This is a genomic window from Streptomyces sodiiphilus (assembly GCF_039529215.1).
GTDB classification, from domain to species: Bacteria; Actinomycetota; Actinomycetes; order Streptomycetales; family Streptomycetaceae; genus Streptomyces; species Streptomyces sodiiphilus.
Genome location: NZ_BAAAMJ010000015.1, coordinates 57,672 through 115,342, shown reverse-complemented (window position 1 = coordinate 115,342; position 57,671 = coordinate 57,672). Strand labels below are relative to the sequence as shown.

The window sequence follows — 57,671 nt, the reverse complement described above, 5'->3', positions numbered from 1 at the left end:
TGTCGAGCCCGAAGACGGCGAGCGTGCCGTAGAGGAAGCTGACGGTCAGTGCGGGTACCCACATGGGGTAGTCGCGCATCTGCCAGAAGGTGGGGCTGGGCCGGAAGACGATGCCGGTCAGCAGCTGCTTCCAGGGCAGCCGGGGCGGCGGCGGGCCGTCGTCGTGGTGGCCGCCGGCGTGGTCGTCGTGGTGGTCGTCGTAGCCGGGGCCGGGCCCGTGGTGGCCCTCGTACGGCTGGACGGGGGGTTGCGGGTTCGCCTGGGCGTACGGCTGCCCGTACGCCTGGTTGTACGGCTCCTGCGGGTACTGCTGCCCGTGCGCGCCCTGGTGGGGGTAGTGGTGCGGTGCGTCCGCACCCTGGTCGCGCTTCTTCCTGTGTCCAGCCACGTATACGAACGTACCGCCTCCGCGGAGGGGTTCGTGCCAGGATCCGCCGCGGCGGGGCGTGACCTTGGCCGGATCCGGGGAGCGCGGCGGCGCGAACGTATCCGGCGCTCCGGTGCGGGCGGGGCGTGCGCGCGGGTGCGCCGGGCACCCGGCGGGCCCGCGGGAGCCGACGGGACGGGCCCCCGTGGCCGGTCCGGCGGGACCGGCCACGGGGGCCCGGGGGTGCCGCTTCGGGCGCCGGCTACGGGGCCGGCTGCGGCTCCGGGGCGTCGGTGGTGTCCGGGCCGCCGGACGGGTCGGCCGGGGTCCGCACGGAGTCCAGCAGCAGCTGGGCCACGTCCACGACCTTCAGCTCCTCGCGGGCCTGGCCGTCGTTCTTCTTGCCGTTGACCGAGTCGGTCAGCATCACGAGGCAGAACGGGCAGGCGGTGGAGACGATGTCGGGGTTGAGTGCCAGCGCCTCCTCGACCCGCTCGTTGTTGACGCGCTTGCCGATGCGCTCCTCCATCCACATCCGGGCGCCGCCGGCGCCGCAGCAGAAGCCGCGCTCGGAGTGGCGGTGCATCTCCTCGTTCCGCAGGCCGGGGACCTTGCCGATGATCTCGCGCGGCGGGGTGTAGACCTTGTTGTGGCGGCCGAGGTAGCAGGGGTCGTGGTAGGTGATGAGGCCCTCGACGGGGGTGACGGGCACGAGCCTGCCCTCGTCGATGAGGTGCTGCAGCAGCTGGGTGTGGTGGATGACCTCGAAGTGGCCGCCCAGCTGCGGGTATTCGTTGGCGATGGTGTTGAAGCAGTGCGGGCAGGTGGCGACGATCTTCTTCTTGGGGGCGTCGCCGAAGGCCTCGTTCAGCGCGGCGACGTTCTGCTCGCCGAGCTGCTGGAAGAGGAACTCGTTGCCCAGGCGGCGCGCGGAGTCACCGGTGCACGCCTCGTCGCCGCCCATGATCGCGTACTTGACGCCGGCGGTGTGCAGCAGCTCGGCGAAGGCCTTGGTGGTCTTCTTGGCGCGGTCCTCCAGGGCGCCGGCGCAGCCGACCCAGAAGAGGTAGTCGACCTCGGTGAGGTCCTCCACGTCCTTGCCGACGACGGGCACCGCGATGCCGGTCTCCTCCTGGAGCTCCTTGGTCCACTCCAGGCGCTTCTTCTTGGCCATCCCCCACGGGTTGCCCTTGCGCTCCAGGTTCTTCAGCATCGTGCCGGCCTCGCTGGGGAACGCCGACTCGATCATGACCTGGTAGCGCCGCATGTCCAGGATGTGGTCGATGTGCTCGATGTCGACGGGGCACTGCTCGACGCAGGCGCCGCAGGTGGTGCAGGACCACAGCACGTCGGGGTCGATGACGCCGTTCTCCTCGGCGGTGCCGACCAGCGGCCGCTCGGCCTCGGCCAGGGCGGAGGCGGGGACGTCCGCGAGCTGCTCGGTGGTGGCCTTCTCCTCGCCCTCGGCGTTCTTGCCGCCGCCGGCCAGCAGGTAGGGGGCCTTGGCGACGGCGTGGTCGCGCAGCGACATGATCAGCAGCTTGGGGGAGAGCGGCTTGCCGGTGTTCCAGGCGGGGCACTGCGACTGGCAGCGGCCGCACTCGGTGCAGGTGGAGAAGTCCAGCAGGCCCTTCCAGGAGAAGTGCTCGACCTGGGAGACGCCGAACTGGGTCTCCTCGCCGCTCTCGTCGTCGAAGACGGTCTCGAAGTCGATGGGCTTGCCGCCGGAGGTCATCGGCTGGAGCTCGCCGAGTGCGGTGGAGCCGTCGGCCTCGCGCTTGAACCAGATGTTGGGGAAGGCGAGGAAGCGGTGCCAGGCGATGCCCATGCCCGTGTTGAGGCCGATGGTGATGGCCCAGATCATCGAGACGCTGATCTTGATCATGGCGGTCAGGTAGACCAGGTTCTGCAGGGTCTCGGTGGACAGTCCGTCGAAGGCGAGCACCAGCGGGTAGGTCACGAAGTGCGAGGCGCCGTAGGAGTCGGTGCCGGCCAGCGCGCCCTCCAGGCCGCGCAGCACCAGGATGGCCGCGCCGATGGTGAGGATGACGTACTCGACGAAGTACGCCTGCCAGGCGGTGGAGCCGGTGAAGCGGGACTTGCGTCCTGCCCGGGTGGGCAGGTTCAGCAGCCGGATGGCGATCAGGGTGAGGATGCCCAGGGTCGTCATCAGGGCGATGAACTCGATGAAGATCTCGAACGGCAGCCAGTGGCCGAGCACCGGCAGCGCGAAGTCGGCCTGGAAGAGCTGGCCGTAGGCGGCGACCAGGGTCGCGGCGAGGGTGAAGAAGCCGATCGCGACGAACCAGTGGGCGACGCCGACGACGGCCCACCGGTTCATCCGGGTGTGGCCGAAGAACTCACGGGCCACGGTCAGTGTCCGCTGCCCCGGGTTGTCGGTGCGGCTGCCGGCGGGCACCGGCTGGCCGAGCTTCACGAAGCGGTAGATCTGCACGGCGGCGCGGGCGAGTAGCGCTACGCCGACCGCGGTGAGCACCAGCGAGACGACGATCGCGGCGAGCTGCATGACGGCTCCTGAACCAGCGGACGGACGGATGAGGAAAAGGTAAATACTGACAGATTACTAAGCAGTAACTTAACTTGTGTTGTCTGAGCGTACTAAGTGCCCCGCCGGGCGCGCAGCCGAAGTGCCGGTGATCTGTGTCGCTCAGGTCCGCCTCACCGCGCCCGTCACCCGTCCGGCCCCCGTGCGCGTCGGCCGCCGCGCGCCGCCTGGGTGCTCCGGATGCATGACTCGGCGTGCGGACCGGCGCGGACCGGCGCACGTTGGTCACCATGTGGTCCAGACGCCTCCTGCTGTGCGCGGCAGTCCTCCCGCTGCCGCTGCTCGTGACGTGGGACGCCCCCGTCCCGGAGGGCGACACGCCGCCGGACACCCCTGCCGCCGAGCCGCCCTCGGTGCTCACGCCCGCCCCGCGCCCGCACATCGTCACCCGTGAGGCGTGGGGAGCCGACGAGTCGCTGCTGACCGAGCCGGTGGAGTACACCGGACCGACCCGGGCCGTCTTCGTGCACCACACCGATCACCCCGACGGCTACGACTGCGCGGACGTCCCCGACCTGCTGCGGGCCATGCTGGTGGACCAGATCACCCTGCGCGGCTGGGACGACATCGGCTACAACTTCGTCGTCGACCGCTGCGGCACCATCTACGAGGGCCGGGCCGGCAGCGTGGACCACAACGTGCTCGGCGCCCACACCCAGGGCTTCAACCACGACACCATCGGCGTCGCCGCGCTGGGCTCCTTCGAGCCCGGCACCCCGGTGCCCGACGAGCTGCTGGAGGGCATCGCCAGGGTCGCCGCGTGGAAGCTGTGGCCCGGAGTCGACCCCCGCGACCGGTCGGTCCTCACCTCCAGCAACGACGCCAGCCGCTACGCCGAGGGCACGACGGCCGAGTTCCACGTGGTGGCCGGGCACCGCGACGCCTTCCAGACGCTGTGCCCGGGCGATGTGCTCCTGGAGCGGCTGCCGGCGCTGCGCCGCGCCGTGGCGCGCCTGCGGGAGGAGTGAGGCAGGGTGGAGGGTGCGGGCCGGTTCTTTCGTTCACTGCCGTCCCCGCGCCTGAGCGTATGGGTGAGATAAGAGTTGAGTCGCCTCCACTCAGCTCAGTTGACGCGGTCTGTCGTCATGGGGCACCCTTGAGCCAGATTCACTCACCTTGCAGTACCAAGGCCTGGAGGAACCGAAATGGCACGTGCGGTCGGCATCGACCTGGGTACGACGAACTCCGTCGTCAGTGTTCTCGAAGGCGGTGAGCCCACCGTCATCACCAACGCCGAGGGCGCCAGGACCACGCCGTCCGTTGTGGCCTTCGCGAAGAACGGCGAGGTGCTGGTCGGCGAGGTAGCCAAGCGCCAGGCGGTCACCAACGTCGACAGGACCATCCGGTCGGTCAAGCGCCACATGGGCACCGACTGGAAGATCAACCTGGACGGCAAGGACTTCAACCCGCAGCAGATGAGCGCCTTCATCCTGCAGAAGCTGAAGCGGGACGCCGAGGCCTACCTGGGCGAGAAGGTCACCGACGCGGTGATCACCGTCCCGGCCTACTTCAACGACCACGAGCGCCAGGCCACCAAGGAGGCCGGCGAGATCGCCGGCCTGAACGTCCTGCGCATCGTCAACGAGCCGACGGCCGCCGCCCTGGCCTACGGCCTGGAGAAGGACGACCAGACCATCCTGGTCTTCGACCTCGGTGGCGGCACCTTCGACGTCTCGCTGCTGGAGATCGGCGACGGCGTCGTCGAGGTGAAGGCCACCAACGGCGACAACCACCTCGGTGGTGACGACTGGGACCAGCGCGTCGTCGACCACCTGGTCAAGCAGTTCCAGTCCGGCCACGGCGTGGACCTGGGCAAGGACAAGATGGCGCTCCAGCGCCTGCGCGAGGCCGCCGAGAAGGCGAAGATCGAGCTGTCCTCGTCCACCGAGACCACGATCAACCTGCCCTACATCACGGCGTCCGCCGAGGGCCCGCTGCACATGGACGAGAAGCTCACCCGGGCCCAGTTCCAGCAGCTCACCTCCGACCTGCTGGAGCGGTGCAAGACCCCGTTCCACAACGTCATCAAGGACGCCGGCATCCAGCTGTCCGAGATCGACCACGTCGTCCTGGTCGGCGGTTCCACCCGGATGCCCGCCGTCGCCGAGCTGGTCAAGCAGCTCACCGGCGGCAAGGAGGCCAACAAGGGCGTCAACCCGGACGAGGTCGTCGCCATCGGCGCCAGCCTGCAGGCCGGTGTCCTCAAGGGTGAGGTCAAGGACGTCCTGCTGCTGGACGTCACCCCGCTGTCCCTGGGCATCGAGACCAAGGGCGGCATCATGACCAAGCTCATCGAGCGCAACACCACGATCCCCACCAAGCGCTCGGAGATCTTCACCACCGCCGAGGACAACCAGCCCTCCGTGCAGATCCAGGTCTACCAGGGCGAGCGGGAGATCGCGGCCTACAACAAGAAGCTCGGCATGTTCGAGCTGACCGGCCTGCCCCCGGCGCCGCGCGGCGTGCCGCAGATCGAGGTTACCTTCGACATCGACGCCAACGGCATCATGCATGTCTCCGCCAAGGACCTGGGCACCGGCAAGGAGCAGCGGATGACCGTCACCGGCGGCTCGGCGCTGCCGAAGGACGACATCGAGCGCATGATGCGCGATGCCGAGCAGTACGCCGACGAGGACGCCCGCCGCCGGGAGTCCGCCGAGACCCGCAACCAGGCCGAGCAGCTCGTCTACACCACCGAGAACTTCCTCAAGGACAACGAGGAGAAGGTCCCCGGCGAGGTGAAGACCGAGGTCGAGGCGGCCATCGCCGACCTGAAGGAAAAGCTCAAGGGCGAGGACACCGCCGCGATCCGCGAGGCGTCCGAGAAGGTCGCGGCCACCAGCCAGAAGCTCGGCCAGGCGATGTACGCCGACGCGCAGGCCGCCGGCGCCGGCACCGAGGGCGCTGCCCCGGGCGGCGGTGAGCGGCAGGGCGGCGACGAGGATGTCGTCGACGCCGAGATCGTGGACGACGACAAGCCGAAGGGCGGTGCGGCGTGACCCAGGACCCCAAGGGCTTCGAGCCCGAGGAGCCCGAGGTCCCCGACGCCGAGGCAGCCGCACCGGAAGCCGCCTCCGAGGGGGCCGGGGCCACTGACGGCCCGGCCCCCGAGGGGGGCGCCCCGGCGGACGAGGGCTCCCAGGAGCTCCAGGACGTGGCGCTGACCGCCCAGCTCGACCAGGCGCGGACCGCCCTGAACGAGCGCACCCAGGACCTGCAGCGGCTCCAGGCGGAGTTCCAGAACTACCGCCGCCGGGTCGAGCGGGACCGGATCGCCGTCAAGGAGGTCGCGGTCGCCAACCTGCTCACCGAGCTGCTCCCGGTGCTGGACGACATCGGCCGGGCCCGTGACCACGGCGAGCTGGTCGGCGGTTTCAAGCAGGTCGCCGAGTCGCTGGAGACCGTGGTGGCGAAGATGGGCCTGATGCAGTTCGGCAAGGAGGGCGAGTCCTTCGACCCGACGGTGCACGAGGCGCTGATGCACAGCTACTCGCCGGACGTCACGGAAACCACGTGCGTGCAGATCCTTCAGCCGGGGTATCGGATCGGCGACCGGATCATCCGGCCGGCCCGGGTCGGCGTCGCCGAGCCGCAGCCGGGCAGCCAGCCCGCGGGCAAGGGGCAGGCCGAGGACCGCAAGGAGGAGGCGGCGTCCGAGGAGGAGGCCGCCGGTTCCGACGAGAGCTGACGGGCGGACATGAGGGCATGCGGCTTTTCATACCGGGAGAACCGCGTTCCCCCGGCGGCAGCACCGGGGGATGACCTTCCCGCACCCGGCCGGGCACCCGCCCGGCCGGGGCACGGCCGGTACCAGGAGCGGAAGGAGGGACGCTGGAAGTGAGCACGAAAGACTTCGTGGAGAAGGACTACTACAAGGTCCTCGGCGTCCCGAAGGACGCGACCGAGGCCGAGATCAAGAAGGCCTACCGGAAGCTGGCCAGGGAGAACCACCCGGACGCCAACAAGGGTGACCCGAAGGCCGAGGAGCGCTTCAAGGAGGTCTCCGAGGCGCACGACATCCTGGGCGACCCCAAGCGCCGCAAGGAGTACGACGAGGCGCGGGCGCTGTTCGGCGGCGGCTTCCGGCCGGGCCCCGGCGGCGCCGGCGGGCAGTTCAACTTCGACCTCGGTGACCTGTTCGGCGGCGGGCCCCAAGGACCGGGCGGCGGTCCCGGCGGCGGTCCGGGGGCAGGCGGCTTCGGCGGCGGTCTCGGCGACGTGTTCGGCGGGCTGTTCAACCGCGGCGGCACCGGCACCCGTACCCAGCCCCGGCGCGGGCAGGACATCGAGTCCGAGGTGACGCTCAGCTTCACCGAGGCGGTGGACGGCGCGACCGTCCCGCTGCGGATGTCCTCCAGCGCGGCCTGCAAGGCGTGCGCGGGCACCGGCGACAAGAACGGCACGCCCAGGGTGTGCCCGACCTGCGTCGGCACCGGGCAGGTCAGCCGCGGCGGGGGCGGCGGCTTCTCGCTCACCGACCCCTGCGTGGACTGCCGTGGCCGCGGCCTGATCGCCGAGGACCCGTGCACGGTGTGCCGGGGCAGCGGCCGTGCCACCAGCTCGCGCACCATGCAGGTCCGCATCCCGGCGGGCGTCTCCGACGGGCAGCGCATCCGGCTGCGCGGCAAGGGCGCCCCCGGCGAGCGCGGCGGGCCCAACGGCGACCTCTACGTGGTCGTCCATGTCGGGAAGCACCCCGTCTTCGGACGGCGTGGTGACAATCTGACCATCACCGTGCCGGTGACCTTCCCGGAGGCGGCGCTCGGTGGTGAGATCAGGGTGCCGACTCTGGGCGGCCCGCCGGTGACCCTGAAGCTGCCGCCCGGGACGCCCGGCGGGCGCACCATGCGCGCCCGCGGCAAGGGCGCGGTGCGCAACGACGGCACCCGCGGCGACCTGCTGGTCACCGTCGAGGTCGTCGTCCCGCGCGACCTGGGTGACAAGGCGAGGAAGGCTCTGGAGGAGTACCGAACGGCGGCCGAGGGGGAGGATCCTCGGGCGGCACTCTTCCGGGCGGCGAAGGGAGAATGAGGTGGACCGCCGGGACGGGCTCGACGGACGGCAGAGACGAGTAACGGACAACTCCAGCCCCTACTACGAACTGACCGATGACTCACCGGTGTACGTGATCTCCGTCGCGGCGCAGCTCTCCGGGCTGCACCCGCAGACGCTGCGCCAGTACGACCGGCTGGGCCTGGTGTCCCCCGACCGCACGGCCGGGCGCGGCCGGCGGTACTCCGCCCGGGACATCCAGCTGCTGCGCCAGGTGCAGCGGCTGAGCCAGGACGAGGGCATCAACCTGGCCGGCATCAAGCGGATCATCGAGCTGGAGAACCAGGTCGCCGCGCTCCAGTCGCGGGTGGCCGAACTCCAGCAGGCCGTGGAGGGCGCCGCGGTGGCCATGCGCCAGCGCGAGGCCCAGGTGCACGCCTCCTACCGGCGGGACCTCGTCCCGTACCAGGACGTACGCCACTCCAGCGCCCTGGTGGTCTGGCGTCCCGAGCGCCGCCGCCGGTAGGCGCGCCCGCCCGGCACCCCCGGCACCCCCGGCGCCACGGTGCCCCGGCCTCCCCGGCCGGGGCACCCGCCATGTCCGCCCGCCCCGCCCCCGACGGCAACCCGCCTCCTGGGCAGCGGAGCTGGCCGGACGGCCCAGGGTGCGAGAAAATCTCACACATGGGTGCTCGTGCGCAGGGCTGGGCCGAGGTGGGCGAGAGAATCGCCGAGGCGCGGCATGCCGCCGGTATGAGTCAGGGGGATCTCGCCGAGCAGGTCGGTCTGGACCGGACCATGGTCGTGCGAATGGAGTCGGGCCGGCGGCGTATCACGGCTCTTGAGCTGTTCCGGCTCGCCGAAGCGCTGGACGTGCCCGTCGCGCATCTCGTGTCGCGTCCGCCGGAGGCACTCGTCTCGCGCCGCAGACCACTGGAAGAACATGCCGACGACGCCTCCCGGGCCCGCTTCCGGCTGGATGCCCGGCTGGAGGAGCACGCGCGCAACGCCCGGTGGCTCGTCTCCGGAGGTTTTACTGCGCCCCCCGACGTGCGACAGGCTGGGAGCCCTGGCTTCGGAGACCCGCGATCCCGTCCTGCGATGCTCGCTCAGTGGTCTGCGGGAAGAATGCGAAAGGCGCTGAACCCTGGCGTCAGAGGGGTGATCGCCCGGTAGTCGCGCTGGTCCAGGGTGAGGATACGGTCCGTCTTGTAGCGGTCGGCGAGGACGACCCCGACAGCGTCTGCCAGATCCAGCCGCAGGCCTTCGTACTTCAGACGGACTTGGTGGGCCGTGATCAAGTCCGCGGGCTTCAGCTCTGTGAGCCGGTACTGACCGTCGGCGATACGGGTGTTCAGCTCTTCCATGACCTGTATGGCGGCTGGGAAGCCCAGGCCACGGTGGGTGAGGTGGTCGAGTTCTGTGATGACAAGGGGGGAGATGGCCAGGATCTCCCGCTCCGCGATCGCCGCCGCATCTTGATGCTCGTGCTGGTCGGCATCAAAAGCGGCGTAGAGAGCGGAGGTGTCGGCAACGATGATCAACGGCGGGCGGCCTGTTCCTTGATGTGCTCGTAGAGCGTGTCATCCATGGCGTCCGGAGTGAGAGGGCGCCCGCTGTTGAAGACGGGCAGTTTCCGGACTCGCTTGGGGCGCGAGGAACTCTCGAGAAGCATGGCGATTCCTCGCCGGATGAGTTCCGCTTTGCTCACGCCGGTGGCTGAGGCCTCGGCGTCCAGCCGCACCTCAAGGTCCTCGGGGAGATAGACCGTCGTCTTTATCATGCCTCCAGAATACGTCCGCCACCTGCCACCTGCCACACGTCTCCCCTGAGTGGTGGCGTAAGGCGGGGGCCTAGGGCGGGCAGGCGGTCTTGGCGGGGTGGCTACCGGGGCGTAACTTGTCGGAGGTCAGTCAAAACTGCGGGTTGCCGCCACAAGCGGTCACCGCTGACGGAGGAGATCCCCTTGACGGCTGAAAGACGGACAGGCATGCGATGGGCGGCGGCGGCCACCGGGCTGCTGATGCTCACCGGGACCCTGATGCTGGCCGCACCGGCGGCGGCCACGGCGGACGGGACGGCGGCGGACCCGGTCGAGGCGGTCACCGACCGCCTGGTGCAGCACGGCCGCAGCGAAACCGGCGCGGCGAGCGCGGCGGACGAGCCGCGGGTGTCCGTCACCCGCAGCTCGGAGGGATGGGCGTTCGGCACAGCCGTCCTGGCCACCGAGCCGGGCTCCGCACGTATGCCGCAGGGATGGCTGTTCGTCGCCGAGCACAAGGACGATGGCTGGCAGGTCGCCTTCGAGGGCCAGGAGGAGTTCGCCGCCCTCTCCGAACGGGCACCGGTCGTCGAGGAGGCCGAGAAGCCGCTCTTCGCCCAGCAGGACGGCAGGCAGCCGGACGCCCGCGAGAGCGTCACCGGGCAGCCCGGAACCATGGCCGGCGGGGACTTCCGCACCGGCATGGCACTGCCCACCACCGTGGGCGCCGGAACGGTGATGACCAGCGGGCCGCACGGCTGGGGAGGCTACGAACACCCCTGGAGCTCACTGGACTTCGCCGGAGGCGACCAGGTCGTGCGCGCCGCCCGCGAGGGCACGGCGTACACCATGTGCACCGGCTGGATCAGGGTGATCCATGACCGCGGATACGCCACGGACTACTACCACCTGTGGGACAACATCAGCACCAACGGCGGCTGGGTGGGCTCCGGCGCCTACCTCGGGTACACCGGCACCGACGTCACCTGCGGAGGCGCCGCGTACGGGCGGCACGTCCACTTCGGGCTGCGCCAGAACAGCCAGTACGTCGCCGTCGCCGGACACAACCTCGGCAAGTGGGTCATCTACAACGGCGCGTCCGCCTACCAGGGCTCCGCGCTGCACGGCAGCCACCGCGTGTACGCGGGAGGCGTCCTCCACAACTACGGGGCGCTCGGCCTGACCCAGGCCGTGGTGGACGCCAACGGCGGCGGCTCGCTCAACAAGCGCACCGGCCCCGGCACCGGCTACGCGGTCGCCGGCTCGGTCGCCGACGGCGCCACCGTCTCCATCGCCTGCTCCAGCAACGGCACCTCGCACACCGGCCGGTACGGCACGACCAGCCTGTGGAACCGGCTGACCGACGGCACCTGGGTCAGCGACGCCTTCCTGTGGACCGGCGTCAACGGCCCCATCAACGGCTGGTGCTGAGCGGCGGAGCCGGGCCCGGCTCCACCGGTCGGCCGGAAGACGATGCCTGTGAGTGACCGCGGCGGCTCGGTAGTCGTGGCGGAGGTCATCCGCCGCGCGGGGGCCTGCCCTGCGCGGCGGTCCTGTCGGTGAGGGCGCGGCGGCCGGTGCGCCCGGCCCGGAGGACGGCGCGGATGCGGGCGATGTGCGCCCCGGCGTCCACAGGTCCGGCCGTGGCCGCCGCACCGTGCCCGGCACCGTCGGCCGGTCCGGCCCCGGCCGGGCCGCCTGCAGGGGTGAGTATCGCGGGGGCCGTTGCCGCGTCCGGGGAGGGCGCGGTCCCGGTGGTCGGCGGCCCGGCGTCTCCCCGGCAGGCGCGGCACAGGCCGCCCGGGAGCGCCTCGGCGCGGCCCGGTGCCCGGCACACCGTGCATTCGAGCATCCGCCGCGGTGGCGGCGAGGGGTCACGGGGTGGCGGCTGCGGCGGCAGCTTGTCGGTCAGCCGACGGTGGGCCAGCGCCCTGGGGGAGTGGACCTCGGGCGGGAGTCCGGCGGTCAGTGCGTGGCGCAGCCGGAGTTCGTCCGTGCCGCGTCGGAACCACTCCTCGGCCAGTTCTTCGAGCGCCGCGCAGTCCGCCGCGGACAGGGCCATCCGCGGGTCGGCCTCCCCGAGCCGCGCGAGGGCGGTGTACGCGCGTGACCGCTCGCGCTGCGGGACGTCTCGGCTCGCCCGCACGTCCCGGCGGGCCGGGGGTGCCTGCCGCGCGGCGGGTTCACGTCCCGCCCCGGCGGCCCCGGCCGGAGCCGCCCGCGCGGCCGACGGCGGCCGGACGGCGGCGGGTTGCCGTTCACCGGACGGTGCGTCACCGGCCGCCGCCCGAGGGGCCGGTGGCCTGGCACCGCGCGCCCGGCCGGGGGCTGCGGGCCGCGGGCGGGGGACGGGCGCCGGGGCCGCCGGGACGTCGCCGCGGAGGAAGGCGCTCCACCAGGCGTCGTCGCGGGCCGTGCGGGTGAAGTAGGTGCGGGTGACCCACCGGGGCGCGTCCGGCAGCCGCTCGGTGACGCGCCGCAGGTGCCCCGCCTCGGACAGCCTGCGCAGTGACGTGCCCAGCGCGCACTGGCCGTAGGGCAGGCAGGCCGCGAGGGTCTTGATGGAGATGTCCGCGCCGTCGGGCAGCCGGTCGAGGTAGCCGGCGAGGGCGGCGTCACGCGGGTGCAGGGCCGCGAAGTCGTCGGGCCGCCGGGGCTCCTGACCGGGCGCCGAGCGCTTTCCGTAACCGTTCGGTGCCAGGGGGTGTGCGGAGGAGGGGTGGGCGCCGCTAGGATGGGAAGTAGCCACGAGGTCGTTTTTCCTAATGTTGCAGGATCTTGGTGGTCAGACCCCTGTCCGGTGTTGCGAGCACCGACGGGGGTCGCCTTTTGTCCGCACCTTATGACGGTTTCTCGCAGGGTGTCCACCTGATCACATGAAGCGATAATCGCAGGTGGGTGTGCCTGCAAGGGTGGGTGGGTGGGAAGAAGAATGACCACCCGTTCCACAGAAAGAGCGCTCGGATCTCGCCCCTCGAAACCCGAGACCCGAGCCACGGACCCGAGTGCAGCCGACCCATGCCAGGCGCTCAGAACCCCTCGCCCACCGACGGCGAGGCCATGAGCTCAGGGCCGGCCGGCACCGGCAGCCGCCTCGGCGACGCGCGCCCGCAACGCGCCCGCCCGGGCGTCCTCGTACCCGGCCAGCAGACGTTCCGCCTCCGCCCAGTACCGCACCGCCCGTTCCACCGCACCCGGCTTCGCGTCCTCACCCGGCTCCGCCCCACCGCCGGCCCCGTCGCACAGCGCGGTGGCCAGACCGTGCAGCGCCAGCGCCCGCTGCCAGTCGTCGCCCAACTCCGCGTGCACGGCGGCGGCTCTGCGGTGGAAGTCCGCCGCCTCGCCGAACCGGCCGAGCAGCCGGCAGGTCTCTCCCGTCCCCTGCCAGGCCAGCGCCTCCCGGCTGCGGTTGCCCAGCCGGCGGTGCAGCACCGCCGAGCGGTGAAAGGCCTCCAGAGCCTCCGCGTGGCGCCCGCAGGCGTTCAGCGCGGCACCCAACTCCAGTAGCCAGTAACCTTCCAGGGGGCCGCTGCGGCGGCTGTGTGCGATCTCCACCGCCTGCTCGGCCGACCGCACGGCGTCCTCCACGGCACCGCGCTCGCGCTGAACGGCCGCCAGCACCCGCAACGCGTTGCCCTCCCCACGGTCGTTGCCCAGCGCCCGGTGCGCGGCCAGCGCCCGCTCGACAAGACCCGCGGCCTCCTGAAGCAGGCCCGCCTCGTACTGGACCACCGCGAGATTGGACAGCGCCGTGGCCTCCCAGTGCGCCTCCCCCAACTCCCGGAAGGCGCCCAGAGCCTCCTCGAACCGCTCCGCCGCCCCGCGCAGCCGCCGGGTCCGCAGATCGATCAGCCCGAGGGCGTTCAGCGAAAGACCGACCCCCAGCCGGTCCGCCAGCTCCCGCCGGATGGCCAGCGCGCCCTCGTGGCATTCCCGGCTCTCGGCCAGCCGGCGCGCGTGCGTGTGCGCCATGCCGAAGCTCTCCAGCAGCCCGGCCTGCGCCGCCCGGTCCCCCAGATGCCGCGCGGCACGCAGCCCGATCTCCCCCACCGGCAGCCACTCGCCGACCGGAGCCGACGGCCGCTGGGCGTTCCACAGCACCGCCGCCAACTGCCAGGCCTGCCGGTGCAGCCCCGCCCTCTCGGCGGCGCGAACGACCGGCAGGAAGTTCACCTGCTCCCGCTCCGACCAGTCCACGGCCTCGTCGTAGGAGGCGAAGGACAACGGCGCCACCCCCTCCTCCGGCTCACCGAGTGGCACCCGGGCCTCGGCGGGCTGAATCCAGCCCTGCGCCGCGTCCGCCGTCCGCAGATACCAGTCCAGCACCCGCCGCAACGCCGCCCGCCGCTCCTCGCCGGGCTCCTGCTCCTGAGCCTGATCCGCGGCGTAGGCCCGCAGCAGATCGTGGAATTCGAACCGGTCGGGTGCTGTCTGCTCCAGCAGATGTGCACCGACGAGTGTGTCCAGCAGCCGACGGGTCCGGCCGATGCCGGTGGCGGCCAGCGCTGCGGCGGCATGGAGACCGATCTCCGGTCCGGGGTGGAGTCCCAACAGCCGGAACAGGCGCGCACCTGCCTCCGGCAGTGCCCGGTAGGACCAGGCGAACACGGTGCGGACCGCGTCCGCCTCCTCTTCATCCCCCACGCTCAGGGCATCCCAGAGGGACGACTCGTCCCTGAGATCCGCTATCAGGTCGTCCAGCCGCATGTGCGGATGGCTGGCTGCTCGTTCCGCCGCGATACGCAGCGCCAAGGGGAGCCGGGCGCAGAGCCGGGCGAGTTCACGGAGCTTGTCCTCGTCGTCGGACGGGCGGTAGTCGGCGGTCACGGCCCGGAGCAGTGCCACGGCCTCCGGTTCGGGGAGGGTGCCGAGCGGCAACCGACGAGCGCCCTCCCGCACTGCCAGCCCTGACAGATGACTGCGGCTTGTGACGACGACGAGGGAACCTGTCCGGCCGGGAAGGAGGGGCCGGACCTGGCTTGCGCTGTTGGCGTTGTCGAGGACGACCAGCATGCGGCGATCGGCCAGCAGGGAGCGGTAATGCGCGGCAGCGGTCTCCAGGTCGTCGGGTACTTCCTTTGTGGGAACGCCGAGAGCGGAGAGGAATCGGTGGAGCGCTTCGACAGGAGTGACAGGAGCCTCGGGGGCATAGCCACGGAGGTTCACGTAGAGCTGTCCGTCGGGAAACCGTTCCGCGATCTGGTGGGCCCACCGCAGTGCCAGAGAGGTTTTGCCCGCCCCAGCAGTCCCCGCGATGACGCAGACCGACACGACCAGGGGATCGCCTTCCCGGTCGGCGAGGATGGCGTTGAGACGCCGTAATTCGTCTGTGCGGTTGACAAATCCCCGTGCGTCCCCGGGTAGTTGTCGTGGTTTTGGGGCGCCGCTCCGATCCTCGGCAGGCACGCCCTGGTGGTAGTGGACGCCTCCGCTGATGTCCCGAGCCTGTACGACATCACGCGATGACCCCGACAGGTCCGAGCGGGTGCCGTGCGGTCCGGTCCCCGGCCGGTTGGTCTCTTCTCTGTCGCCCGCGCTGATTGGTCCGCTCTCCGGTCTCGTCTGGATTCGGGTTGCTGCTACTGGGCCTGCGGAGGCGGCAGATGGGCCACCTCGCGCTCAACGTAGGAGGCGACGTCCTCGCCCGCCTCGTAGAGGCTTCGCATCACTGCCTCGCAGCTTTCGACGAGGTCGGGGTCGATGAAGCGCACGGCGCCGTCCGGCACGCCCGAGGCGGTGTAGCGGATGTCGTAGAGCGTGCGCCCGCCGAGTGTCACCAACTCCGGAAGCTTCCCGGAGCTTTCCAGGGGTGCGATCTGCTGTGGGAAGACAAGGCGGATTCTCTCACCGCACTCCGCCCGGACCCGAAGGGAATTGAGCTCCCATTGAACGTACGGGGAAAGCGGTTCTTCGACCACTCGCACGCGGTAGAGGGCCACACCGTGATCCTCGGCCTTCCTGGAAAACTGCATGAGTGCTTCCCTGCGGCTTTCGATCAGTCGCAGGGCCTCACTCCAGTCACCTTGGATAAACGCCTTCCAGCTGGCATTCCCTGCCTCGTGGAAATGCTGACGGCGCTCCAGTTTCCAGGAGTCACGTCCTTCGATTTCCCACTCGCGGTCCCGGAAGTCCTGCTTGTAGGCCGCCTGCGTAAGCAAGGTGCCCTGGGCGCCATCGAGGTCGAGTGTCGTGGTGTCAAGCATCGGGGATGTCCTGTTTCGCCGTGCTGAGCATGATCCCGGGGATCACGACGAGCCGTTCGTCCGAGGCGAGGGTGACCTCGCTCGGGAGTCGGGACGAGTAGGCGTCCGTGAGGTCGCGGCCGATGACCGCGATGTCGCCGTTGTCCAGCTGCCAGATGTCGGGGCAGTCGTCCCTGCCCTCCGAGTGATCGAGTTCCTTGGCCGACTTGCCCAGCCGACGCACGAATAACGCCGACGGATCGGCTTCCCAGATGCGCGTGCGAGCCATGGTGCCTCCGATCGGATCCCTGCTCGACAGATCACGACATGGTAGTCCGCTGGATACTGAGTGTATTAAGGAGGGCAGGGGGCGGCAATGGTTCTGCGGTGTCGTGGCACCGCCACGTATGATCATTTCGCGGAATGTCTGAAAATGATACCGATGAAGCGTTGTCCGCCTATTCCTGCTCGTCCTGCGCGGGCGGTGCCGACGCACTCGGAGAGGCGGATGTCTGGCATATGCCAGAAACCTTGGTCTTCTGTGCAGAAGCCCTGCAGGGGCTACCCGCGCGGCCTGCGCCCGGACCGGGCTTCAGTGTTGGGCTGCGCAGGCGATCGTTCTCTCGTACCGTTTGTCCCCGGATAAATCTTCCATCAGCAGGGGGTGGCACAGGGTGGATCCCATATCGGAAGGTCTGCTGGCGGCACTGGCAGGAGGAGCAGGCGGGGAACTGGGCGAACAGGTGTGGGCCTCCCTGGGAGCCTTGATCAAGCGACCTTTCCGCCGCACCGGGGCCGAAGCGGGTGAGGGAGAGCCCTCGTCGGGCGAGGCTGAGCTCGTCGCCCTCGAAGAGGCCCCGTCGGATCCAGCCCGGGAACTGATGCTGCGCAGGGTGCTCGCGGAGCGTGCGACGGCGGACCCGGGCTTCCGGAACGACCTGGAGGAGTGGCTGAGCGCGGCCCGGCAGGTCCGGATCGCGGAAGGTGCGGTCAGCAACAGCATCACCGGTGGCACCTTCAGCGGCGCTGTGGTCCAGGGCCGGGACTTCTCTTCGATCACTTTCTCCGCCCCGCCTGCCCCCGCACCGCCCCAGGACGAGGCCCGCGGAACCCCAACTTCCGGCACAAACCCCGGTCCCTCCTGAGCGCGATCGCGACCGGGCCCTGTTCCGCCAAGCTGCTTGGCCGAAGAGGGCCCGGTGCGGTTCTCGGCACCACGGGCCGGGGGTTGGCCGGGGGGTGAAGAAGGGGGGCGGCAGGCGTGAGACAACCGGGCTGCTGGGGTTGGCTCTTCACATGACGACGATTCCCCGAAAGGCTTGGACGGTCGCAGCCGCAGCCGCGCTGTCCCTGGCAGTCGCCGCCCCGGCCGCCGCCGGGCCCACCGGCATCACAGCCGACCGCACCACGGCCGCGACCGCCGGCCACACCGACGCCTCCGACGGGGCACTGAAGCGGTTCCACGAACAGCCGCTGCACTGGCAGTCCTGCGCCCTCGGGCCGGACGACGAACTCGGCAAGGCCCTGGACGAGTCCGGTGCCCGGTGCGCCGACGTCACCGTGCCGCTCGACTACTCCGACCCCGAAGGGCGGACCATCACCGTCGCCGTCGCCCGGCGGGAGGCCACGGCCGACGCCGGCCGGCGGCTCGGCCCGCTGCTGCTGAACGGCGGCGGCCCCGGCGGCACCGGCATCGACATGATCCTTCCCGGCGGAGGCGCCTCCGAGGTGGCGGACCGGTTCGACCTGATCGGCATGGACCCCCGGTTCGTCGGCCGCAGCACCCCGCTCGACTGCGAATGGCCGGTGGGCTCCTGGATCGAGGCCCCGGGGAAGAGCCGGGCCGACTTCCGGCGCAGCGCCGCCCGGATGCGCGACCTCGCCGAACGCTGCGCCCGCACCGAAGGCGACGTCATGCCCCACGCCACCACACGCAACACCGCACGCGACATGGACGTCATCCGCGCGGCACTCGGCGCGGAGCGGATCTCCTACCTCGGCTACTCCTACGGCACCTACCTCGGCCAGGTGTACACCCAGCTCTTCCCCGGCCGCACCGACCGCGTGGTCCTGGACGGAGTGATCGACCCCGCCGACTACAGCCCCCGCCTGCTGCAGGGCACGGCAGAGGCCAACGAGAAGGCGCTCCGGGACTGGGCCCAGTGGGCAGCGGAGCGGGACAGCGAGTGGGGCCTGGGCGCGAGCCGTAAAGAAGTACTCGCCACGGTGCACCGCATCGTGCGGGCCTCGGCGAAGAAGCCCCTGCGCATCGGGGAGACCTACCGGGTGGACCACCACACCGTGCCGGTGCTCCTGTTCATCCTGCTTTCCAGCGACCGCGACGAGGCCCGAGCAGCCCTGGCCGGGTCGGTCCAGGTGATGGCAGAGGCGGCCGAGCGGAAGCCGGTGGAGCCCACGCCCGTCCTGGACGAGGTCCTCAACTTCACCGTGACGGGAGCCGCTTCCCACTACGGCAGCGTCCAGGCGGCCATCGTGTGCGGGGACGTCGCGGCGCCCCGCGACCTGAACGTCTACTGGCGCGACATCCAGCGGTCCCGGGCCAAGGCCCCGCTCTTCGGTCCGCTGACGAACAACGTCAGCCCGTGCGCCTTCGGCCCCTCCCCGGTCGAGAAGCCGACCGTCATCGACAACGACATCCCCGCCCTGCTGGTCTCCGCCACCGGTGACACCCGGACCGTGCACCCGGGTGCCCTGGCCGTGCGCGACATGTGGCCCAGCTCCCGCCTGATCACCCTGGAGGGCGCCAACCACCACGGCGTCTACGGGGAGTACGGAAGCGAGTGCGTGGACGGACAGGTGGAGGACTACCTGATCTCCGGCGAGCTGCCGGACCGGGACACCGTCTGCCCGGCGTAACCGCCTCCGGCGCACAGGCCCGCCCGCACATCACCGTGCGGGCGGGCCATGCACGCCTGCCGGCGGGCATGGCCCTTGCTGTGGGGCCGCGGGCCGCGTGTGCCGCCTGCCGTCGTCCGAGTGCTGACAGTGTCAGGCGGCCTCACCAGGACCGCCGGGCAGCGGCTTGCGCGCCATGACACAGCCGTGCGGACTCTTCTCCGTCGGCTCCGGGTGCCGCACGATCTCGGCCGTGACCTCGAAGCCCGCCTCGCGCAGCAGCCCGACGACGTCGGACGGCTGCTGCCGGTAGAAGTCGAGAGAGACGGACTTCCCCCACGCCTCGTCGAAATGCAGACTCTCGTCGCCGACCTGGAAGGTGAGCATCAACTGCCCGCCCGGCGCCAGTACCCGGTGGAACTCGGCGAAGACCTCGGGGAGCCGATCCCGGGGGATGTGGATGATCGAGTAGCTGGCCAGCAGCCCGCCGAGCGTGGCGTCCTCCAGGTCCAGCGACAGCATCGAGCCCACCTCGAACCGCAGACCCGGGTACGTGCGGCGAGCCTCGGCAACCATCCCGGGCGACAGATCGATGCCGAAGACATCGAGCCCGAGCCCGTGCAGGATGTCGGTCACCCACCCGGGCCCACACCCGACATCAGCCACCGGGCCACCTCCCTGGGCCTTCACCAGCTCGGCGAAGGTCCGGTGGAGCGCCTGGCTCAGCGGCGGTAGGTCCAGGTCCGGGTCGAGCCTGTCGAGGTAGCTGGATGCCAGCACGTCGTAGGAGCCGCGAGTCGCGTCGAGAAACGAGGAGTCCGGCATGGGGTGAAGGTATGGAGGGCCACTGACATGCTCCGGCTGAGGAGAGCACCGCTCAATCCATACCCGACCCGAACACCGCCTGACTGGGCGGCTGTACATGCCTACGATGTGTGGACGTCGATCCACCGAGCCAACAGCCTGCGGCAGGGAGTAACGAATGTGTGTTTTGCCGGACTCTCGACAAGTAAGGAAAAACAGCCTCCCCCGCCGATAAACCCGCAGGTCAGCAAGTCTGCTCCCCGCGCACGCGGGGATGGTCCCGCCCACGAGTTCTACGCGGAGGGCCTGCTGGTCTGCTCCCCGCGCACGCGGGGATGGTCCCACGGGCAGGATGGACGCCATGCGGGCCGCCAGCTGCTCCCCGCGCACGCGGGGATGGTCCCTGCGATCAGATGACCGACGAACACATGGAGCACTGCTCCCCGCGCACGCGGGGATGGTCCCTTATCGACAGGTGTGGCGCACTGATTCCATGCCTGCTCCCCGCGCACGCGGGGATGGTCCCCGGCCGAGTCACCGTGATCTATACCGCCGGGGCTGCTCCCCGCGCACGCGGGGATGGTCCCTCAATCTGCGTGATGGTCTGGGATCGCTTCCGCTGCTCCCCGCGCACGCGGGGATGGTCCCGATGAGCGTCCTGCCTTCATTCTCATGGACGCCTGCTCCCCGCGCACGCGGGGATGGTCCTAATCTGTCAGCGCTTGCAGGGACACGCTTGACCTGCTCCCCGCGCACGCGGGGATGGTCCCGCGCCGGGATCGTGGCGTGGGCAGTGCGAGGGCTGCTCCCCGCGCACGCGGGGATGGTCCTTTTGAGAAGATCGCTCTCGCAGCGCAGATTTCCTGCTCCCCGCGCACGCGGGGATGGTCCCGCGCACGCACTTGTCGCTTGGACGAACGGCCGCTGCTCCCCGCGCACGCGGGGATGGTCCCGAGCGCAACGGCATTGGCACGGATACGTCGCGTCTGCTCCCCGCGCACGCGGGGATGGTCCCCGTATCGCGGGTGTGCTGAACCGCTGGGTGAGCTGCTCCCCGCGCACGCGGGGATGGTCCCAACTTCGTGGCGATCCCGAGCACGTTCGCGGCCTGCTCCCCGCGCACGCGGGGATGGTCCCACCACTCGCTCCGCCGGTGAAACCATTTGGAGCTGCTCCCCGCGCACGCGGGGATGGTCCCGACGACATCAGCTTGGACAAGCCCGCCGACAACTGCTCCCCGCGCACGCGGGGATGGTCCCCTGAGCAGGAGCAGACCCTGGCGGCCATCCTTCTGCTCCCCGCGCACGCGGGGATGGTCCTGCGGTAGTGGAGCCGAGCTCTTTCGCCTGGTCCTGCTCCCCGCGCACGCGGGGATGGTCCCGCGGGAAGCTACCGCACTCGACCCAAGTGAATCTGCTCCCCGCGCACGCGGGGATGGTCCCACATCCCCACCATGGAGGCACTGCTGCGCAACCTGCTCCCCGCGCACGCGGGGATGGTCCCTCGGACTACTACCGGGCCAGCGAGACGGTGACCTGCTCCCCGCGCACGCGGGGATGGTCCCGGCCGGGAGTGCGGCCGAAGCGGCGGGGGGGTCGCTGCTCCCCGCGCACGCGGGGATGGTCCCGCCAACGTGGACCACCTGCTGGTGTCGCCGGGCCTGCTCCCCGCGCACGCGGGGATGGTCCCGTCCACGGCCACCTCGGCGACCGGCCGCTGTCCTGCTCCCCGCGCACGCGGGGATGGTCCCGCGCTGCGCCCCATCACCGGTCACCCCCGAACCTGCTCCCCGCGCACGCGGGGATGGTCCCCCTACTCACGTGAGTGCACTAAACAGGGGGTGCTGCTCCTCGCGCACGCGGGGATGAGCCGGATGGCGATCGTCAACCTACTCTCGTAAGTGGGTTGGCGGCGCGTCCCCTGCGGTGCAGGAAGCATCGTCGGCCGGGGCCGAGTGATAGTCGCTGCTTGGTCTCGGAACGCTGGGAGCGTTCACGCCTTGGCCTGGACGATGAGGGTGCCGACGTTGGCAGGGTCGGGAGCGTCCAGGATGCCTGCCTCGATGTGGGTGAAGCCGTGCCGGTCCAGGATGTCGGCCCAGGTCTCGGGCGGGTAGGCCCAGCGGTGAACCCACAGCTGGCGCCCGGTGAAGCCCTCGCCGTACATGCCCTGCACGCCGTACGAGCCGGGGACGGCGGGTGCGTGGGAGAAGGCGACGGTCCCGCCAGGGTTCAGGTGTGTGCGAACGAGCGGGAGCAGGGTCTCGGGGTCGCTGAACCAGAGGCAGCCCCACACTGAGTAGATCGCGTCGTAGCTCTGTTCGTGGGAGGAGAGGAACGTTAGGGCTTCGGCCTGGACGAACGTGGCGCCCGGGACGTCTCCCCACCGTTGGCGGGCGTTCTCGCATTGGACGGGTGAGAGGTCGATGCCCGTTGCCTTCACCCCCTTGCGGGCCAGGTAGGCAACTGCTCGGCCACGGCCGGAGCCGAGCTCCAACGATGTCGCCGGCTGTCCCAGCAACTCGTCGCCGGGGCCGTGGCCGGGGTACTGGGTCCACTCGAAACGGTGATCACCGTCGGGGTTTTCGGCTGCTTGACGTGCTCCGAGACCCGTAGCGTAGCGATCCCAGTACTGTGCGAGAAGGGTGTTCACGAAGGAGTCCTGTTCGCGTGGGTGGCAATATCGGGCCCACGCTACTGAGGCGATCCCTTGATCGTGGAACGGGTGCGGAAGCCTCACCCGCAATGCGAATATCCATACGGTTGTTGTCGGATGCATATCCGATTGCTGCCAGGATGCTTCGATGCCTGTTGATATGTGATGAGCAGACCCGGTTCGGCGGTCCGGTGTGGTGGCAGTGCTGAGCCGGAAACGCGATCCCCTGATGAGGTGATCGCCGTTTCCGGCTCGTCCGAGTGGTGGAGTGTGGATCAGTGGCAGTTGGAACCCGGCGCGCACGAGCTGCACGCCATGGCGTCCTTCTCCCACAGGGGCCAGTCGATCTTGAAACCGTTCTCCTCGATGATCCGGGCGGTGCGCATCACCGTCCCGTCGGCCTTCCGGACGATCTCCGGAACGTGGTGCAGGAAACGGCCGGAGAAGTGCCGGCGGCAGAAGTTCTCGTAGTGCTGAGTGTCCAGGATGAAGGCGTGAACTCCCATGTCCACGAGCTGGCCGCAGCCGATCTCCAGGCTCTCGCCCCACTTCTCCATGGCGGTGATCAGGTAGGCGATGGCCTGGCCGAAGATGCGCTCTGCCATGACCCGGTCGAAGGGGTGGTCCCGGGTGAGCAGTTCGATCTCCCGGTCCCAGAGGTCTGTGGAGAGGAACGACTTCGGGTCCCGGGTCTGCAGTCGGGATGGGGTCGCGGTTGCCATGAGGTGGCCTCCTCGGTGTGGTGTGATCCGGTGCTGCCAGGACACCTCGGCGCGTGCTGGTGGCGGTAGTGCATTCCCTCACGCTGAAATTCGTTTGCGAATACTGAATGCGCCCTCGACGAAGTCTGCGGAACTGCGTACCGTAGTGCGGTTACGGTCCGGCCGGCATGGGGAGGGGCTGCCGTGGAGATCGCACTTGATCCATTATGGGACTCGGGGAGAATCCGTGCGCTGATCAACAGCGGCGACGCAGGTGGGCTTATCCGATTCGTACGCCAGGAGCGGGGATGGCGGCAAACGGATCTTGGCCGTAGGGCAGGTTACTCGGCCTCGGCGATTTCTCGGCTGGAGAACGCTGGGTCAGTCGCTGACGTGCATGTTCTCAAGTCGATAGCGGCAGCCCTTGAGATACCGGTTGGAGTGATCGGTGCGGTACTCGGTGTAACGGAGCGCTCTGCGGCTAGAGTGGCGCCTGCTCCGAGAAAGGAGCCAGCGGAGGAGGACCCGATGCATCGTCGCACCTTACTCGCGGCCTTCGGGCTGGCCGTACCATCTCATCTTCTTCTGAAGGTGGATGACGCTCTGGCCTCGATGCCCGCACCGGCCGGAGACGTCACTCTATCCACGGGCGCCTCGCAGCTCGCACGCGCAAGAACCTTGTTCGACGGCGGACATCACGCGAACCTGTTGACGTTGCTGCCGCAGCTGCTGGCAGGTGCGCACACGGTTGCAGAGTCGCGCATGCCCGAGGCGTACACTCACCTCGCCGGCTGCTACGGACTGGCCACCGAAGCCCTGACGAAGATCGGCCGATACGCTTCGGCGCGACTGACAGCTGACAGGGCGTCGGTCTACGCGGCCCTGTCGGAGTCGCCGCTGGCAGTGGCGAGTGCCACCAGGTCGCTCGGCATTGTCCTGCGGCACCAGGACCGCGCCGACGCGGCCGAGCGCCTTACCTTGGAGGCCGCCGCGAAGCTGGAATCCTCGACTGGCCTCAGAACGCTCGCCGAACGGGCGGCCTTCGCACAGATGCTGTGCACGGGTTCCTACACGGCGGCACAGAACGGGGACCGGGCCCGAGCGCTTGAGCTCATCGGGGACGCCGAGCGTGCGGCCCGTGCACTGCCACACCGCCCAGTTCCTGGCCAGTCGCCGACTCTGACCCCTGCCGCAGTGCGCCTGTACGAAGTCGGCGTGCACTGGGCACTTGGCGATGCGGGGACAGCCATCCATGCCGGACAGGCCCTGCATCCCCGCCAGTTCCACACGCCGGAACGCCGAGGGCGGCTGCACACCGACCTGGCTCGCGCTTGGTGGCAATGGGGGAAGCCCGAGCAGACGGCGCAGGAGTTGCTGCTCGCTCACCGAGCCGCGCCGGCAGAGGTGAGGGACAGGCCGACGATCAGAGCGATCGTGACGGACCTGGTGCGAGCCCATCCGAGAGCTTCTGGCGTACGGGAGCTGGCTGGGGCCTTGGCGACATCCCGCAGACAGTTGTGAGCGCGGCACGACTACAGGGCCGAACATGGAGAGATGCGAAGAATGGTCGATTTGCCGGAATCTCAACAAGTAAGGAAAAACGGCATACCCAGCCGGTAAACTCCCAGCTCAGCGAGTCTGCTCCCCGCGCACGCGGGGATGGTCCCACCACCACCGTCTTCCGCGCCCGCACCCTCCTCTGCTCCCCGCGCACGCGGGGATGGTCCCCCCGCCGACACTTACACCACGGAATCCACGTCCTGCTCCCCGCGCACGCGGGGATGGTCCCTTGTCAATGATCACACGGCCAATATCACGCGCCTGCTCCCCGCGCACGCGGGGATGGTCCCTGCGAACCGGCCACACCACGGCGAAGAACAGCCTGCTCCCCGCGCACGCGGGGATGGTCCCTCACCACCCGAACCGACCGTCCCCACAATCAGCTGCTCCCCGCGCACGCGGGGATGGTCCCTGCCTGATCAGGCACTTGCCGAGCCAGCTTGACTGCTCCCCGCGCACGCGGGGATGGTCCCCTGACCCGGCCCCGGCCGACCCCCTCCGATGGCTGCTCCCCGCGCACGCGGGGATGGTCCCTGCACCTGCACCGGGCCCGTGCCCCGCAGCGACTGCTCCCCGCGCACGCGGGGATGGTCCCGTGAGGCGCCGCGCGCTGCTCCGCCGGTGCGTCTGCTCCCCGCGCACGCGGGGATGGTCCCACGACATTTCAAAGTCGGATCGGGCAGCGGTACTGCTCCCCGCGCACGCGGGGATGGTCCCGAGGTCATCCAGGCCGGCGCCCCGGCCACCTGCTGCTCCCCGCGCACGCGGGGATGGGCGCCGGGGCGAGGAGGCAGAGGGCTACCGTTCGGCGGCCCGTCCGCTGAGGGCCCGCGCGGGGCCCCGCCTGGATAGCCGGACGAGTCGGCACTCGCCGCCGGACCGGAACCGCCCCGGGTGCCGCAGGCGTCAGTGGGGATGGGGTCAGGTATGAGAGGCGAGCGGGGGTGATCCCGGGGGAGGGGCCATGCAGGAGGGGAGAGGGGTGCCGGGGTTGGGAGCCCGTTTCGTGCGGCGTTTCCCCCGTCTCGGCTTTGCCGTTGGGCTCTTTCTGCTGATCCTGGCCTTCCCCCTGGTGCTGGCTCTCCTGCTGATCTTCCCGGCAGGGCTGTTCTTCCGGGGACAGCCGCCGCTGCCGGACCTCGAGTTCCTTCCCGTGGTTGGCCTGGTAGTGGGGGGAGCGCTGCTCGCCGCCGCGGCGATGTGGCTGTACGACCGCCTCTACCTGAGTGATGACGATCGGGAGGAGACCCGGTACGACCGGGCGCTGAACCGGGTCCTGGTCTGGCTGGGCATTCCTCTGATCGCTTGTTTCATCGTGTTCGACGTTCTGTACCCGTTCTCCGTCCTCGGGCTCGCCCTGCTGTGACCCCACTTCCCGGGGCGGCCACCTGGGGAGCTCCCAGGCCGGCGAAGCAGTCCACGGCGTAGTGGGCTGGATGGGCAGGGCAACCGTCCTGAAGGCGGCAGGTATCGCGGTGAAGGCCACCAGCAGTGCGGTCAGTGCGGAGTCCGTCTGAGCCACCGCCTGTCCCTTATGGGCTTGTCAAGCCGTAGCGGACAGTGGTGGTTGCCCTCGGAGCGTGGCGCAGAGAACGTCGATACGCCGCCTGCCGAGAGCGGTGAAGGGCCATGCCTGGCAGCGGCATGTAGCGGTCTGCGGCGCCTCTCCCTTGTGGTGGAGGTCCGCTTTGAAGATTGAGCAGCACCGAGCCCTGAGCCTCGCCGAACAAGTGTGGTGGACGCGGGCAGTGCCTACGATGGGTCGAGAGCGATGTGCCGCACAGGGAAGCTACGAGCTAGAGGTGAAGAATGGCCGTTTTGTCGGACTCTCCACAAGTGAAGAAAAACGGCCTTCCTCGCTGACAAACCTGCAGGTCAGCAAGTCTGCTCCCCGCGCACGCGGGGATGGTCCCGGAGCCCCATGCGCACACCGCCCACTACGACGCTGCTCCCCGCGCACGCGGGGATGGTCCCAGTCCGAGCTGCCCGGGCGTCATGACTCCAGACTGCTCCCCGCGCACGCGGGGATGGTCCCCGGCGCCCCCGGCTGGCCCCCTGGCCGGGGGCCTGCTCCCCGCGCACGCGGGGATGGTCCCTGGACACCAGCCCCCGGCACGTCACCTGGCGGCTGCTCCCCGCGCACGCGGGGATGGTCCCCACACGCCGAACCCGCACCATGCGAAGCCGAACTGCTCCCCGCGCACGCGGGGATGGTCCCGGCGGACGTCGGAAAGGTCGTGCCAAGTGTTACTGCTCCCCGCGCACGCGGGGATGGTCCAAGAAGTGCCTATAGTTTCCTCAGGCGGAACGTCTGCTCCCCGCGCACGCGGGGATGGTCCCATCGCGTTCAGCATGTTCTCGCTTCGCCCGTGCTGCTCCCCGCGCACGCGGGGATGGTCCCGGCTTTGTCGGCAGCGAGGGGGGTTGGCTGACCTGCTCCCCGCGCACGCGGGGATGGTCCCGTGATGTCGATGCCGTACAAGCTCGGACCTAACTGCTCCCCGCGCACGCGGGGATGGTCCCGGTTTCCACTACATCACATTCAGTGATGCGGGCTGCTCCCCGCGCACGCGGGGATGGTCCCCACGCCGGAAGTGGGGATTCCGGCGTTCTTCACTGCTCCCCGCGCACGCGGGGATGGTCCCGTGCTCCTGGCCGACACCTTCGACCGGACCGACTGCTCCCCGCGCACGCGGGGATGGTCCCGGTCCGTTCTTCGCGCCGCGAGGTGATTGACGCTGCTCCCCGCGCACGCGGGGATGGTCCCGCCATTCGAGCGGCCCGAGTTGGGCGCGTGGCCTGCTCCCCGCGCACGCGGGGATGGTCCCGGGTGGGCGGCACGCTGGTCCGTGTCGCGCTGCTGCTCCCCGCGCACGCGGGGATGGTCCCCACATGGAGTTCCACGCGCTGCGGGTCCCGCTCTGCTCCCCGCGCACGCGGGGATGGTCCCGCGGCCATCCTGTACGCGCGCAACGGGAGCTCCTGCTCCCCGCGCACGCGGGGATGGTCCCATGGCCGTCAGCGCCGGGGACGTCGTCGTGAACTGCTCCCCGCGCACGCGGGGATGGTCCCAGCGTGATCGGGCACAGCGAAGCTACTCGCCGCTGCTCCCCGCGCACGCGGGGATGGTCCCCCGAAAATCCTTTTCGATCGGTTCGGCACGTCCTGCTCCCCGCGCACGCGGGGATGGTCCCTTTCATGATCGCACGGGTGTACGACAGTTGGGCTGCTCCCCGCGCACGCGGGGATGGTCCCGGAGTCATCAAGGACAGCGTTAAGGACTTCACCTGCTCCCCGCGCACGCGGGGATGGTCCTGTCACTGAGGATGGTCAGCCGATTTCGGTTACCTGCTCCCCGCGCACGCGGGGATGGTCCCGGAGTGGCGCTGCGATGGATCCGGGACTACGACTGCTCCCCGCGCACGCGGGGATGGTCCCGTCATCGGCCGCCGCACCAGCGTGGCGGTCGGCTGCTCCCCGCGCACGCGGGGATGGTCCCTCTTCGAAGGGATTCGCGCGGATGTGCGCGGACTGCTCCCCGCGCACGCGGGGATGGTCCCTCGTGTGGATGAAGGAGGCGGAATACCCGTGACTGCTCCCCGCGCACGCGGGGATGGTCCCGACCCCCGCCAGGCACAGGAGTTCGTGTCGTCCTGCTCCCCGCGCACGCGGGGGATGGTTCCTTGAGTCAAGACTGGGCGCTCCTCGGATTTCCCCGAGGGTTACGGGACGAGGGAGTTACGCAAGAGGGCTTGGCCGGCTTCCTGGTTGCCTTCCCACGTGCAGGCTGCCTCTGTGCTCGGGGTGCGGCGGCCCCATAGGGTCAGGAAGAGGGTTTCTGCTGTGGCGGTGAGAGTGGCGACGGGGTCGCCGGGGCCGTAGACCCAGGAGGCGTCTGTGTCGGACGCCACGAGGCGGACCGAGTGCTCCGGTGCTTGCGTGCGTTCGAGGGCTACTTGGCGAGGGGCCATGACTTCCAGCACCTCGGCTACTCCATCTGACGCCAGCTCCGGCTCAATCGTTTGAGGAGCGCCGAGGGCGTGTTCAGCGTCCCATCGGTGGGTGACGGTCTCCATGCATCGGCGGCGCTGCCAGAAGCCGACCGTGTGGGGAGGGTAAATCGTCCATGCGGCGCTGTCGGGATTGCCGTTGAGGGCGGTGAGCAACTGGGAGCAGGTGGCGTCGAACCAACTGACGAAGCCATCGCGGTCGTTGCGGGGAGCCGGTTCGGCTTGGTGGTCACCGTGCTTCTCTGTGATGGCTACCGCTGCCCAGAGGTTGCCTGCGCCCAGGTGTTCGGCCAGGTCCAGCAGTGTCCAGTCGCCGCAGTGTTCGACCGGAGCGGCCAAGTCGCCGCTGAGGCAGTTGCGGAAGGACCCGAGCTCGCGGCAGAGGTAGGAGAGGTAGGCAGGTGAATCCATGCCCCGCAACGTAGTGCGTGGCACGGACAGTTGCGGTTTGGGGGCGGCGTGGGCCCGTTGGTGGAGATGGGGCCGGGGCGGTGGCGGTGGCGGTGGCGGTGGAAGAAGCCTGCTCCTCGTGCCGAGTGTTGGAGGTGGCGACGACACGAGGAGCAGGAGTCAGGACGGGGAGTTGCCGCTCTTGAGTGTCGCTATGAAGCTGGACCAGGCGGGTGTGGGGAAGGCGAGGACGGGGCCGCTGGGGATCTTGCTGTCGCGGACCGGGAGCACCTTGGCGACGGTGTCGGCGACTTCGACGCATTCTCCGCCGTTGTTGCCGCTGTAGCTGGACTTGCGCCAACTGGAGGTCGGGATCTGGCCTGTTGTGATCACGAGTACACGCCCTTTGCAATGGCGGTCATCAGGTCGACGGATGCTTCTGGTGAGAGAGCAGTTGCCCTGAGCAGATCATAGGCACGCGCGACCGTTTCGACATGGCGAGGTTCGGCCGTCACGTGCCCCTCGGGAAAGCCGTCGATGTAGACGATGTCGGAGCCCTCGTCGAAGGCAAGGGCCGCGAAGGATCCGCCCATCGCTGCATGGGTGGTGATAGAAGCAGGGATGATCTGGATCACCGTGCGAGGGTGCTCGCAGGCTGTGAGGAGGTGCTGGAGCTGCCCGCCCATTACCTTCCGACCTCCCACGGTGCGGTGGAGAACCGACTCCTCCAGAATGGCCCAGACCTGGGGAGGATCGTCGCGTGTAAGGATCCGCTGGCGCTCCATCCGAGCTGTCAGGACGTCTTCGGGGTTGTCGAGGCGCCCGGAGGCAAGCACGGCCCGTGCGTAATCCTCGGTCTGCAGCAGGCCAGGGACGACCTGGATCTGGAAGAAGCCGATGGCTTTGGCCACGGCCTCCAGTTCGACGTAAGCGCGGAACCACTTCGGGTAGGCGTGGCGGATGACGAGGGGCCATAGGCGGGCGAGTCTGCCTCCGGTGTTGAAGACGCGGTCGCAGGCCTCGGCGAAGTCGAGTGTCGGGACACGCTGGGCTGTCTCGATCTTGCCCACCAGGGTGGGGTGGCAGTGCACCTCGCGGCCGAGGTCGGCCTTCGACATGCCGTGCTGTTCGCGCTCCAGGCGGACCTCGCGGCCGAAGTGGGCCAGTGTGGAGACGGCCGGGTCCTGGGTTTCTTCGATTTCCTGCTCGACGGTCATGTCGCACCCTCCTTGACCTGGCGAGACGGTGTGACCGTCTCGCTCTGACCGCTGTTCACGCTAGCTCTGCGCGCTCCACTCTGTAAGCGTTTCCTCACGGAGCGCACGAAAGGGTGACAGCAGGGATGAGAAGTGCGGAGGTCGCGATGCGGGATGCCGGTGCGGCCGGTGCCGGTCAGGGCTCGGGGGTGACCGGAAATGGCGGTCCGGCGCTGGTCGGGCAACTCGTCTGGGACGTGGACCGGGCCTGTGCGGCGCGGGTGATGGATGTGCGGGCCGGGAGGGTCTGGCTCCGGGCTCCGGCTGGCGGGCGGGAGTGGGAGAGCGGGCTCGGGCGGCTGCTGCCGTGCGCCGTACAGCCGCAGCCAGAGCCAGAGCCAGAGCCAGAGCCAGAGCCAGGGCCGGGTCCGCAGGCGCAGCCGGACCCGCAGCAGGGCCGGGGCGACGGGGGTGCGCGGTGACGCGGGGGTGGATCGGGCGGCGGCGGTGGGCCATCGGGCCGGACACCGAGCCGGACCGGGAGCCCGAGGTGTACGCGGTGGAGTGCGCTGTGTGCCGGGCCCGGTCGTCGGACGAGGAGAGCGAACGGGCGGCGCAGGACTGGATCTTCGAGCACGCGCGCTACCGCCCGGCGCATCACACCTACCGGTTGTCCACCGTCCGGCCGTGGCGGGCGGTGATGGTGCCGTGAGCGGGGTTTCCGCTGTGGCGGTGCCGTGCGAGCACCGGACGCTTGAGCGGCGGGGGAACCAGAAGGTCTGCACGTCCTGCCGGGGCGCCATCTATCAGCTCGGCCCGGTGGGTTCGGGCGGGGCGGCAGGGCGGCAGGGGGTTCTCATACCGGGGCCGTGGACCGGTGGAGTCCGGGAGGGCGCGGCCGGTGGGGGCGGTGTGCTGCCCACGATGCCGCCGGGGGCGGGGACCGGGGCGCGGAGGCTGGTGGTGGATGCCCGGTTCGTGGCGCCGGTGCCGCTGGTGACGGGCGCGTTCCACTGCGTGTGCCTGGCCTACCGGACGGAGACCGGGGAGGCGTTCCGGCTCGGTTCGCGGATGCCGGCGTCGGCGTGGGGGGCGGTGCTGTGGCTGAGCTGGCGGGCCGCGCACATCGCCGATCAGCTCGATCCGCACGTGGCGCGGCCGGTGCGGGCGTGGCTGGAGGACCGGTCGGAGCAGGGGAGGGCGTTGGACCGGCTGGTGCGCGGGAGGCCGTATGTGCTGCTGATCTGGGACGGTTCGCTCCACTATGTGCTGTCGGTCGCTCCTCGTTCGGACGGTGGTGGCGTGGAGTGCTCGGCGGCCGGTGGTTGAGGGCTGTCGGCGGCTGAAAGGCGACAGCTGAAGAGCTGTGGAAAAGCGGGGAGTTATCCACAGGTTGTGGATACGGCATGTGTATTTCTCGCTACCGGGCCTGTGGCGGCCGGGAGTTCACGAACGAAGAGCCGCTTTGCGGCGGTATGGGGTGTGGTCGCGAGCGAAGGGCCAAGTGGCCGGGGGGTGTTGGTGTGTGCCGCCCGGGGCGGATGCCGGTGGCGCGGCGGTCGTGCGTGGTGGCGGTGCGTGGTGGCTGTGCGTGGTGACGGTGGGAACGTGTGGCCGGCGGGCGGCGCCGGGATCGTTCGGGCGCGGCGGTGGCGCGGCGGCCATTGTTCCATCGGAAGGCGGGCCCGGCGGGAAGCCGGGGGGTGCGCGTCGTGAGGTGGGAAACGGACCGGTCCGTGTCCCGGCGGAGGGCTATGCGTCCGTCCCGGACTCGTCGGTCAGGCGCAGGACGATGAGGGCGGTGTCGTCCGTGGTGCCCTGGGGGTCCTCCAGGTCGGCCAGGAGGGAATCGGCCAGTGCTTCCGGATCCTGCCGGGCGTGCCGGACCAGGCTGCCCGCGAGCCGGGCCAGCCCGATGTCGATGTCCTCCCCGCGGCGTTCGATGAGCCCGTCGGAGTACAGCACCAGGAGGGAGTCCGGCAGGTAGTGGGTGCGGGCCTCGGGGCGGGGGGAGGGCAGGAGCCGGGTGCCCAGGGGCGGATCGGTGGCGCGGTCGAGAAATTCCACGGCGCCGTTGGGGTGCAGCAGGATCGGGGGCGGGTGGCCCGCGCTGCTGTAGGTGATACTGCGCTCCCGGTTGTCGATGACGGCCTGGATGACGGTGGTGGCCTCGGCGCCCTGCACCGATTCCGCGTACACCTCCAGGGCGTCCAGCGCCTGGGCCGGGCCGCCCGCGACCCGCACCGACGCGCTGATCGCGCTGCGCAGCTGGCCCATCACGCCGGCGGCGGCCAGGCCGTGGCCGACGACGTCGCCGACGGCCACGGCGATCCTGCCGTCGGGCATGGTGACCAGGTCGTACCAGTCGCCGCACACGTTGAGCGTGTCGGCGGCGGGCCGGTATCGCACCGCGCCGCGGACCTTCCCGAAGGGCTTGGGGGTGGGGAGCATGGCCGACTGCAGGGTGAGGGCCACCTGCCGTTCCCGGGCGTGTGCCTGGCGCAGGTGTTCGTTGGCCTTGGCCAGTTCCCGGGCGCGTGCGTAGAGCTCCGCCTCCAGGACCTGCTGCCGTTTGCCTCCCTCGGGCATGCCGATGTGCTGGACGAGATCGGTGACCTCCTCCACCCGGTGCATGATCAGCTTGACCTGGCCGTTGGGTCCCAGCACCGGGGCGTTGACCGGGCTCCAGTACTTCTCCTCGAAGACCCCCGGCCGGTCCGTGCGCTCGACGTCGTAGCGCTGGAGGGGCATGGTGTCGGGCGCGGCGCCCTCCAGAACACGCTTGAGGGACGCGCCCAGGTTGCTGGTGCCGGTGGCCCCCGGGTCGGAGGGGTTGTCGGGGAAGGCGTCGAACAGGTGCCGGCCCAGCAGGTCGGGGAGTTCGCGTCCGGTCAGCCGCAGGTAGGCGTCGTTGGCGTCGACGATCGACAGTTCCGGGTCCATCAACAGGACCGCGCTGGGCAGGGCCCGGAACACGGCCGCGTAGTTGATCTCCGGTTCGCTCACTGTCACCGCCTCACCCGACGCGACGCCTCGGCTGTCCTTCCATGCTAGATCCGCGGACCTGCCCCGTCCTGCGCAGAGCCCGGGGCCGGCGGCCGCGGGGCGGGTGGGGTGGTGTGACCGGATCTGGCATCTTGCGGAAGCGGCGAACTTGCAGCATGTGGACACAGGGCCGTCTTCTGCGCTTCGCGGGCGGCCACTACTGTCCTCCTCACAGGAAAAATCCCCCCACTTCTCGACAGCCGGTTTCCGGCTTGTTCAGGCGGTCTCGTCATGAGAACACGCAAGGTTTTATTGATGTTCGTCCCCCCGCCCTTTCCCCGCCCTTCTCCGTGCGTCCGTCCGCTGTGACCGGCATGCGCTTTCAGCTGCTCGGCCCGCTCAGCATCACCGATGGCCAGGACACCGTTGTTCTGCAGGCGTCCAAGCCGGTGAACCTGCTGGCAGCCCTGCTGCTGCATTCCAACACCGTGGTTTCCGCGCATTATCTCCAGCAGATGATCTGGGGGTACGAGCAGCCCGCCACGGCGAAGGCCGCGTTGCAGACGTGTGTGCTGCGGCTGCGCCGGCTCTTCGCCCGGCACGAGATTGTGGACACCTCGATCGAGGCGGTTCCCGGTGGTTATCGCATTACCGCGGACACCCGTACGCTCGATCTTCTGGAATTCCGGGCGCACGTGCGGGAGGCTGCCCTGGCCGGGGACGATCCGGTGGCCGAGCTGCGTTCGCTGCGGCGGGCGCTGTCGCTGTGGCAGGGCTCGCTGCTGGCGAACGTCCGCTCGGAGCTGATGCAGCGCGACGAGGTGCCGCGGCTGACGGAGGAGTGGCTGCGGACGGTGGAGCGGGTCTGCGATCTCCAGCTCGCCATGGGGCACTGCGGGGAGGCGCTGGTCGAGCTGTGGAGCGCGACCCGGGCCCATCCGGACCACGGGCGGTTCCGGGAGCAGCTCATCGAGGCGCTGTACCGCACGGGCCGGCAGACCGAGGCGCTGGCGGAGTACCGGGCGTTCCGTGACTACCTGCGGCAGGAGCTGGGGGTGGACCCGTCCCCGGCGCTGAAGCGGCTGGAGATGGCCGTGCTGCGCGGGGAGGACCTGGGTCCTGCGGTGGGGTCCGCCGTGCTGCCGGGCGGATCCGCGCCTGCCGGGCTGCCGCCGGCCGGGGGTGCCGGCGGCCCGGCTTCGGTTCCGTCTTCCGCCGTGGGCACCGCACGGCGGGAGGCGGATTTTTCGGCGGTGCCTTCTTTCACAGGTCGCACCGGTGATGTGCGGGCGCTGGTGGATCGGCTCACGGCGGCGCCGGACGCGCGGACGGCGCCGGTCACGGAGCTGATCTGCGGGGCGGCCGGGATCGGCAAGACGGCGCTGGCCCAGCAGGTGGCGCATCTGGTGCGCGACAGCTTTCCCGGCGGCCGGCTGCTGGTGCGGATGACCGGGCCCGACGGCTCCGCGCGGCCCGCCGAGGAGGTGGCCGCCGAGCTGGCCGAGGCGTGGCCAGGGTGGGCGGAGGGGGCCGGGCCGGGCCCGCGGGGGGCGGACGAGCGCGCGCTGCTGGTCCTGGACGACGTGACGGATGCCGGGCAGGTGCGGCCGCTGCTGCCCGTGCCGCCGTCGCACGCGGTGCTGGTGACCAGCCGGATGGCGCTGGGCGGGCTGGTCGCCCGGTACGGGGGCCGGGTGCGGCGGCTGGACGTGTTCGGCCCCGGCGAGTCGCATCGGCTGCTGGAGTCCCTGCTGGGCGCGGACCGGGTGGCCGCCGAGCCGGAGGCCGCCCGGCTGCTGGCCGAGGGGTGCGGCCACCATCCGCTGGCGCTGCGGGTGCTGGCCACCCGGCTGCTGACGCGCCCCGGGCTGCTGCTCGCGGATGCCGAGCGGTGGCTGGCCGAGGACCCGATGGCGGCGCTGGCGCTGCCGGACGACCCGCTGATGTCCGTGGAGCGGGTGCTGGGAGAGGCGCTGGGGCGGCTCGACCCGTCGCTGGCGGAGGCGGCCCCGGCCCTGGGGCGGCTGCCCCGCGCGGTGTTCGACGCGCGGGAGGCCGCCGGGGAGCTGCGGCTGCCGGTGGGGGAGACCCAGCGGGTCCTGGAGCGTCTGGCCGATGCCGGGCTGCTGGAGGACGGCCCGCCGGGCCCCTACCGCGTCCACGAACTGTTCCGCCGCTATGCCCGCCACTGTGCTTCCGACCTCTGCCTTCCACCACAGAAAGTGTGACCGGTATGCCCGCTGCTTTTGACCGTCTCGCCGGAACCCGGCCCCGCATCAGCCGTGACGTGCTGTTCACGCAGAGCCCGGGCGGGGTGCTCTTCCACAACGCCGACGGCGGCTTCCTGCTCAGGGGCCGCACGGCCTACCGCTTCGCCTCGCTGATCGTTCCGCACCTGGACGGCTCGCACCGGCTGTCGGACATCTGCACCGGGTTCGGCGAGCAGCAGCGGGCCATGGTGGCCCACCTGGTGGGGTCGCTGTACGAGAAGGGGTTCGCCCGCGACGCCGGGCCGGACGACGGTGAGGAGACCGGCGGCCCCGGGCTGCCGGAGGCGGTGGCCGGGCGGTTCGCGGCGCAGATCGCCTACATCGACCACTACGGGGACGACGCCGGGCGGCGGTTCGCCGCCTACCGGAACACCTCGGTGGCGGTGCTCGGCGAGGGGGAGACGGCCCGCTGGGCCGTGCTGTCCCTGGTGCGCAACGGCTGCGCCCGGATCACCGCCGAGGGGGCGGCGCCGCAGGCGGTCGCGGAGGCGGCGGAGCTTGCGGAGGCGGGCTGCCCGGTGGAGCTGGACGTTCCGGAGGCCGGCCGGCGGGAGCTGCCGGGGACGGCGGGTTTCGACGTGCTGCTGGTGGCCGGGGACGACGCGGGCCCGCGCACGCACCGGCTGCTGGGCGCCGGTCTCGCCGAGGGGCAGGTGGTCATCCCGGTGTGGACGTTCGGGTCGCGGGTGGTGGCCGGGCCGCTGAGCCGGGCGGGCGGCACGGGCTGCTGGTCGTGCGCGGTGCTGCGGTTCGGTGACACCACGGACGCGGGGGCGGCGGCCGAGCTGTGGAGCCGGATCGCCGGCAGTGCCCGGCCGGGCCCGGCGACCGGGGCGGAGCGGGTGCGCGGTCCGCTGGCGGCGATGATGGGCAATCTGCTGGGGTTCGAGGCGTTCCGGGTGGCGGCCGGGGTGCAGCGGGCGGAGACCGACGGGCACGTGATCGTGCAGGACATCGAGTCGCTGGACGTGGTGGCCGAGCCGCTGCATCCGCATCCGCGCTGCCGGAGCTGCGTGAGTGGGGCGGCGGGGGACGTGCTGCCGGACGAGCCGGTGGTGGCGCGGTCCACCGAGGTGGCCACGGCCCGGGACGCGGAGGATCTGGTGGCCCGGCTGAACGGCCTGAGCCAGTCGCTGGTGCGGGAGCGCACCGGGGTGATCAGCCGCTGGGACGACGAGGTGCTGACCCAGACGCCGCTGAAGATCGCGCGGTTGGAGATGCCGCTGGGCCGGGCCGGGCGGCGCACGCTGTCGGCGTTCGACGTGCACCATCTGGCCGGTGCCCGGCTGCGGGCGCTGCGGGCCGCGGCGTGCGTGTACGCGACGCACATGGTGCCGCCGGGCACGGTGCCGGGCGGTGCCGGGCAGGAGGAGCAGGCGCTGGTGCCCGCGGCGCTGACCTGTGACGGCGGGACGGGCGCGGCCAGGGAGGACATCGCCGCGTGGGTGCGGGCGGTGTCGCTGCTGACGAAGGAGCCGGTGCTGGTGCCGGCGGCGGCCGTGCACCCGGCGGGGGAGCACAACCGGGAGCGGCTGGTGCAGGCCGGCGGCGCCGGGGCGGGCGCGGGGGAGTCCCCGCAGGAGGCGGCCGGTGACGGGCTGCTGTCCGCGCTGGCGCACGACGCGCTGATGCGGGCGGTGCGCGGCGGCGGCAGGGTGCGGCTTCTGGAGGCGGGTGACGACGCGGAGCTGGTGTTCCTGCGGAAGTCGGCGCGGAACCTGGAGCTGGACGCGGAGCTGCTGGATCTGGGCGAGGGGGAGCACTCGGGGGCGCACGTGGTGCTGGCGCGCGAGACGGCGCCGGCCGACGGGGGTGCCGGCGCCGGCCGGTGGGCGGTGGGCTGTGCCCTGACCAGGCGTGCGGCGGCGGCGTCGGCGCTGCGGGACCTGCTGGGGCAGGTGCAGCTGGCGGCGGAGACCGGGGAGGTGGCGGACACCGGGGATCCGCTGGTGGTGGCGTTCGAGCCGGGCACCGTGCGGGCCGGGGACGGAACGCTGCCCGAGGCCGGTGACCCGGCCGGTGAGACTTCCGGGGCCGGTGAGTCGTTCGGGCCGGTGCTGGAGCGGCTGCGGGCCGCCGGCCGGGACGTGCTGCACGTGGCGACGACCCCGGCCGACCTGCTGGCCGGCGGCGTGCACACCGCCCGGGTGCTGCTCACCCGCGGGGAGCGCTGATGCTGACCCTTGACGCCCCCGCGCACGCGCCGGAGCGGGCGAGTGCCGAGGTGCCCGGGCCGGTGGCCGGGGCCTGCCGGGAAATGGCGGAGCTGACCGGCCGGTCGCTGGCCGCGCTCGGCCGGCCCGAACGGGTGACGGTCGCCGCCCTGGGGGTGCGCGACGCGATCGCCGACCCGGGTGACCGGCCCGCCGACCCGGCCGTCCCGGTGTGGCTGTACGGCAGACACGCCGTGCTCGGCCCGCTGCCCGGCCGTGACGAGCCGCCCTGCCCGCTGTGCCTGGAGCGCCGCTGGCAGCTGTCGCGGTACGAGTCGCTGCGGGACGCCGTGGAACGAGGGGCGGGCACCGGCGCGGCCGGGCGCCCCCCGTGGGTCACGCCGTTCGCCGCCGACGCGGTGGCCGCCGCGCTGGCCGGCTGGCTGGCCGAGGACCGGCCCCGGCCCGGGGTTCTGCTGGTGGACCTGGCGGAACTGACCGTCCGGCGGTATCCGCTGGTGCCCGACCCGGAGTGCCCGCGCTGCGGCGGGCTCGGCCCGGACTCCGCGGATGCGGCCGCGATCGAGCTGCGGCCCGCCCCGGTGCACCGGCCCGGCGCCTCCCGGGTGCGCCCGCTGGACGACTACGACCTGCCGGTGGCCGCCTACGCCAACCCGGTGTGCGGGGTGCTGGGCCGCTCGCTGGTCTACGACGTGTCCTCCACGTCCACCTCGGCGACCATCGGCTGCTTCACCGAGCGGTCGGGCGCCGGACTGGTCGAGACGTTCTGGGGCGGGCACGCCGACAGCTACCGGGACAGCGCCCGCATCGGCGTCCTGGAAGGGCTGGAGCGCTACGCCGGGGCCCGGCCCCGGGCCCGGACCACCGCCGTCACCGGCAGCCTGGAGCAGCTGCGCGAGCGGGGCCACACCGTGCTGGACCCGGCGGTGTGCGGGCTGTACTCGGAGGAGTTCCACCGCACCTACCCCAAGGCCCAGCCGTTCCGGGCGGACCTGGAGATCCCCTGGGTGTGGGGCCACTCGCTGCGCGACGACGGGCCGGTTCTGGTGCCGGAGATCCTGACGTACTACCAGTCGGGCAGCCTGTACCGGCGGTTCGTGCAGGAGAGCTCCAACGGCTGCGCCTCCGGCGGCAGCGTGGAGGAGGCGGTCTACTTCGGGCTGCTGGAGGTCATCGAGCGCGACGCGTTCCTGCTGGCCTGGTACGGCAGGGCCCGGCTGCCGGAGATCGACCCGCGCACCAGCACCAGCCCCGCCACCGTGCAGATGGTCGACCGGCTGGAGATGTACGGCTACGAGGCGCGGTTCTTCGACACCCGGATCAGCTTCCCCGTACCGGTGATCACCGGAGTCGCCGAGCGGTTCGACGGCGGGCCGGGCCGGATGTGCTTCGGCGCCGGTGCCGGGCTGGACGCGGAGTCGGCGCTGGCGTCCGCGATGTGCGAGATCGCCACCGACTCGGTCAACCTGCCCGGCCGGTTCGCCTACGACGAGACCCGGCTGCGGGCCATGGCCGCCGACTACCGCAAGGTCGTCCAGCTCCACGACCACCCGATGCTGTACGGCGTCCCGGAGATGGGCGCGCACGCCGAGTTCCTGCTCGGTGCCCCGGGCGCGCCCCGCCCGCCGGCGCACAGCATGGCCGACCGGTTCGGCGACGGCTCGGTGCCCCAGCCGACCGGGGACGTGCGCGAGGACCTGACGGCATGTCTGGAAGCGGTCACAGCGGCCGGGTTCGACGTGATCGCGGTGGACCAGACCGTCGCCGAGCAGCGCCGGATGGGACTGCACACCCTCTCGGTGCTGGTGCCCGGGCTGATCCCGATCGACTTCGGCTGGTCCCGGCAGCGCGCCCGGCACATGCCGCGGATGTTCACCGCGCTCCGCGAGGCCGGGCTGAAGGACACCGACCTGACCCCCGGCACCCTCAACCCCGCGCCTCACCCCTTCCCCTGACCGCGGCCGACGACAAGGAGCAGACCATGGGATACGCCCATGACTACGCGACGGAGATCCTGCGGCGCGGCCGGGTCCACATGGAGCCGGTGGGGTTCGTCCCCGACTACGACGACCCGCCGCGGCGGGCCAAGTTCTACCCCGGCGCCGACGTGCTGCCGCTGCCGCCGGACGGCGGCTACCCGGCCGGGGCGACCGTCGGCCGCTCGCTGCCGCCGGACGCCGACCCGCCGCGCGACAGCGCGTTCGACCTGGCGGTGCTGTCCGGGATGCTGCGCGACTCCTACGGGCTGACCGGGCGGCGCCTGGGCGTGCAGGCCAACACCGACCTGGGCGCGCTGCCGCACTACCCCATCGCCAACTGGTCGCGCGGCACCTCCTCCGGCGGAGGCCTGTACCCCGTCGCGATCCACTGGATCTCCGGCGCGGCCGGGCCGGTGCCGCCCGGCATCCACCACTACTACCCGCCCCGGCACGCCCTGCAGCGGCTGCTGACCGGGGACGTCACGGGGGAGGTGCGCGCCGCCCTCGGCCCGGACGCCCCCGGCCCGGACACCGACCAGTATCTGGTGCTGAGCGTCAAGTACTGGCAGAACGCCTTCAAGTACAACAGCTTCTCGTTCCACGCGGTGAGCATGGACATCGGGGCGCTGGTGCAGACCTGGCGGATGTGGGGCCGGGCGCGCGGCCTGGAGGTCGAGCCCGCCCTGTGGTTCGACGAGGACCGGCTGGCCCGGCTGCTGGGCGTTGAGCAGAGCGAGGAGGGGATCTTCGCCGTCGTCGGCCTGCGCTGGGCAGGCACCGGGGCCGGGACGCCGCCCGGGGACGGCGCCGGGCCGGACGCCGGCCCGGTGTCCGCCACCGTGCGGCTGCGGGACAGCGAACAGTCCCGCCGCACACGGGAGTTCGAGCACAACACGACGATGCAGCAGGTCACCTCGGGGCGCGCCGCCGACCGGCCCGCGGCGCGGGACCTGGAGCCGGCCGCCGCGCCGCCGGTCACCGGGCGCGGCCCGCTCACCGAGCTGCCCGCCCCGGCGCCACTGGACACCGACGTGCTCACCGCGCTGCGCCGGCGACGCAGCAGCTTCGGCCGGTTCGAGGCGCAGCGGCCGCTCGGCGCCGAGCACCTGGCCGCGGCGCTGAGCGCCGCCCGCGGCGGCTACGCGCTGGGCGGCGACGCGCTGCCGCCCGGCGCGCCCCGGCTGGTGCAGCTGTACGCGTTCGTCAATCACGTGGAGGGCCTGGAGCCCGGCGCGTACGTGCACGACCCGGACGCCGGCGGGCTGCGGCAGGTCACCCGGGGGCCGCTGGGCGGCTTCCTGCAGGAGAACTACTTCCTGTCCAACTACAACCTGGAGCAGGCCGGCGCCGTGCTGGTGCCCACCGTCCGCACCCACGCCGTCCTGGACGCCGTCGGGCCCCGCGGATACCGGCTGGTCAACGCCATGATCGGGGGCATCGCCAACGCCACCTACAGCGCCGCCGCGGTGCTCGGCATCGGCTGCGGGGTCGCCCTCGGTTTCGACAACGTCTCCTACGTCGAGCACCTGGGCCTGGAGGAGACCGGGGAGTACCCGCTGCTGATCATGATGCTCGGGCACGAGCGCGCGAACCCCGCCGACTTCCGCTACGAGATCGCCTGAACCCCCCACCCCGTAACGGAAGGAGAACTCCGTGGACGACCCCTCCCGGTCGATCGGCCCGCGCTTCATGCTGCGGATCGCCGGCCTGCCCGCGGACACCGTGGCCGCCCTGCGCTGTCCGGAGAGCCGCCGCTGGGCGGACCGCACACTCGCCGAGACCTCCCGGCTCCGCGAGGACGGCGCCCGGCTCGGCGACCGCCTGCACGCCGTGGTCTCCGGCATCGAGGACCCGGCCGCCCGGCGGCGGCTGCTGAAGCTGCGGCGCGACGTGTTCAACGCCCGGCTGCCCCGCGACCCCGCCACCGAACTCGCCCTGGTCGCGGAGGCCGACGCCCGGCTCGGCCGGGATCTGGCCGCGTGGCTGGAGGACCGCGCCCGGCTGGCCGAGGACCTGGCGGCCGGAGCGGACCTGCTCGGCGCCGAACTCACCGCCTCCCGCGCCGCGCTGCGCCGCATCGCCGCCGAGGAGCGGCTGCGCGACGGCCTGCTGCTGGCCTCCCCCTCGCTGGACGCCCAGCTCGACGCCTACCTGCGCACCCCGCCGGAGCGGGCGGACAAGCGCAACCGCAAGGTGGAGCGCTCACTGCTGGCCTACCTGTACCGGACGGCCTGCAAGACCAGCCCGTTCAGCACCTTCACCGGTGTCGCGCTCGGCGAGTTCACCGACGACGCGGGGATGGCCGGGACCGAGGGCCGCGGGCGGGCGGCGCGGGAGCTGCGGGTCGCCGACGAGTGGACCAGCCACCCCCGGCTGAACGTGCTGGCGCTGGAGCGGATCGCCGAGGCCGTGCTCGCCGACCCGGCCCGCCGCGCCGACCTGCCGGTGGCGCCCGCCTCCGGCTGGATCCGGGACGAGAACCGGGTGCGCTACGTGCGGCGCTGGATCACCGCGGGCGACGACGACGCGGCCGTCACCTTCGACTCCGTGAAGGACCGGCTGTTCTTCCTGCGCCGCAGCGGAGCACTGGAACGCATGCTCACGCTCTTCGAGGAGCGCGGCGAGCCGCGCTACGGCGAACTGGCCGGCTGGCTGGCCGCCGACCAGGGCGCCACCGAGGAGGAGGCCGGGCAGTACCTGGCCACCCTGCTCGACCTGGGCATGCTGCAGGTGCCCTCGCTGCACGCCCAGGTCCACGACGTGGACCCGCTGGGGAAGTTCCAGCGGTCGCTGCGGGCCCTGGGCCGCCCCTGGGCGGACCGCACCGCCGACGCCCTGGAGACCCCGGCGGCCTGCCTGCGCGGCTTCCCGGAGGCGGGCCCGGCACGGCGCCGGGAACTGCTGGAGGAACTGCGCGCGTCGCTGCACGCGGTGCAGCGGGAACTGGGCGCCGAACGCACCCGGGTGCCGCAGACCGTGCTGTACGAGGACGTCACCGCCCCGCCGGTGCGCACCGGGCGGGACGGCTGGGAGGGGCCGGTCTTCGAGCCGCTGCGCGCGGTGGAGGAGACGCTGCCCGCCTTCGACCTGACGCTCACTCAGCGCATCATGCTCAAGGGCTTCTTCCTCGCCCGCTACGGCAAGGGCGGCCGGTGCACCGACCTGCAGAAACTGGTGCACGACTTCCACGAGGACTTCTTCGACCAGTACATGTCGTTCACCGCGGGCAAGCAGCGGTTCGACGAGCGGGGCCGGTACGTGCCCGAGGAGAACTGGCTGAACCTGCCCCAGATCAGCGCCCTGGACTCCGCGCGGCGGACCTTCGCGGCCGGCATGCGCGCGATCTGGGAGGTCGGCGGCGCCGGTGCCGGGGCCACCGCCGGGGACCCGGGCGAGGTCGTGCTGCCCGCGGAGCTGCTGGAGGCGGTCGCCGGTGAACTGGCACCGGTGCGGCCCGCCCTGGCGCTGTACTCGCACCACATCCAGGTCGCCGAACAGGGCGACGGCGATGACCCGCTGGTGGTGCTCAACCGGTCCTTCGGCGGCCTGTCGTTCCCGTTCAGCCGCTTCACCCACTGCCTGGACAGCGACGGCGACGGCAGCGGCGAGCCGTTCTCCGAGCGGCTGCGCGACCGGGCCCGGCAGCTCGAACCGGAGGGCGCGGTCTTCGCCGAGGTGACCGGCGGACAGGTGACCAGCAACCTCAACCTGCACGCGAGGCTCACCGACCACGAGATCGTCTGCCCCGGCGAGACCAGCCCCGTCCCGGCCCACCAGCAACTGCACCTGGACGACCTGTTCATCGAGCACGACCCGGTCGCCGACCGGCTGGTGCTGCGGTCGGCCCGGCTGGGCCGCGAGGTCGTCCCCGTCTACCTGGGGTATCTGGTGCCACTGGCGCTGCCGGAGATCCCGCGCACCCTGCTGCTGCTCTCGCCCAGCGCCATGGCCTCGCTGGACGTGTGGGGCGGCGTGCCGGAGAGCGAGGCGGACGCGGGCGTCACCCGCCGTCCCCGGGTGCGCGCGGGCCGGGTGGTGCTGGCCCGCCGCAGCTGGAGCGCCCCCGCCTCGGCGCTGCCGCTGCGCGGCCCCGAGGACAGCGACGCCGACTGGTTCCGGGGCTGGCACCGCTGGCGGATCGCCCAGGAGCTGCCGGACCGGGTCTTCGCCACCGTCTCCCAGGGCGGCGCGCGGGGCGCGACCGCCGCCAAGCCGCAGTACGTCGACTTCGACAGCGCGCTGTCGCTGGCCGCCTTCGAGGCACTGCTGCGCACCGACAAGGCCCGTGTGGTGCTCCAGGAGATGCTCCCGGCCGACGACCAGCTGCACGCCGGTTCCGGGCGCGGCGCGCACGTCGCCGAGCTGTCGGTGGAGACGGTCACGGCGCCCGCGCCGCCGGCGCCCTCCGCACGCTCCGGGCAGGCCCCCGAGCCCGCCCTCGCCGGAGCCGGCCTCCCGGCCGCGGCCGGCCACGCCCCCGAGACCGCCGAAGCCGCCGAAGCCGCCGAAAGTAAGGACAGAACATGACCCGACCGGGCAACTGGCAGGCGACGCACATCTACTACGCCGCCAACCCCCAGCCCCTGCTGCTGAACTGCGTCCGGCCGCTGATCGCCGGACTGGAGGCCGACGGGCTGCTGGCGAACTGGTTCTTCATCAACTACTGGCTGGAGGGCCCGCACGTCCGGCTGCGCCTGCGGCCGGCCTCCGCCGAGGCGGACGAGGAGGTGCGGCGCCGCGCCGATGAGGCGATCGACGCGTTCCTCGCCGAACGGCCCGCGCTGTACCAGGTGGACTCCGGCTTCCTCAACGAGTTCTACAACCAGCTGTTCGACATCGAGTTCTCGGCCCACGAGCGCGGCCGGTACACCGACGACGAAGGCCGGATGAACCTGCGGCCGAACAACTCCCGGGCACGCATGGACTACGAGCCGGAGTACGGCAAGTACGGCGGCCCGGCGGGCATCGAGCTGGCCGAGTGGCACTTCCGGCACTCCTCGGAGCTGGTGCTGGACGCGTTCGCCACCAAGAACCTGCACCTGCGCACCGTGCTGCTGGGCACCTCCGCGCAGCTGATGATGGTGATGTCCGCCTGCTTCATCCCCGGCGACCCCGAGGTCGGCGACTACCTGGACAGCTACTACCAGTTCTGGCACCAGGCTTTCCCCGGGACGGACTTCATCGGCTCCACCGAGTACGACCGCCGGTTCGCCGAGGTCTCGCCCGGGCTCGGCCGCTGGTACACCCGCATCCGGCAGGCGGTCTCCGGGGAGGGCGGCGAGCGGCTGCCGGCGTTCCTGGCGGGCTGGGCCGAGCACTGCACCGAGCTGCGCGAGCGGGCGCACGCGCTGGCCGCCGCCGGTGACCTGACGTTCCGGTCCTGGGACGGCGAGCGGGACGAGCACGTCACCGACCCGGTCGAGGCGCTGGTCCGGCTGCTGTCCCCCTATATGCACATGACCAACAACCGGCTGCACGTGACCATTCAGGACGAGGCCTATCTCAGCCATGTGCTGAGCCGGACGCTGCGGGAGACCCTGGCCGTTCCGGCGGGCGGACGCGGGTGACCGGTGTGGACTCCATGGCGACCTACCAGCCGCGGCTGCGGCCCGGGGTGCTGATCAGCGGGCCGCTGCTGCACGGGCCGCGCACCGTGCACCTGGTGAAGAACCCCGACAGCGGCGACTCCTTCGAGGTCGGCCCGCGCGAGGGCTTCCTCATGGGGCGGATGGACGGCAGCCGGACGCTCGCCGAGATCGGCGCCGAGTACGCGGGCGCCTACCGCAAGCGGCTGGGTGACGGGCACTGGCGGCAGCTGCTCGGGCTGCTGGGCACCCGTGGACTGCTGGACGGCGCCCCCGCCGCGCCCGCCCCCGCCGAGGGGGCGGCGGCGCGGCGGGCCGCGGGCGGCGGCGGGCCGCGGCTGCTGTCCGGCAGCTACTCGCTGGTGTCCGACCCGGACGCCACCGCCGCGCGGCTGTACCGGGTCTTCGGTTTCCTGCTCCGTCCGGTGTGGATGGTGCCGCTGCTGCTGCTCGTGGCGGGCATGGAGACGGTGATGCTGCTGCGGGCGGACGAGCTGCTGGCCGCCACCGGCGCCATGTTCACCCACCCGGTGCTGCTGATGGGCGCGGCGACCCTGCTGTGGCTGTCCACCGCGCTGCACGAGCTGGCGCACGGGGTGGCCGCCCGGCACTACGGGGGCACCGTGGGCGAGATCGGTCTGCGCTGGCGGATGCCGGTGATCATGATGTACTGCACGGTGGAGAACTACCCCTACCTCTCCACGCGTTGGGCGCGCATCGTGACCGCGCTGGCCGGCGCGGTGATGAACCTGCTGTTCCTGCTGCCGTTCTTCGCCCTCTGGCAGTGGGCCCCGGTGGACGCGGCCACCGCGGACGCCCTGGGCGGTCTGCTGGTGCTGGGCACCGTGCAGGCCCTGGCCATGCTGCTGCCCCTGCCACCGCTGGACGGCTACAAGATCGTCAGCCAGGCCGCGGGCGCCACCGGCCTGGCCGGGGCCACCCGCACCTTCTGGACACTGGCCGCCCGCCGCGACCCGGCGCTGTCCGCCTACCCGCGCCGGGCCCGCGTCCTGTACACCGCCTACGGGCTGGGCGCGGCGCTGACCGTGTGCGCCCTGCTCACCGCGCTCGTCCTGCTCGCCCGCACCGCCCTCACCGCTTGATCCCCGCCCCCCGCCTTCACCCTGCCTCAGCCCTCGCCCCCGCCTCAGCCGAAGCCACCCGAAGCACACCGAGGAGACACCGTGCCGAACCCGCCCGCCCCGTCCGGGAACACCACCGCACCCGCCATCGAACTCACCGGCGTGCACAAGACGTACGACGACATCCGCGCCGTGGACAACGTGTCGCTCACCGTGCCGCGCGGCGAGTTCTTCGGGCTCATCGGCCCCAACGGGGCCGGCAAGACCACCCTCGTGGAGATCATGGAGGGACTGCGGCAGGCGGACTCCGGCTCGGTGAGCGTCCTGGGCGAGAGTCCCTGGCCGCGCAACCTCGGCCTGCTGCCGCGGATCGGGCTGCAGACCCAGTCCTCGGCGTTCTTCTTCCGGCTCACCGCGGAGGAGCACCTGCGCACCGTCGCCGCGCTCTACGGCGTCGGGCGTGACGCGGTGGCCCGGGCGCTGGACATCGTGGGCCTGACGGAGAAGGCGGGCGAGCGGGTGGAGAACCTGTCCGGCGGGCAGCGCCAGCGGCTGGCCATCGCCTCCGCGCTGTCCCACGACCCGGAGCTGATCTTCCTGGACGAGCCCACCGCCGCCCTCGACCCGCAGGCCCGCCGCGACCTGTGGAAGGTGCTGCGGGACCTCAAGGGCGCGGGCCGCACCATCGTCTACACCACGCACCACCTGGACGAGGCCCAGGCCCTGTGCGACCGGGTGGCGATCATCGTCGGCGGCCGGATCACCGCGCTGGACACCCCCAACCGCCTGATGGCGGCGAGCAGTTCCACCACCCGGCTGGTGGTGCCGGCCGAGCGGCTCACCCTGGAGCAGGCCAAGGAACTGCCCGGCGTCATCGAGGCGACGCACGAGGGCGACGTCGTGGTGCTGGAGACCGCCGAATCCGGGCCGCTGCTGGCCGCCGTCGAGAAGGTCGCCGGCCTCCAGGGCGTGCAGACCCGCACCGCCAGCCTGGAGGACGTCTACCTCCAGCTCACGAAGACCACCTGAACCGGCCGCCGACCCGCGCCCGTTCTCCCCTCCCGCCGTTCTCCCGCACCGCCGACGGAGCCACACCATGAGTGCCTATACCGCGCTGACCGAGGCCGCCTTCCGGGCCTACACCCGCGACAAGACGACCATGTTCTTCACCTTCGCCTTCCCGATGATCTTCCTGGTCGTCTTCGGGGCGCTGTTCAGCGGCCAGGAAGTGCCGCAGAGCGGCAAGCCGTACATCAACTACATCGCCCCCGGCGTGCTGTCCTGGGGCATCGCCAACGCCGCCGTCTTCGGCGTCGCCTTCATGCTGATGCAGTGGCGGCGCGACGACATCCTGCGGCTGATCCGCATGACGCCGGCCCCGCTGACCGCGGTGCTCGGCTCCCGCTACGGCATGGCCGTGGTCATCGGCATCCTCCAGGGGACGCTGTTCGTCTCCGTCGCCACGCTGCCGTTCTTCGGACTGCAGGTCTCCGGCAGCTGGCCGCTCGCGATTCCCGTGGTGATCTGCGGCGTGACGGCCTTCATGGCGATCGGCGCCATCATCGGCTCCTACTCGCGCACCCCGGAGGCCGTCGCCGGTTTCGCCAACTTCCTCATGGTGCCCATGGCGTTCCTGTCCGGCTCGTTCTTCCCGCTGGACGCCATGCCCTCCTGGATGCAGACGCTGGCCTGGGCCTTCCCGCTGCGCTACATCAACGACGGCGTGTCCACCGCGGTCACCGGCTCCGGCGACCTGGGCACGGTGGCCATCTCCTGCGGCGCGCTCACCCTGTTCACCATGGTGCTCGCCGTCGTGGTGGCCAAGACCTTCCGCTGGAGCAACCAGACGTGACGGCCACCGTGACCACCCCCGGCACCTCCGCGCCCGCCGCCGAGCCCTTCGAGGCCGCCCGCGCGCGCCTCCAACGGGCGCTGGAGCGCCCCGATCCGGCCCACGACGGCGGGCCGGCGCTGCCCGGCATCGAGGTGGTGCCGCTCGGCGCCGTCAACCTGCTGCGCCCCGGCGCCGACCCGCACGCCGCCCGGCGCCCGGCGGCCACCGTGCACCTGACCTCCCGCGCGGTGCTCATCGGGCCCTGGGGAGCCGGCACCGCCGAGGCGGGCGCGGCCCGCGCCGACGGCACCGGCCCGCAGCGGGCCTGCGGCCAGTGCCTGGCCATGCGCTGGCAGCGGCTGCGCACCCGCTCCGAGCGCGAGGCGCTGGAGGGCGGCGGCTCCCCGGCCGGGGCCGCGGCCTGGCCGGTCCTCACCGACCACGCCCTGGACGCCGTCCGCGCCGCCTGCCACGCGGTCCTCACCCGCCCCGCGGAACCCGGCGCGCTGCCCCGGGTCACCCGGGTCGACCTGGTGACGCTCGCCGTGGCGACCTTCCCGCTGCTGCCCGACCCGCTGTGCCCGCACTGCGTCGGCGCCCGGCCGGAAACGGCCGAGGACGGCCTGCTGCGGATCGGCCCGTCACCGGTGACACCCGGCGGCGGGCAGCGGGTGCGCACCCTGGACTCCTACGACCTGGACGCCGGCGCGCTGGTCAACCCGGTCTGCGGAACGCTCGGCTCACGGACCCTGCTCAACCCTGCCTCCACCACCACCGCCCCGGTCTCCGGCAGCCACTTCGTGCGCGGCTACGCCGGGCTGAACGACGTCACCTGGAGCGGCCAGGCCAACCGGCACGAGACCAGCCGGAAACTGGCCTGCCTGGAAGGGCTGGAGCGCTACGCCGGCACCCACCGGCGGCGCGGCACCACGCCGGTGCTCGCCTCCTACCGGGATCTCGCCGCGCGCGAGGGCGCCGCCGCCGTGCTGCACCCGGGGGACTGCGGCTTCTACAGCGAACGCACCTACCGCGAGGACCCGATGGTCCGCCCCTTCGACCCGGCCGCGGAGATCCCGTGGCTGTGGGGCCACTCGCTGCGCGACGACCGGCCCGTCCTGGTGCCCGCCCGGCTGGTGCACTACAGCGCGGGCACGCACGAGGACAGCTTCGTCTTCGAGTGCTCCAACGGCTGCGCCTCCGGCGGCAGCGCCACCGAGGCCGTGCTCTACGGGCTGCTCGAACTCATCGAGCGCGACGCCTTCCTGCTCGCCTGGTACGGGACGCCCGAGCCGGAGGGCATCGACCTGGACTCCTGCCGCAGCGGCTCGATCCGCACCATGGTCGATCGCGCCGCGCTGCTCGGCTACGACGTCCGTGCCTTCGACAACCGCCGGGATCTGCCGGTGCCCGTGGTCGTCACCGTGGCGACCCGGCGGGACGGCGGCCCCGGCGCGCTCGCCCTGGCCGCGGCGGCCGGCTTCGGCCCGGAGGCGACGGTGGAGTCCGCGCTCTCCGAGGTGCTCACCTACATCCCCCACCTGCCCTACCAGGTCGCCGACCGGATGGACGAACTGACGGCCATGGCGGCGGACTTCAACCGGGTGCGGCAGCTGAAGGACCACGCCCAGCTGTACGGGCTGCCGGAGATGACCCGGCACCTGCGGGGCTTCCTGGACCCCTTGCCGGCCCGGCCGCCGCACGAGATCTACGCCGGCTGGGAGAAGACCCGGCCGCGCACCGGGGACCTGCTGGACGACCTCCACCTGGTGCGCGACGCGCTGGCCGGCGCGGGGTTCGACGTGATCGCGGTCGACCAGACCACGCCCGAACAGCGCCGCATCGGCCTGCACACGGTGGCCACCATCGTCCCCGGTCTGCTGCCGCTGGACTTCGGCTGGCAGCGCCAGCGGGCCCCGCACATGCCGCGGCTGCTCGGCACCCTGCCCCCGGGGACGGAGCCCTACCCGGTCCCGCACCCCTTCCCCTGACGGGGGCGGGGGTGCGCGAGGGAGGAACGGGGGCGGGAGCACAGGGTGTTCCCGCCCCGCGGCACCCGCCGGTGACGGGAGCCGGGAACGCGCCACCGCCCCCGTGCGGACGAGCTGGTCGGGCTCGTGCGCACGGGGGCGGTGGGTATCCGCCTGCGACCAGGTCAGTTCATGGCCAGCTCGGCGCTGCCGCCGCCGCTGCACGAGGTGGTGCTGGTGGTGCTGGAGCAGGTGGAGGTCGAGGAGGTGGAGGTCGAACCGGCCAGCACGACCTCGGCCTCGTCCGAGTAGTCGGAGATCTCGAAGGTCTCCGACTCCAGCTCCAGGATCTCGTCGGCGAGGGTGGCCAGCTCGGACTTCTTGGACATGGGGGTCTCCTTGGGTCGGCGGAGCCGGAGGCGGTCTGCCATCGGCCCGATGCCTTCATTGGACCGTCCGGCACTGGCAGATCGGCGCGGCAGCCGCTGTCATACTGCTGTCACCTCCTGTCAGCGGGCCACCCGGTTGCTGCGCCGGGTGACCGGCATGCTCGGAGGGCGAGGAGCGGATCAGAGAACAGCTCCACCGAGGGGCCGGCCGTGGCCGGCCCCGGCACCACCGCTCCGCCTCGTCGTGACCCGTGTCCCCCGCCGTCCCCGGACGGGCCGAAGGAGTGGGAGTCAGCGTGAGCCATGAGTACACGGACGTCGTCGCGGTCCGCGAGGACGCCTCGGCGCCGGGCGGTGAGACGACGGTGATCAGGCTGCTGGGCCTGCTCCCGGCGCACCTGTCCTGCTCCCGCTCGGAGGTCCGGCCGGACCGCGTGCTGCTGCGGGTGGGCCGTCCGGCCGGCTGCGGGGACGCCGCGGCCCGCGCGGCGTTCCGCGCGGCGATGGCCGACAACGCCCTGGTCGGCTGGGCCGTCCAGGAAGGAGGCCCCGGACGCCTCCGCTAGGTTCTGTTCCGCTAGATCCAGCCCCGCTCGCGGGCCAGCAGCGCGGCCTGCGCCCGGCTGGCCGCGCCCAGTCGCTGCATCACATCGGCGATGTAGCGGCGGTAGGTGCGCACCGAGACCCCCAGGCCGCGGGCTCCGGTCTCGTCCTTGCCGACGGTGCACATCAAGGTGAGCACCCGCCGCTGGATCTCCGAGAGCGCGGACTCCTCCGACGGCTCCGGCTTCTGCAGGACGACGGAGACGTTGGCGGTCTCCGCCCAGATCTTCTCGAACAGTGCCACCAGGTTGGTCACCAGGCCGCTGCCGTGCGCCACCAGGGAGCCCCGGGAGGTGTCCCACGGGTCCAGGGGCACCAGGGCGGCCTGCCGGTCGTAGACCAGGACGTGTTCGGTGACCTTGTCGGCCACCCTCACCAGGGCGCCGTGGGAGACGAGTTCGCCGAGGTAGTCGGCGGTGCGCCGGCAGTCCAGGGCTGAGCTGGAGACGACCTTGCGGAGCTTGACGCCGCGGCGCAGCGAACGCACCCACAGCGGACGGCAGTGGTCGATGTGCTCGGCCGGGAACCCGGCGGATGGCTGGACGGAGAGGATTTCCTTGCGGGCGAAGAAGGCAAGTTCCTCCCGGCGGCTGCGCGTCCTGGCACCGTCCTCGAGCTGTTCGACCCCCCGCGTGGTGAACACCTCTGTGCTGGTCTCTGCGCGTAGATTGTCAAGAATGTGGCGGCTCTGCGTGATGCTCTGTACCTCCTGGTAGACCTCGCGCAGCCGCAGTTCGGTCAGCCGGGCCAGCGCGGTCTCCGGGGGCGTGGGAAGCAGTCGGTCCGGTTCCTCGCCCGGCTGCAGCAGCCCCAGCTCCTGGAGCCGGTCCAGGCAGTGGGCGACTCTCTCGCGGGGGAGGCCGAGCGTCAGATGAAGGCTGTCCGCCGCCGTGTCGGGATTGCGCAGGAAATGGCGGTAGACGATCTCCTCCTCGGCCGACACTCCGAAGGCTGCCATCTCATGTGCGTGCACAACGGACCCTCCTGGTGTGGTCGAACGGCGCTGATCAAAGAGTAATTGCAGTAAGCGCTTTGATGTCGCGTCAGTTCTGGCGAGTGGGCGCCGCGGCTCGGCGGTTCCGGCCGCCGTTCGCGGGCCCGGGCGGGACCGCCCGCGGTGCCGGGTGGCGCCCGGATGCCCGGTCGGCACGTGCCGCTGTCATGTTCTCGCCATCCCCGTCGTGCCGGGGCTCCGCTCCCGGACGCCGGGGCCGCGGCACGGCGTTCGGGCGTGTGCCGGACGTCAGCCGGGGAAGGGAGGCGTGCACGATGCTGCATCCGGTGTGCAGCCATATGCCACTGACGGATCTTCAGCGGAACCGCCCTCGATGGCAATGTTTTCCGCACCGGAGGCGAGACCGCGAAATTCACGAGGAGGACCCGATGGTCAAGCGCCACCCCCGTACCACGGACAGGGCTCCGAGGGCGATCACCCGCAGGCTCTCGGCAGTGCTGCTCCTGGGGGCAGTTGCCACGGTTGTCTCGATGCCCACGAGTGCGGCGGCGGCCGTTCCCCGTGAGCTGCCGAATGAAGTGGTCTCCGGTCCCGACGGCAGAGGCGGACCGGTTCCGGGCCTCCACGGCAGGCTTCACGCCTGCCTGGAGGCGAACGGCTGGCAGGCCTGCACTCTGGCCAATGGCTGGCAGTGACCGGAATACATCCGGGAAGAAAACAAAAAGAGGAGGAAATCCCGTGCTCGAAGAGAAGATGAACCAGATGGCCGAGCTCGGCAGCCTGGAGGAGAACTCCCCGGGCGTCATCGTCGAGGAGGCCTCGCCGGTGCTGGCCACCCCCGCGACCGCGCTGGCCTTCACCGCCGGTGCCGGCGTGGTGACCGGCGCCTACGCGCTCGGCCGCGCCATCGGCTGACGCGCCGGCTTCCGGCCGCGGGAGGCTGAGCCCTCCCTCCGACGGGCTGTGTCTCCGGGCACGCCTGTCGCCTCACATTCGAACAAGTGAACGAGGAGATATCAGTGAACGAGGTCGTCGCTCACATCAACGAGTCCCCCGTGCTGGCGGACGTCGAGATCCGTGACACCAAGGGCACCGTCATCCCGGGTTCCTCCCCGGTGCTGGCCACCCCCGCCGCCTTCCTGGGCGGCGTGGCCATCGCCTCCGCGACCGTCGCGGCCTTCGAGGCCGGCCGCAACGGCTGACGCGGGCACGCACCACGCGGACAGTGCCCCCTCCCGGCCGGCCCACCTGGCCGGGAGAGGGCCACCCCGTCCGCGGGCCGTGGCCCGGTCGGCCGCCCACCGGCCCGCCGGGCCCCACCGCGTCCGGTATCCACCCCGTTCACCTGTTCGTTTCCTCTTCTCCGTTCCCCGTACCGCCCTGTCCCGAACCAGGAGCCATGGAGGCTGCTGTGCCCTCACTACCCCGAAAGCTGAAATCCGCCCTGCTCGGGCCGCTGCCCGTGTCCCGGGACCGCGCCCTGGGCATGTCGGAGCGACTGTCGGCCGTGACCTCGCTGACGGCCGGCCTCGAATACCTCTCCCGCCGCCGGGACTGGACGGAGGGCGGTCTCAACGACTGGCGCATCGGCCGTGACGTGCACGCCAGGTCCCACCCCCTCACCCGCAGGTTCCTGGACGCCATCAGTGACGAGCGCACCACGACCGCCCTGCACCTGGCCCGGGTCGCGGCGAGCGCCGGCCTGCTCATGCCCGGCAACAGCCGGTGGCGCGGCGCCGCCAACGTCTTTCTCGGCCTGAGCAACGCCGCCCTCTACCCGCGCCACCGCTACGGCACCGACGGCTCCGACCAGGTCGCCACGCTGGTCCAGACGGCCACCGGCCTGGCCCGGCTCGCCCCCTCCCCACAGGTCCAGGACACCCTGATGTGGTACGTCGCCATGCAGTCCAACCTGTCCTATCTGATCTCCGGCTGGGTCAAGCTGCTCGGCAAGCCCTGGCAGGACGGCTCCGCCCTCAGCGGCGTGATGCGCACCCGCACCTACGGCCACGAGGGCTTCTGGAAGCTGACCCGGCGGTACCCCGTCCCCGCCCGCTACCTCGCCCACGGCGTGCTCGCGCTGGAGTGCCTGTTCCCCCTCGCCTACGCCCGCGGTGGCGCGCTGGCCCGGCCCGTCATCGGCTCCGCCGTGGCCTTCCACACCGCCAACGGCTTCCTCATGGGACTGGGCCGCTTCGTCAGCTCCTTCGTCTCCATGCACCCGATGGTCGCCTACACCAGCACCCCCAGAACCCACCCGCTGGTCGCCGGCCGCGACGACCGGGCGGTGAAGGCGGCCCTGATCGCCGGCGCCGGCGCGGTCGCCGCCGCCGGGGCCCTGGCCGGCGTCCGGCGGATGCGCGCCGCCGACCGCTGGCCCGGCAGCCAGTGGGTCACCACCCGGCACGGCAACCGGCTCAGCTACGACATCCGGCTCACCCGCCACCGCGACACCCCGGTCATCGTCTTCGTCACCGGCCTGACCGCCACCCCCGAGCACTTCGGCTGGATCACCGACAAGCTGATCGAGGAGAGCTCCTGCGACATCCTCACCTACAGCCGCGCCGGCTACGGGCCCAGCGGCTACCGGGGCGAGCGGCCCTTCACCCTCCAGGAAGCGGTCGACGACCTGGTGGACCTGATCGCGGCCGCCGTGCCCGAGGGCCGCCGGGTCGTGCTGGCCGGCCACTCCCTGGGCGGCGAGCTCTCCCGCCGTGCCGCCGCGGCCCTGGGGGACCGGCTCGGCGGCATCGTCTACCTCGACAGCTCCCACCCGGCCGAACTCCAGCGCTCGCAGCAGCAGAGCGAGACCGCCCAGAAGCTCCAGGCCGGACTGAACATGTTCGTCGGCAGCCTGCGGGCCGGGCTCGGCGCGCTGCTCACCCGCCCCGAATGGGTGGAGAACCTGCCTGCCAACTACCGCGACCGGGCCTTCGCCCAGTACGCCGACCCCCGGATGTGGAAGGCCGGCATCCGCGAATGGAAGGCCACCGAACGCGAGTTCCGCGCCTTCGAGGGCGACCTTCCGCCCGTCGACGCGCACGCGCTGGTCATCTCCGCCCAGCGGACCGTGGACCGCGACCCCGAACAGCTCCTGATGCACAAGGAGCTGGCCGACTCCCACCGCGGACCCGGCCGCATCGTGCACACCGCGGTCATCGAGGGCGCCGACCACGACACGATCCTCACCAAGGCCCGGCTGGCCACCGAAGTGGGCCGCCGGATCCTCGACTTCCACCAGCAGATCACCCGGACCCACGACACCGGCCGGTCCGGCGGCCCCCGGACCGCCGCGGGCGTCCCGGCGCAGCCGCCCGCCGCCCGCCAGGAGGAGGCCCGATGAACCCCAAGTCCCTGCTGCGCTCGACCTTCACCGGGCCCGGCGGGCTCAGCCGGCTGGCCGTCGCCCTCATGCTGGTCGGCACCGCGGCCTCCCAGCACCCCAACCCCGGCTTCTCCCGGGTGATGCGGATCGACCTGTTCTCGGCGATGTTCCCCAACTGGCGGTTCTTCGCCCCCGAACCCGCCCAGCACGACTACCACTTCTTCTACCGCACGCTCGACGAGGCCGGGCGGACGTCCTCCTGGAAGCTGGTCGACGTCATCGCCGGACGCAGGACGCACCACATCGCCTGGTTCCCCGGCCGGCGCCCGGAGAAGGCCGTCTTCGACATCTGCAGCGAGCTGATCACCGCCCTCGACAAGGGCTTCGACGAGCTCGTCAAGCTGCCCGCCTACCGGCTGCTGCAGAACTTCCTGCGCCACGAGATCCAGCGGTCGGGAGCGGACGGCGTCAAGGGCTTCCAGTTCACCCTCACCCGGGCGACCGGATACGACGACACGCACGACCCCGAGATCATCTTCGTCTCGCCCTACACGCCGCTGAAGGACCCCCTCGGGAAGCACCCGGCGGCGGACGGCCGCACCGCGGCGGAAGGAGGCCGGGCCCCGGCCCGCGAACCGGTGAAGGAGAAGACATGAGTTCCGACGCCGCGACCATCTTCGTCATCGCCATCCTCATCGCCGCGTTCCTCGCGGTCGACAAGAAGAAGTGAAGGGGGAAAGCCGGATGACCACCGAGGCACACGACACCCGGGAGATCCAGGACATCGGCTACGGCCGGGAGTTCGAGGGCTTCTACGACCGGATCTTCCCCAAGGACGACTACGCGGACCTCGCCGCCGCGAAGATCGCCGAACGGCACCCCGGAGGCGGCCTGCGCAGCCTGGAGTTCGGCGTGGGAACCGGGCGCATCGCCATCCCGCTGGCAGCCCGGACCGGCGCGGTCGTCGGCGTGGACTCCTCCACCGAGATGCTGGAGCAGCTGCGCGCGGAGATCAAGGAGAAGGACGCCGACGTCGTGCCCGTGCACGGCGACATCCGCACCTACACCGACGACGAGAAGTACGGCCTGGTGTACTGCGTGTGCGCCACGCTCTCCATCATCCTCGACGCCGGCGAGCAGCGCGAGGTGATCCGGAGGGCCGCCGACCGGCTGGCCCCCGGCGGCACCCTGGTCATCGAGACCCCCAACCGGGGCGGCGTGCGGGCCATCCACGAGGGCCGCCGGCGCACCAGCTACTTCGTGCCCTACGCCGAGCCCAACACCGGCCTGCTGACCTGCTCCACACTCACCCCGGACGACAGGATCTGGCAGGCCTCGCACATCTGGTTCGAGGGCGGCACCTCCCGGGTGGGCACCGAACTCAGCCGGCTCGTCACCCCCGAGGAGATCGACGAGTACGCCGCCGAGGCCGGCCTGGAGCCCGTGGACCGGCAGGCGGACTGGCTCGGCAACCCGTACACGGACACCTCCCTGATGTTCATCTCCGCCTACCGGCACGCGGGGGAGCGCCGATGACGGCCCCGACCGCGAACCCCCCGGGCGCCGCCACGGCCGGCACACCCCCCGACGCCCCGCGCCCGGACAGCGGGCACACCGTCTGGCAGATCGCCGCCCGGCACCGGAAGCTGCTGGTCACCGGCGTCCTGCTGGGCGTGCTCGGTGCCGCCGCCGCCCTCGGACAGCCCCTGGCCATCGGCGAGATGATCCGCGCCGCCGGTCTGGGCGAGTCCCTGGCCGGACCTATCACCGTGATGATCCTGCTGTTCTGCGCGGACGCGGCGTTCTCGGCCGTGCACGCCTACCTGATCGGGCGCAGCGGCGAGAACATCGTCTTCGACGTCCGCCGCTCGCTCACCGGGCGGCTGCTGCGCGCCGACCTCGCGGCGTTCGGCCGCCACCAGCAGGGCGACATCTTCACCCGCATGGTCACCGACACCTCGCTGGCCAGGGTGGCCCTCGCGCAGAGCCTGTCCCAGCTCGTCATCAGCGGTTTCATGGTGGCCGGCGGGATCGCGCTGATGCTGTGGATCGACGTGTGGCTGCTGCTGCTCACCCTGCTGTGCCTCGGCCTGGCCAGCGGCATGTCGGTGTGGCTGGCCCGCAGGCTGCGCATCGTGGCCGTGCAGAACCGCGAGGACACCGGCGCGTTCGGCTCCGACCTGCAGCGCGCGCTCTCGGCGCTGCCCACGGTCAAGGCCTCCCGCGCCGAGGAGCGCGAGCAGCGGCGGATCTCCGGTCTGGCCTGGCAGGCCCGCCGCTCAGGTGTGAAGGTCAGCGCCCTGAACGCCATGCTCTCCCCGGCGATGAACGTGGGGCTCCAGGTCTCCCTGGCCGTCGTGATCGGCGTCGGCATGACCCGGGTCACCACCGGGTCCCTGCCGCTGGCCGACCTGACGGCCTTCGTGATGTACCTGTTCTACCTGGTGTCGCCGCTGGTGATGTTCTTCCTGTCCATCGGCCA

At 71.6% G+C, this 57,671-nt stretch carries 48 protein-coding genes, 1 pseudogene and 3 CRISPR repeat arrays (2 of these 52 cut by a window edge); of the genes and pseudogenes, 32 read left to right on the top strand and 17 right to left on the bottom strand.

All coding sequences use genetic code 11. The annotated features are described in order from the left end of the window. Positions 1–388, bottom strand: the beginning of a protein-coding gene (locus ABD299_RS09005; protein WP_344260200.1) for a Yip1 family protein. The gene continues 395 nt to the left of window position 1, outside the view; the window shows 388 of its 783 coding nt (coding positions 1–388); its start codon is at positions 386–388; its stop codon lies beyond the left edge, outside the window. Between the two features lie 241 nt (positions 389–629). Continuing rightward, entirely contained in the window at positions 630–2,894 is a 2,265-nt protein-coding gene (locus ABD299_RS09000; RefSeq protein WP_344260198.1) for a (Fe-S)-binding protein, read from the bottom strand. A gap of 269 nt (positions 2,895–3,163) precedes the next feature. On the opposite strand from ABD299_RS09000, the gene ABD299_RS08995 reads away from it, so the two are divergent. The 6 genes from ABD299_RS08995 (at position 3,164) to ABD299_RS08970 (ending at position 9,101) form a co-directional block, all read left to right on the top strand. After that, a complete protein-coding gene (locus ABD299_RS08995) occupies positions 3,164–3,901 on the top strand; it encodes a peptidoglycan recognition protein family protein (protein WP_344260196.1) in 738 nt (245 codons plus the stop codon). Between the two features lie 177 nt (positions 3,902–4,078). Continuing rightward, on the top strand, positions 4,079–5,932 hold the full coding sequence (gene dnaK, locus ABD299_RS08990; protein WP_344260194.1) for a molecular chaperone DnaK: 1,854 nt from the start codon (positions 4,079–4,081) through the stop codon (positions 5,930–5,932). Further along, positions 5,929–6,621, top strand: coding sequence for a nucleotide exchange factor GrpE (grpE, locus tag ABD299_RS08985; RefSeq protein ID WP_344260192.1), 693 nt, complete (start codon positions 5,929–5,931; stop codon positions 6,619–6,621). The genes dnaK and grpE overlap by 4 nt, the downstream gene beginning before the upstream one ends. Positions 6,622–6,770: 149 nt before the next feature. Then, positions 6,771–7,964: a molecular chaperone DnaJ gene (gene dnaJ, locus ABD299_RS08980; RefSeq protein ID WP_344260190.1), complete on the top strand. Its 1,194-nt coding sequence runs from the start codon at positions 6,771–6,773 to the stop codon at positions 7,962–7,964. A 70-nt stretch (positions 7,965–8,034) separates the two neighbouring features. After that, on the top strand, positions 8,035–8,451 hold the full coding sequence (locus ABD299_RS08975) for a heat shock protein transcriptional repressor HspR (RefSeq protein ID WP_344260441.1): 417 nt from the start codon (positions 8,035–8,037) through the stop codon (positions 8,449–8,451). Positions 8,452–8,522: 71 nt separating this feature from the next. Then, a complete protein-coding gene (locus tag ABD299_RS08970; protein ID WP_344260188.1) occupies positions 8,523–9,101 on the top strand; it encodes a helix-turn-helix domain-containing protein in 579 nt (192 codons plus the stop codon). On the opposite strand, the gene ABD299_RS08965 is transcribed toward ABD299_RS08970, so the two are convergent. Both ABD299_RS08965 and ABD299_RS08960 read right to left on the bottom strand, forming a co-directional pair. Continuing rightward, positions 9,035–9,469, bottom strand: coding sequence for a type II toxin-antitoxin system VapC family toxin (locus ABD299_RS08965; protein WP_344260186.1), 435 nt, complete (start codon positions 9,467–9,469; stop codon positions 9,035–9,037). The genes ABD299_RS08970 and ABD299_RS08965 overlap by 67 nt on opposite strands. Beyond that, a complete protein-coding gene (locus ABD299_RS08960) occupies positions 9,466–9,708 on the bottom strand; it encodes a ribbon-helix-helix domain-containing protein (RefSeq protein WP_344260184.1) in 243 nt (80 codons plus the stop codon). The genes ABD299_RS08965 and ABD299_RS08960 overlap by 4 nt, the downstream gene beginning before the upstream one ends. A 183-nt stretch (positions 9,709–9,891) precedes the next feature. Here ABD299_RS08960 and ABD299_RS08955 point away from each other — a divergent pair, with 183 nt between their 5' ends. Continuing rightward, entirely contained in the window at positions 9,892–11,118 is a 1,227-nt protein-coding gene (locus ABD299_RS08955; protein WP_344260182.1) for a peptidoglycan DD-metalloendopeptidase family protein, read from the top strand. Between the two features lie 85 nt (positions 11,119–11,203). Here the strand turns inward: ABD299_RS08955 and ABD299_RS08950 are convergent, their stop codons facing one another. The 4 genes from ABD299_RS08950 to ABD299_RS08935 all read right to left on the bottom strand — a co-directional run bounded on the left by ABD299_RS08950 (position 11,204) and on the right by ABD299_RS08935 (position 16,158). After that, on the bottom strand, positions 11,204–12,436 hold the full coding sequence (locus ABD299_RS08950) for a MarR family transcriptional regulator (protein WP_344260180.1): 1,233 nt from the start codon (positions 12,434–12,436) through the stop codon (positions 11,204–11,206). 317 nt (positions 12,437–12,753) lie between these two features. Beyond that, complete coding sequence (locus ABD299_RS08945) at positions 12,754–15,093, bottom strand: ATP-binding protein (RefSeq protein WP_344260178.1); 2,340 nt, start codon at positions 15,091–15,093, stop codon at positions 12,754–12,756. A gap of 173 nt (positions 15,094–15,266) precedes the next feature. Next, positions 15,267–15,890, bottom strand: coding sequence for a DUF6879 family protein (locus ABD299_RS08940; protein WP_344260175.1), 624 nt, complete (start codon positions 15,888–15,890; stop codon positions 15,267–15,269). Next, positions 15,883–16,158: a hypothetical protein gene (locus ABD299_RS08935; RefSeq protein ID WP_344260173.1), complete on the bottom strand. Its 276-nt coding sequence runs from the start codon at positions 16,156–16,158 to the stop codon at positions 15,883–15,885. Before ABD299_RS08935 ends, ABD299_RS08940 begins: the two co-directional genes overlap by 8 nt. A 385-nt stretch (positions 16,159–16,543) precedes the next feature. On the opposite strand from ABD299_RS08935, the gene ABD299_RS08930 reads away from it, so the two are divergent. Beyond that, positions 16,544–17,014 (top strand): hypothetical protein, encoded by a 471-nt coding sequence (locus tag ABD299_RS08930; protein ID WP_344260171.1) that lies wholly within the window; start codon positions 16,544–16,546, stop codon positions 17,012–17,014. Between the two features lie 151 nt (positions 17,015–17,165). Continuing rightward, positions 17,166–18,746: an alpha/beta fold hydrolase gene (locus ABD299_RS08925; RefSeq protein WP_344260169.1), complete on the top strand. Its 1,581-nt coding sequence runs from the start codon at positions 17,166–17,168 to the stop codon at positions 18,744–18,746. A gap of 132 nt (positions 18,747–18,878) precedes the next feature. On the opposite strand, the gene ABD299_RS08920 is transcribed toward ABD299_RS08925, so the two are convergent. From ABD299_RS08920 to ABD299_RS08910, 3 genes are all read right to left on the bottom strand, one after another. Then, positions 18,879–19,550 carry a class I SAM-dependent methyltransferase gene (locus ABD299_RS08920; protein WP_344260167.1) on the bottom strand — a complete coding sequence of 224 codons (672 nt, stop codon included), beginning with the start codon at positions 19,548–19,550 and terminating at the stop codon, positions 18,879–18,881. Positions 19,551–19,782: 232 nt separating this feature from the next. Then, positions 19,783–21,401: direct repeats of the CRISPR family, unit length 29 nt; unit sequence CTGCTCCCCGCGCACGCGGGGATGGTCCC. 120 nt (positions 21,402–21,521) lie between these two features. Beyond that, a complete protein-coding gene (locus ABD299_RS08915; protein WP_344260165.1) occupies positions 21,522–22,181 on the bottom strand; it encodes a class I SAM-dependent methyltransferase in 660 nt (219 codons plus the stop codon). Positions 22,182–22,459: 278 nt separating this feature from the next. Further along, positions 22,460–22,906, bottom strand: a complete 447-nt coding sequence (locus ABD299_RS08910) for a glycine-rich domain-containing protein (RefSeq protein ID WP_344260163.1) — start codon at positions 22,904–22,906, stop codon at positions 22,460–22,462. 183 nt (positions 22,907–23,089) lie between these two features. Between ABD299_RS08910 and ABD299_RS08905 the strand changes: the two are divergent. The 3 genes and pseudogenes from ABD299_RS08905 to ABD299_RS08895 all read left to right on the top strand — a co-directional run. Continuing rightward, positions 23,090–23,311 (top strand): annotated as a pseudogene (locus ABD299_RS08905) (helix-turn-helix domain-containing protein); the annotation flags it as partial. Between the two features lie 102 nt (positions 23,312–23,413). Beyond that, on the top strand, positions 23,414–24,406 hold the full coding sequence (locus ABD299_RS08900) for a transcriptional regulator (RefSeq protein WP_344260462.1): 993 nt from the start codon (positions 23,414–23,416) through the stop codon (positions 24,404–24,406). A gap of 117 nt (positions 24,407–24,523) precedes the next feature. Beyond that, positions 24,524–25,223: a CRISPR direct-repeat array (repeat unit 29 nt; unit sequence CTGCTCCCCGCGCACGCGGGGATGGTCCC). 228 nt (positions 25,224–25,451) lie between these two features. Continuing rightward, positions 25,452–25,811, top strand: a complete 360-nt coding sequence (locus ABD299_RS08895) for a hypothetical protein (RefSeq protein WP_344260161.1) — start codon at positions 25,452–25,454, stop codon at positions 25,809–25,811. A gap of 517 nt (positions 25,812–26,328) precedes the next feature. Then, positions 26,329–28,066: direct repeats of the CRISPR family, unit length 29 nt; unit sequence CTGCTCCCCGCGCACGCGGGGATGGTCCC. Between the two features lie 101 nt (positions 28,067–28,167). On the opposite strand, the gene ABD299_RS08890 is transcribed toward ABD299_RS08895, so the two are convergent. From ABD299_RS08890 to ABD299_RS08880, 3 genes are all read right to left on the bottom strand, one after another. After that, the gene (locus ABD299_RS08890) at positions 28,168–28,866 is read right to left on the bottom strand and encodes a maleylpyruvate isomerase family mycothiol-dependent enzyme (RefSeq protein ID WP_344260159.1); all 699 of its coding nucleotides are present in this window, start codon (positions 28,864–28,866) and stop codon (positions 28,168–28,170) included. Between the two features lie 159 nt (positions 28,867–29,025). Beyond that, positions 29,026–29,238: a DUF397 domain-containing protein gene (locus ABD299_RS08885; RefSeq protein ID WP_344260157.1), complete on the bottom strand. Its 213-nt coding sequence runs from the start codon at positions 29,236–29,238 to the stop codon at positions 29,026–29,028. Continuing rightward, on the bottom strand, positions 29,235–30,062 hold the full coding sequence (locus ABD299_RS08880; RefSeq protein ID WP_344260155.1) for a helix-turn-helix domain-containing protein: 828 nt from the start codon (positions 30,060–30,062) through the stop codon (positions 29,235–29,237). The genes ABD299_RS08885 and ABD299_RS08880 overlap by 4 nt, the downstream gene beginning before the upstream one ends. Before the next feature lie 457 nt (positions 30,063–30,519). On the opposite strand from ABD299_RS08880, the gene ABD299_RS08875 reads away from it, so the two are divergent. Next, positions 30,520–30,753 (top strand): DUF7848 domain-containing protein, encoded by a 234-nt coding sequence (locus ABD299_RS08875; RefSeq protein ID WP_344260153.1) that lies wholly within the window; start codon positions 30,520–30,522, stop codon positions 30,751–30,753. Positions 30,754–30,953: 200 nt separating this feature from the next. Next, complete coding sequence (locus tag ABD299_RS08870) at positions 30,954–31,370, top strand: hypothetical protein (protein WP_344260151.1); 417 nt, start codon at positions 30,954–30,956, stop codon at positions 31,368–31,370. 423 nt (positions 31,371–31,793) lie between these two features. On the opposite strand, the gene ABD299_RS08865 is transcribed toward ABD299_RS08870, so the two are convergent. Next, positions 31,794–33,047: a PP2C family protein-serine/threonine phosphatase gene (locus ABD299_RS08865; RefSeq protein WP_344260439.1), complete on the bottom strand. Its 1,254-nt coding sequence runs from the start codon at positions 33,045–33,047 to the stop codon at positions 31,794–31,796. 353 nt (positions 33,048–33,400) lie between these two features. Between ABD299_RS08865 and ABD299_RS08860 the strand changes: the two genes are divergently transcribed. The 10 genes from ABD299_RS08860 (at position 33,401) to ABD299_RS08815 (ending at position 49,938) form a co-directional block, all read left to right on the top strand. Further along, the gene (locus tag ABD299_RS08860) at positions 33,401–35,254 is read left to right on the top strand and encodes an AfsR/SARP family transcriptional regulator (protein ID WP_344260149.1); all 1,854 of its coding nucleotides are present in this window, start codon (positions 33,401–33,403) and stop codon (positions 35,252–35,254) included. 5 nt (positions 35,255–35,259) lie between these two features. Then, positions 35,260–37,470, top strand: a complete 2,211-nt coding sequence (locus ABD299_RS08855; RefSeq protein WP_344260147.1) for a TOMM precursor leader peptide-binding protein — start codon at positions 35,260–35,262, stop codon at positions 37,468–37,470. Further along, entirely contained in the window at positions 37,470–39,425 is a 1,956-nt protein-coding gene (locus tag ABD299_RS08850; protein WP_344260145.1) for a TOMM precursor leader peptide-binding protein, read from the top strand. Before ABD299_RS08855 ends, ABD299_RS08850 begins: the two co-directional genes overlap by 1 nt. A 26-nt stretch (positions 39,426–39,451) precedes the next feature. Then, positions 39,452–41,071 carry a nitroreductase family protein gene (locus ABD299_RS08845; RefSeq protein WP_344260143.1) on the top strand — a complete coding sequence of 540 codons (1,620 nt, stop codon included), beginning with the start codon at positions 39,452–39,454 and terminating at the stop codon, positions 41,069–41,071. A 67-nt stretch (positions 41,072–41,138) separates the two neighbouring features. After that, positions 41,139–43,976, top strand: coding sequence for a lantibiotic dehydratase (locus tag ABD299_RS08840; RefSeq protein WP_344260437.1), 2,838 nt, complete (start codon positions 41,139–41,141; stop codon positions 43,974–43,976). Next, positions 43,973–45,016, top strand: a complete 1,044-nt coding sequence (locus tag ABD299_RS08835) for a lantibiotic dehydratase C-terminal domain-containing protein (RefSeq protein WP_344260141.1) — start codon at positions 43,973–43,975, stop codon at positions 45,014–45,016. The genes ABD299_RS08840 and ABD299_RS08835 overlap by 4 nt, the downstream gene beginning before the upstream one ends. Before the next feature lie 14 nt (positions 45,017–45,030). After that, positions 45,031–46,137 carry a site-2 protease family protein gene (locus ABD299_RS08830; RefSeq protein ID WP_344260139.1) on the top strand — a complete coding sequence of 369 codons (1,107 nt, stop codon included), beginning with the start codon at positions 45,031–45,033 and terminating at the stop codon, positions 46,135–46,137. Between the two features lie 81 nt (positions 46,138–46,218). Next, positions 46,219–47,145 (top strand): ABC transporter ATP-binding protein, encoded by a 927-nt coding sequence (locus tag ABD299_RS08825; protein WP_344260137.1) that lies wholly within the window; start codon positions 46,219–46,221, stop codon positions 47,143–47,145. Positions 47,146–47,212: 67 nt separating this feature from the next. Then, positions 47,213–47,968 carry an ABC transporter permease gene (locus tag ABD299_RS08820; RefSeq protein WP_344260135.1) on the top strand — a complete coding sequence of 252 codons (756 nt, stop codon included), beginning with the start codon at positions 47,213–47,215 and terminating at the stop codon, positions 47,966–47,968. Beyond that, entirely contained in the window at positions 47,965–49,938 is a 1,974-nt protein-coding gene (locus tag ABD299_RS08815) for a TOMM precursor leader peptide-binding protein (protein ID WP_425581287.1), read from the top strand. Before ABD299_RS08820 ends, ABD299_RS08815 begins: the two co-directional genes overlap by 4 nt. A gap of 164 nt (positions 49,939–50,102) precedes the next feature. On the opposite strand, the gene ABD299_RS08810 is transcribed toward ABD299_RS08815, so the two are convergent. Beyond that, positions 50,103–50,306, bottom strand: coding sequence for a thiazolylpeptide-type bacteriocin (locus ABD299_RS08810; protein ID WP_344260133.1), 204 nt, complete (start codon positions 50,304–50,306; stop codon positions 50,103–50,105). Between the two features lie 296 nt (positions 50,307–50,602). Here ABD299_RS08810 and ABD299_RS08805 point away from each other — a divergent pair, with 296 nt between their 5' ends. Beyond that, a complete protein-coding gene (locus ABD299_RS08805) occupies positions 50,603–50,872 on the top strand; it encodes a hypothetical protein (protein WP_344260131.1) in 270 nt (89 codons plus the stop codon). 11 nt (positions 50,873–50,883) lie between these two features. Here ABD299_RS08805 and ABD299_RS08800 read toward each other — a convergent pair whose 3' ends face one another. Beyond that, on the bottom strand, positions 50,884–51,867 hold the full coding sequence (locus ABD299_RS08800) for a helix-turn-helix transcriptional regulator (protein WP_344260129.1): 984 nt from the start codon (positions 51,865–51,867) through the stop codon (positions 50,884–50,886). A 425-nt stretch (positions 51,868–52,292) separates the two neighbouring features. Between ABD299_RS08800 and ABD299_RS08795 the strand changes: the two genes are divergently transcribed. The 7 genes from ABD299_RS08795 to ABD299_RS08765 all read left to right on the top strand — a co-directional run. After that, complete coding sequence (locus tag ABD299_RS08795; RefSeq protein WP_344260127.1) at positions 52,293–52,559, top strand: hypothetical protein; 267 nt, start codon at positions 52,293–52,295, stop codon at positions 52,557–52,559. Positions 52,560–52,602: 43 nt separating this feature from the next. After that, complete coding sequence (locus ABD299_RS08790; RefSeq protein WP_344260125.1) at positions 52,603–52,779, top strand: hypothetical protein; 177 nt, start codon at positions 52,603–52,605, stop codon at positions 52,777–52,779. 104 nt (positions 52,780–52,883) lie between these two features. Next, positions 52,884–53,066: a hypothetical protein gene (locus ABD299_RS08785; RefSeq protein ID WP_344260123.1), complete on the top strand. Its 183-nt coding sequence runs from the start codon at positions 52,884–52,886 to the stop codon at positions 53,064–53,066. A gap of 209 nt (positions 53,067–53,275) precedes the next feature. Then, entirely contained in the window at positions 53,276–55,207 is a 1,932-nt protein-coding gene (locus tag ABD299_RS08780) for an alpha/beta fold hydrolase (protein ID WP_344260121.1), read from the top strand. Continuing rightward, positions 55,204–55,845 carry a hypothetical protein gene (locus ABD299_RS08775; protein WP_344260119.1) on the top strand — a complete coding sequence of 214 codons (642 nt, stop codon included), beginning with the start codon at positions 55,204–55,206 and terminating at the stop codon, positions 55,843–55,845. The genes ABD299_RS08780 and ABD299_RS08775 overlap by 4 nt, the downstream gene beginning before the upstream one ends. 88 nt (positions 55,846–55,933) lie before the next feature. Beyond that, on the top strand, positions 55,934–56,725 hold the full coding sequence (locus tag ABD299_RS08770; RefSeq protein WP_344260117.1) for a class I SAM-dependent methyltransferase: 792 nt from the start codon (positions 55,934–55,936) through the stop codon (positions 56,723–56,725). Next, positions 56,722–57,671, top strand: partial view of an ABC transporter ATP-binding protein gene (locus ABD299_RS08765; protein WP_344260115.1) — the 5' portion only. The gene runs 958 nt beyond the window's last position; only the first 950 of its 1,908 coding nucleotides appear in the window; its start codon is at positions 56,722–56,724; its stop codon lies beyond the right edge, outside the window. The genes ABD299_RS08770 and ABD299_RS08765 overlap by 4 nt, the downstream gene beginning before the upstream one ends.

Bases quoted from the DNA above. Each gene is read 5' to 3' on its own strand.
- ABD299_RS09000 (WP_344260198.1), bottom strand. From the start codon at position 2,894: ATGCAGCTCGCCGCGATCGTCGTCTCGCTGGTGCTCACCGCGGTCGGC.
- ABD299_RS08995 (WP_344260196.1), top strand. From the start codon at position 3,164: ATGTGGTCCAGACGCCTCCTGCTGTGCGCGGCAGTCCTCCCGCTGCCG.
- dnaK (WP_344260194.1), top strand. From the start codon at position 4,079: ATGGCACGTGCGGTCGGCATCGACCTGGGTACGACGAACTCCGTCGTC.
- ABD299_RS08970 (WP_344260188.1), top strand. From the start codon at position 8,523: ATGTCCGCCCGCCCCGCCCCCGACGGCAACCCGCCTCCTGGGCAGCGG.
- ABD299_RS08960 (WP_344260184.1), bottom strand. From the start codon at position 9,708: ATGATAAAGACGACGGTCTATCTCCCCGAGGACCTTGAGGTGCGGCTG.
- ABD299_RS08940 (WP_344260175.1), bottom strand. From the start codon at position 15,890: ATGCTTGACACCACGACACTCGACCTCGATGGCGCCCAGGGCACCTTG.
- ABD299_RS08935 (WP_344260173.1), bottom strand. From the start codon at position 16,158: ATGGCTCGCACGCGCATCTGGGAAGCCGATCCGTCGGCGTTATTCGTG.
- ABD299_RS08925 (WP_344260169.1), top strand. From the start codon at position 17,166: ATGACGACGATTCCCCGAAAGGCTTGGACGGTCGCAGCCGCAGCCGCG.
- ABD299_RS08920 (WP_344260167.1), bottom strand. From the start codon at position 19,550: ATGCCGGACTCCTCGTTTCTCGACGCGACTCGCGGCTCCTACGACGTG.
- ABD299_RS08910 (WP_344260163.1), bottom strand. From the start codon at position 22,906: ATGGCAACCGCGACCCCATCCCGACTGCAGACCCGGGACCCGAAGTCG.
- ABD299_RS08900 (WP_344260462.1), top strand. From the start codon at position 23,414: ATGCATCGTCGCACCTTACTCGCGGCCTTCGGGCTGGCCGTACCATCT.
- ABD299_RS08890 (WP_344260159.1), bottom strand. From the start codon at position 28,866: ATGGATTCACCTGCCTACCTCTCCTACCTCTGCCGCGAGCTCGGGTCC.
- ABD299_RS08880 (WP_344260155.1), bottom strand. From the start codon at position 30,062: ATGACCGTCGAGCAGGAAATCGAAGAAACCCAGGACCCGGCCGTCTCC.
- ABD299_RS08860 (WP_344260149.1), top strand. From the start codon at position 33,401: ATGCGCTTTCAGCTGCTCGGCCCGCTCAGCATCACCGATGGCCAGGAC.
- ABD299_RS08855 (WP_344260147.1), top strand. From the start codon at position 35,260: ATGCCCGCTGCTTTTGACCGTCTCGCCGGAACCCGGCCCCGCATCAGC.
- ABD299_RS08850 (WP_344260145.1), top strand. From the start codon at position 37,470: ATGCTGACCCTTGACGCCCCCGCGCACGCGCCGGAGCGGGCGAGTGCC.
- ABD299_RS08845 (WP_344260143.1), top strand. From the start codon at position 39,452: ATGGGATACGCCCATGACTACGCGACGGAGATCCTGCGGCGCGGCCGG.
- ABD299_RS08840 (WP_344260437.1), top strand. From the start codon at position 41,139: ATGCTGCGGATCGCCGGCCTGCCCGCGGACACCGTGGCCGCCCTGCGC.
- ABD299_RS08835 (WP_344260141.1), top strand. From the start codon at position 43,973: ATGACCCGACCGGGCAACTGGCAGGCGACGCACATCTACTACGCCGCC.
- ABD299_RS08830 (WP_344260139.1), top strand. From the start codon at position 45,031: ATGGCGACCTACCAGCCGCGGCTGCGGCCCGGGGTGCTGATCAGCGGG.
- ABD299_RS08820 (WP_344260135.1), top strand. From the start codon at position 47,213: ATGAGTGCCTATACCGCGCTGACCGAGGCCGCCTTCCGGGCCTACACC.
- ABD299_RS08810 (WP_344260133.1), bottom strand. From the start codon at position 50,306: ATGTCCAAGAAGTCCGAGCTGGCCACCCTCGCCGACGAGATCCTGGAG.
- ABD299_RS08800 (WP_344260129.1), bottom strand. From the start codon at position 51,867: ATGGCAGCCTTCGGAGTGTCGGCCGAGGAGGAGATCGTCTACCGCCAT.
- ABD299_RS08795 (WP_344260127.1), top strand. From the start codon at position 52,293: ATGGTCAAGCGCCACCCCCGTACCACGGACAGGGCTCCGAGGGCGATC.
- ABD299_RS08775 (WP_344260119.1), top strand. From the start codon at position 55,204: ATGAACCCCAAGTCCCTGCTGCGCTCGACCTTCACCGGGCCCGGCGGG.
- ABD299_RS08770 (WP_344260117.1), top strand. From the start codon at position 55,934: ATGACCACCGAGGCACACGACACCCGGGAGATCCAGGACATCGGCTAC.